The organism is Acidobacteriota bacterium (assembly GCA_038040445.1).
Lineage (GTDB): Bacteria > Acidobacteriota > Blastocatellia > UBA7656 > UBA7656 > Onstottus_A > Onstottus_A frigus.
In genome coordinates, this window is record JBBPIG010000021.1 from 1 (window position 1) to 57,149 (window position 57,149).

Annotated in this window: 54 protein-coding genes and 1 tRNA gene; 33 read left to right on the forward strand and 22 right to left on the reverse strand. The window is 56.6% G+C overall.

Features of this window, described 5'->3' with window-relative positions; genetic code table 11:
• The 5 genes from AABO57_20495 to AABO57_20515 all read left to right on the forward strand — a co-directional run.
• Nucleotides 1-563: hypothetical protein (locus tag AABO57_20495; GenBank protein ID MEK6288106.1), on the forward strand; the 563-nt coding region annotated here is incomplete at its 5' end.
• Nucleotides 563-1,372: a hypothetical protein gene (locus AABO57_20500; protein MEK6288107.1), complete on the forward strand. Its 810-nt coding sequence runs from the start codon at nucleotides 563-565 to the stop codon at nucleotides 1,370-1,372. The genes AABO57_20495 and AABO57_20500, both read left to right, overlap by 1 nt.
• 38 nt (nucleotides 1,373-1,410) lie before the next feature.
• A complete protein-coding gene (locus tag AABO57_20505; protein MEK6288108.1) occupies nucleotides 1,411-2,190 on the forward strand; it encodes a hypothetical protein in 780 nt (259 codons plus the stop codon).
• Nucleotides 2,191-2,211: 21 nt separating this feature from the next.
• Entirely contained in the window at nucleotides 2,212-3,633 is a 1,422-nt protein-coding gene (locus AABO57_20510) for a HEAT repeat domain-containing protein (protein MEK6288109.1), read from the forward strand.
• Nucleotides 3,634-3,812: 179 nt separating this feature from the next.
• The gene (locus AABO57_20515; GenBank protein ID MEK6288110.1) at nucleotides 3,813-4,448 is read left to right on the forward strand and encodes a hypothetical protein; all 636 of its coding nucleotides are present in this window, start codon (nucleotides 3,813-3,815) and stop codon (nucleotides 4,446-4,448) included.
• A gap of 310 nt (nucleotides 4,449-4,758) precedes the next feature.
• On the opposite strand, the gene AABO57_20520 is transcribed toward AABO57_20515, so the two are convergent.
• The 6 genes from AABO57_20520 to AABO57_20545 form a co-directional block, all read right to left on the reverse strand.
• Nucleotides 4,759-6,057, reverse strand: coding sequence for an AMP-binding protein (locus tag AABO57_20520; protein ID MEK6288111.1), 1,299 nt, complete (start codon nucleotides 6,055-6,057; stop codon nucleotides 4,759-4,761).
• Entirely contained in the window at nucleotides 6,054-6,854 is an 801-nt protein-coding gene (locus AABO57_20525) for a 16S rRNA (uracil(1498)-N(3))-methyltransferase (GenBank protein MEK6288112.1), read from the reverse strand. The genes AABO57_20520 and AABO57_20525 overlap by 4 nt, the downstream gene beginning before the upstream one ends.
• A 187-nt stretch (nucleotides 6,855-7,041) precedes the next feature.
• A complete protein-coding gene (gene prmA, locus AABO57_20530) occupies nucleotides 7,042-7,983 on the reverse strand; it encodes a 50S ribosomal protein L11 methyltransferase (GenBank protein ID MEK6288113.1) in 942 nt (313 codons plus the stop codon).
• A 125-nt stretch (nucleotides 7,984-8,108) separates the two neighbouring features.
• The gene (gene era / locus AABO57_20535; protein MEK6288114.1) at nucleotides 8,109-9,011 is read right to left on the reverse strand and encodes a GTPase Era; all 903 of its coding nucleotides are present in this window, start codon (nucleotides 9,009-9,011) and stop codon (nucleotides 8,109-8,111) included.
• A complete protein-coding gene (locus AABO57_20540) occupies nucleotides 9,004-9,480 on the reverse strand; it encodes a DinB family protein (GenBank protein ID MEK6288115.1) in 477 nt (158 codons plus the stop codon). The genes era and AABO57_20540 overlap by 8 nt, the downstream gene beginning before the upstream one ends.
• Nucleotides 9,481-9,502: 22 nt before the next feature.
• Complete coding sequence (locus AABO57_20545) at nucleotides 9,503-9,994, reverse strand: histidine phosphatase family protein (GenBank protein ID MEK6288116.1); 492 nt, start codon at nucleotides 9,992-9,994, stop codon at nucleotides 9,503-9,505.
• A gap of 207 nt (nucleotides 9,995-10,201) precedes the next feature.
• On the opposite strand from AABO57_20545, the gene AABO57_20550 reads away from it, so the two are divergent.
• The 3 genes from AABO57_20550 (at nucleotide 10,202) to AABO57_20560 (ending at nucleotide 12,512) form a co-directional block, all read left to right on the forward strand.
• Entirely contained in the window at nucleotides 10,202-10,843 is a 642-nt protein-coding gene (locus tag AABO57_20550) for an alpha/beta fold hydrolase (protein MEK6288117.1), read from the forward strand.
• 127 nt (nucleotides 10,844-10,970) lie between these two features.
• The gene (locus tag AABO57_20555; protein MEK6288118.1) at nucleotides 10,971-11,210 is read left to right on the forward strand and encodes a hypothetical protein; all 240 of its coding nucleotides are present in this window, start codon (nucleotides 10,971-10,973) and stop codon (nucleotides 11,208-11,210) included.
• Between the two features lie 105 nt (nucleotides 11,211-11,315).
• On the forward strand, nucleotides 11,316-12,512 hold the full coding sequence (locus tag AABO57_20560; GenBank protein ID MEK6288119.1) for a multiheme c-type cytochrome: 1,197 nt from the start codon (nucleotides 11,316-11,318) through the stop codon (nucleotides 12,510-12,512).
• A 26-nt stretch (nucleotides 12,513-12,538) separates the two neighbouring features.
• Here AABO57_20560 and AABO57_20565 read toward each other — a convergent pair whose 3' ends face one another.
• The 3 genes from AABO57_20565 to AABO57_20575 all read right to left on the reverse strand — a co-directional run bounded on the left by AABO57_20565 (nucleotide 12,539) and on the right by AABO57_20575 (nucleotide 15,954).
• Nucleotides 12,539-14,209 (reverse strand): AMP-binding protein, encoded by a 1,671-nt coding sequence (locus AABO57_20565; GenBank protein MEK6288120.1) that lies wholly within the window; start codon nucleotides 14,207-14,209, stop codon nucleotides 12,539-12,541.
• Nucleotides 14,210-14,252: 43 nt separating this feature from the next.
• A complete protein-coding gene (locus AABO57_20570) occupies nucleotides 14,253-14,741 on the reverse strand; it encodes an NYN domain-containing protein (GenBank protein MEK6288121.1) in 489 nt (162 codons plus the stop codon).
• Nucleotides 14,742-14,901: 160 nt separating this feature from the next.
• Nucleotides 14,902-15,954 (reverse strand): FecR family protein, encoded by a 1,053-nt coding sequence (locus AABO57_20575; GenBank protein MEK6288122.1) that lies wholly within the window; start codon nucleotides 15,952-15,954, stop codon nucleotides 14,902-14,904.
• Between the two features lie 495 nt (nucleotides 15,955-16,449).
• On the opposite strand from AABO57_20575, the gene AABO57_20580 reads away from it, so the two are divergent.
• Nucleotides 16,450-17,034 (forward strand): hypothetical protein, encoded by a 585-nt coding sequence (locus AABO57_20580; protein ID MEK6288123.1) that lies wholly within the window; start codon nucleotides 16,450-16,452, stop codon nucleotides 17,032-17,034.
• A 410-nt stretch (nucleotides 17,035-17,444) separates the two neighbouring features.
• Nucleotides 17,445-17,987 (forward strand): hypoxanthine phosphoribosyltransferase, encoded by a 543-nt coding sequence (gene hpt, locus AABO57_20585; GenBank protein ID MEK6288124.1) that lies wholly within the window; start codon nucleotides 17,445-17,447, stop codon nucleotides 17,985-17,987.
• Nucleotides 17,988-18,112: 125 nt separating this feature from the next.
• Here the strand turns inward: hpt and AABO57_20590 are convergent, their stop codons facing one another.
• From AABO57_20590 to AABO57_20600, 3 genes are all read right to left on the reverse strand, one after another.
• Nucleotides 18,113-19,225, reverse strand: coding sequence for an SAM-dependent methyltransferase (locus tag AABO57_20590; protein ID MEK6288125.1), 1,113 nt, complete (start codon nucleotides 19,223-19,225; stop codon nucleotides 18,113-18,115).
• 71 nt (nucleotides 19,226-19,296) lie between these two features.
• A complete protein-coding gene (nuoB, locus tag AABO57_20595; GenBank protein ID MEK6288126.1) occupies nucleotides 19,297-19,869 on the reverse strand; it encodes an NADH-quinone oxidoreductase subunit NuoB in 573 nt (190 codons plus the stop codon).
• Between the two features lie 80 nt (nucleotides 19,870-19,949).
• A complete protein-coding gene (locus AABO57_20600) occupies nucleotides 19,950-20,261 on the reverse strand; it encodes an NADH-quinone oxidoreductase subunit A (GenBank protein MEK6288127.1) in 312 nt (103 codons plus the stop codon).
• A gap of 273 nt (nucleotides 20,262-20,534) precedes the next feature.
• Between AABO57_20600 and AABO57_20605 the strand changes: the two genes are divergently transcribed.
• The 8 genes from AABO57_20605 (at nucleotide 20,535) to AABO57_20640 (ending at nucleotide 29,892) form a co-directional block, all read left to right on the forward strand.
• A tRNA-Leu gene (locus tag AABO57_20605) sits at nucleotides 20,535-20,619 on the forward strand.
• A gap of 63 nt (nucleotides 20,620-20,682) precedes the next feature.
• Complete coding sequence (gene tig, locus AABO57_20610; protein MEK6288128.1) at nucleotides 20,683-22,044, forward strand: trigger factor; 1,362 nt, start codon at nucleotides 20,683-20,685, stop codon at nucleotides 22,042-22,044.
• Between the two features lie 162 nt (nucleotides 22,045-22,206).
• Nucleotides 22,207-22,794, forward strand: a complete 588-nt coding sequence (clpP, locus tag AABO57_20615) for an ATP-dependent Clp endopeptidase proteolytic subunit ClpP (GenBank protein MEK6288129.1) — start codon at nucleotides 22,207-22,209, stop codon at nucleotides 22,792-22,794.
• Between the two features lie 113 nt (nucleotides 22,795-22,907).
• Nucleotides 22,908-24,140 carry an ATP-dependent Clp protease ATP-binding subunit ClpX gene (gene clpX, locus AABO57_20620; GenBank protein ID MEK6288130.1) on the forward strand — a complete coding sequence of 411 codons (1,233 nt, stop codon included), beginning with the start codon at nucleotides 22,908-22,910 and terminating at the stop codon, nucleotides 24,138-24,140.
• A 106-nt stretch (nucleotides 24,141-24,246) separates the two neighbouring features.
• A complete protein-coding gene (gene lon, locus AABO57_20625) occupies nucleotides 24,247-26,685 on the forward strand; it encodes an endopeptidase La (protein MEK6288131.1) in 2,439 nt (812 codons plus the stop codon).
• A 36-nt stretch (nucleotides 26,686-26,721) separates the two neighbouring features.
• Entirely contained in the window at nucleotides 26,722-27,321 is a 600-nt protein-coding gene (gene yihA, locus AABO57_20630) for a ribosome biogenesis GTP-binding protein YihA/YsxC (protein MEK6288132.1), read from the forward strand.
• 190 nt (nucleotides 27,322-27,511) lie between these two features.
• The gene (gene rho, locus AABO57_20635; GenBank protein ID MEK6288133.1) at nucleotides 27,512-28,759 is read left to right on the forward strand and encodes a transcription termination factor Rho; all 1,248 of its coding nucleotides are present in this window, start codon (nucleotides 27,512-27,514) and stop codon (nucleotides 28,757-28,759) included.
• A 131-nt stretch (nucleotides 28,760-28,890) separates the two neighbouring features.
• Nucleotides 28,891-29,892 (forward strand): VWA domain-containing protein, encoded by a 1,002-nt coding sequence (locus tag AABO57_20640; protein ID MEK6288134.1) that lies wholly within the window; start codon nucleotides 28,891-28,893, stop codon nucleotides 29,890-29,892.
• A 108-nt stretch (nucleotides 29,893-30,000) separates the two neighbouring features.
• Here the strand turns inward: AABO57_20640 and AABO57_20645 are convergent, their stop codons facing one another.
• The gene (locus AABO57_20645) at nucleotides 30,001-30,582 is read right to left on the reverse strand and encodes a gluconate 2-dehydrogenase subunit 3 family protein (protein MEK6288135.1); all 582 of its coding nucleotides are present in this window, start codon (nucleotides 30,580-30,582) and stop codon (nucleotides 30,001-30,003) included.
• Nucleotides 30,582-32,375: a GMC family oxidoreductase gene (locus tag AABO57_20650; protein ID MEK6288136.1), complete on the reverse strand. Its 1,794-nt coding sequence runs from the start codon at nucleotides 32,373-32,375 to the stop codon at nucleotides 30,582-30,584. Before AABO57_20650 ends, AABO57_20645 begins: the two co-directional genes overlap by 1 nt.
• 112 nt (nucleotides 32,376-32,487) lie before the next feature.
• Here AABO57_20650 and AABO57_20655 point away from each other — a divergent pair, with 112 nt between their 5' ends.
• The 3 genes from AABO57_20655 (at nucleotide 32,488) to AABO57_20665 (ending at nucleotide 33,884) form a co-directional block, all read left to right on the forward strand.
• Complete coding sequence (locus tag AABO57_20655) at nucleotides 32,488-32,943, forward strand: hypothetical protein (GenBank protein MEK6288137.1); 456 nt, start codon at nucleotides 32,488-32,490, stop codon at nucleotides 32,941-32,943.
• Nucleotides 32,944-33,015: 72 nt separating this feature from the next.
• Nucleotides 33,016-33,576 carry a POTRA domain-containing protein gene (locus AABO57_20660; GenBank protein MEK6288138.1) on the forward strand — a complete coding sequence of 187 codons (561 nt, stop codon included), beginning with the start codon at nucleotides 33,016-33,018 and terminating at the stop codon, nucleotides 33,574-33,576.
• A gap of 95 nt (nucleotides 33,577-33,671) precedes the next feature.
• Entirely contained in the window at nucleotides 33,672-33,884 is a 213-nt protein-coding gene (locus AABO57_20665) for a hypothetical protein (GenBank protein ID MEK6288139.1), read from the forward strand.
• A gap of 73 nt (nucleotides 33,885-33,957) precedes the next feature.
• On the opposite strand, the gene AABO57_20670 is transcribed toward AABO57_20665, so the two are convergent.
• The 3 genes from AABO57_20670 to AABO57_20680 form a co-directional block, all read right to left on the reverse strand.
• A complete protein-coding gene (locus AABO57_20670) occupies nucleotides 33,958-34,563 on the reverse strand; it encodes a DinB family protein (GenBank protein MEK6288140.1) in 606 nt (201 codons plus the stop codon).
• A gap of 75 nt (nucleotides 34,564-34,638) precedes the next feature.
• Nucleotides 34,639-35,073: a PIN domain-containing protein gene (locus AABO57_20675; protein MEK6288141.1), complete on the reverse strand. Its 435-nt coding sequence runs from the start codon at nucleotides 35,071-35,073 to the stop codon at nucleotides 34,639-34,641.
• A 354-nt stretch (nucleotides 35,074-35,427) separates the two neighbouring features.
• Entirely contained in the window at nucleotides 35,428-38,505 is a 3,078-nt protein-coding gene (locus AABO57_20680) for a M14 family zinc carboxypeptidase (GenBank protein ID MEK6288142.1), read from the reverse strand.
• Nucleotides 38,506-38,825: 320 nt separating this feature from the next.
• Here AABO57_20680 and AABO57_20685 point away from each other — a divergent pair, with 320 nt between their 5' ends.
• From AABO57_20685 to AABO57_20735, 11 genes are all read left to right on the forward strand, one after another.
• Nucleotides 38,826-40,190, forward strand: coding sequence for an MFS transporter (locus tag AABO57_20685; GenBank protein MEK6288143.1), 1,365 nt, complete (start codon nucleotides 38,826-38,828; stop codon nucleotides 40,188-40,190).
• Between the two features lie 122 nt (nucleotides 40,191-40,312).
• Nucleotides 40,313-43,393: a carboxypeptidase regulatory-like domain-containing protein gene (locus AABO57_20690; protein ID MEK6288144.1), complete on the forward strand. Its 3,081-nt coding sequence runs from the start codon at nucleotides 40,313-40,315 to the stop codon at nucleotides 43,391-43,393.
• Nucleotides 43,394-43,422: 29 nt separating this feature from the next.
• Nucleotides 43,423-43,854 carry a hypothetical protein gene (locus tag AABO57_20695; GenBank protein ID MEK6288145.1) on the forward strand — a complete coding sequence of 144 codons (432 nt, stop codon included), beginning with the start codon at nucleotides 43,423-43,425 and terminating at the stop codon, nucleotides 43,852-43,854.
• The gene (locus AABO57_20700) at nucleotides 43,854-44,768 is read left to right on the forward strand and encodes a cyclase family protein (protein MEK6288146.1); all 915 of its coding nucleotides are present in this window, start codon (nucleotides 43,854-43,856) and stop codon (nucleotides 44,766-44,768) included. The genes AABO57_20695 and AABO57_20700 overlap by 1 nt, the downstream gene beginning before the upstream one ends.
• Nucleotides 44,769-44,895: 127 nt before the next feature.
• Entirely contained in the window at nucleotides 44,896-46,251 is a 1,356-nt protein-coding gene (locus AABO57_20705) for an FAD-dependent monooxygenase (protein MEK6288147.1), read from the forward strand.
• Nucleotides 46,252-46,534: 283 nt separating this feature from the next.
• Entirely contained in the window at nucleotides 46,535-47,857 is a 1,323-nt protein-coding gene (locus tag AABO57_20710; protein MEK6288148.1) for an NADH:flavin oxidoreductase, read from the forward strand.
• Nucleotides 47,858-47,963: 106 nt separating this feature from the next.
• Complete coding sequence (locus AABO57_20715) at nucleotides 47,964-48,416, forward strand: thioesterase family protein (GenBank protein MEK6288149.1); 453 nt, start codon at nucleotides 47,964-47,966, stop codon at nucleotides 48,414-48,416.
• 72 nt (nucleotides 48,417-48,488) lie between these two features.
• Nucleotides 48,489-49,040: a hypothetical protein gene (locus tag AABO57_20720; protein MEK6288150.1), complete on the forward strand. Its 552-nt coding sequence runs from the start codon at nucleotides 48,489-48,491 to the stop codon at nucleotides 49,038-49,040.
• A gap of 124 nt (nucleotides 49,041-49,164) precedes the next feature.
• Complete coding sequence (locus AABO57_20725; GenBank protein ID MEK6288151.1) at nucleotides 49,165-50,313, forward strand: thiamine pyrophosphate-dependent dehydrogenase E1 component subunit alpha; 1,149 nt, start codon at nucleotides 49,165-49,167, stop codon at nucleotides 50,311-50,313.
• 85 nt (nucleotides 50,314-50,398) lie between these two features.
• Nucleotides 50,399-50,548 carry a hypothetical protein gene (locus AABO57_20730; protein ID MEK6288152.1) on the forward strand — a complete coding sequence of 50 codons (150 nt, stop codon included), beginning with the start codon at nucleotides 50,399-50,401 and terminating at the stop codon, nucleotides 50,546-50,548.
• 49 nt (nucleotides 50,549-50,597) lie between these two features.
• Nucleotides 50,598-51,572 carry an alpha-ketoacid dehydrogenase subunit beta gene (locus tag AABO57_20735; protein MEK6288153.1) on the forward strand — a complete coding sequence of 325 codons (975 nt, stop codon included), beginning with the start codon at nucleotides 50,598-50,600 and terminating at the stop codon, nucleotides 51,570-51,572.
• Between the two features lie 200 nt (nucleotides 51,573-51,772).
• Here the strand turns inward: AABO57_20735 and AABO57_20740 are convergent, their stop codons facing one another.
• The 4 genes from AABO57_20740 to hpnA all read right to left on the reverse strand — a co-directional run bounded on the left by AABO57_20740 (nucleotide 51,773) and on the right by hpnA (nucleotide 55,872).
• On the reverse strand, nucleotides 51,773-53,146 hold the full coding sequence (locus AABO57_20740; GenBank protein MEK6288154.1) for an APC family permease: 1,374 nt from the start codon (nucleotides 53,144-53,146) through the stop codon (nucleotides 51,773-51,775).
• A gap of 236 nt (nucleotides 53,147-53,382) precedes the next feature.
• On the reverse strand, nucleotides 53,383-53,877 hold the full coding sequence (locus AABO57_20745; GenBank protein ID MEK6288155.1) for a secondary thiamine-phosphate synthase enzyme YjbQ: 495 nt from the start codon (nucleotides 53,875-53,877) through the stop codon (nucleotides 53,383-53,385).
• Nucleotides 53,878-54,113: 236 nt separating this feature from the next.
• Complete coding sequence (locus AABO57_20750) at nucleotides 54,114-54,821, reverse strand: hypothetical protein (protein ID MEK6288156.1); 708 nt, start codon at nucleotides 54,819-54,821, stop codon at nucleotides 54,114-54,116.
• A complete protein-coding gene (hpnA, locus tag AABO57_20755) occupies nucleotides 54,808-55,872 on the reverse strand; it encodes a hopanoid-associated sugar epimerase (GenBank protein ID MEK6288157.1) in 1,065 nt (354 codons plus the stop codon). The genes AABO57_20750 and hpnA overlap by 14 nt, the downstream gene beginning before the upstream one ends.
• A gap of 434 nt (nucleotides 55,873-56,306) precedes the next feature.
• Here hpnA and AABO57_20760 point away from each other — a divergent pair, with 434 nt between their 5' ends.
• Complete coding sequence (locus AABO57_20760; protein ID MEK6288158.1) at nucleotides 56,307-56,663, forward strand: transcriptional regulator; 357 nt, start codon at nucleotides 56,307-56,309, stop codon at nucleotides 56,661-56,663.
• 36 nt (nucleotides 56,664-56,699) lie between these two features.
• Here AABO57_20760 and AABO57_20765 read toward each other — a convergent pair whose 3' ends face one another.
• Nucleotides 56,700-56,897: a hypothetical protein gene (locus tag AABO57_20765; protein MEK6288159.1), complete on the reverse strand. Its 198-nt coding sequence runs from the start codon at nucleotides 56,895-56,897 to the stop codon at nucleotides 56,700-56,702.
• Nucleotides 56,898-57,149: the final 252 nt, after the last annotated feature.

The window sequence follows — 57,149 nt, forward strand, 5'->3', positions numbered from 1 at the left end:
CTGATATAAGTCTGGGTCCGTCGTTGATTCCTCCTTTTTTCTTTGGTGGGCCTATTCCTGTGCCCGAGCTGCCACCCAGTGAGCCGGAACCTTTACCTGAGCGGGACCCGCAGCAAAACGATCCATGCGAAATGCTTAAGGCTGCGGCCCGAGCGCACGTTGACAAACTGCTTGCAAGGTCAGGGCTGGATCAATTCATTCGGGATAAGCAAATCTCGGAATCGGGAAAAGGTTATATTCTGAAGTTCTCTGATTTGCAGGCCGCACAAGACTACGTAAGAAACAGTGGATACTTCAACGGAGGCGGAAGTTTTGGCTCAGCTTTCCATGTAGGTGAACTGCAACGGCTCGGTGACACAGGTCCATTTTCGGATTTTAGGTCTTTCACTGGCTCCTCGGGCCTAGGGAAACGCAGCCTTCAGGTGACCTTTGGAACACTATTCGCTTATCTGGATACAGACAAGTTTAACTACCGGCAGGATCTGGTGGGGTTCTTCGGACACACTTTTGGCGAAGTGTTGCCGCATCTGGTGAAGAAGATAATTAAGAAGGGAGGTTGCTGATGAAAGGGCTATTCCCCTTACTCGCGACTATGATAGTCATGGTTGCTACGCCGCAGGCGGCTATCATGAACAACCAATCTAAGGATGACATTTCGCTGGAAAGAGCAAAGCATCTCTGGGAGATGGCTGTTGCCGCCAAAGGGGGGCGGGAACGGCTGGATGCTGTTAAGAGCATAGCTATCACGCAGGACTTCGGTGGAAGGGGCCGGTCAACCGAGCTCTGCGTGTTTCCAGACAAGTACTGGGCTTGGGAGGATCGCAGGCCGAGTAAGCTTGGCTTGGCGGCTGAGATGAGGAATTTCGAACGGAACATTGGCTATTTCGTTGTTGGGTATTTGCCGAATGACCCGAAGAAATCTGAACTGAAACCGGAAGATAGAGCAAGTTTCAGAAACCCTCAGTTGATATACCTCCTCGAGACTAAATGGTTCAAGCCCGAGGTGCTCAGAGCGTACAAAGATAATCTGGGGTTGCATTCCGTGGATGTTGTCGAGACTAGGGTAGGTAAGTTTCGCATAGCCGTTTTCCTGGACACGAAGACCCATCTGCCCGTGCGGGTAGGATACTTTAGTAACTACGTTGACAAAATATTCACTTGGTACGGGCTGTCCGATTATCACGAAGTCAACGGCATACTGGTACCCCACTCAATCAGCTATGACGGGAGCCGAAACATCCCCGTCCAAGTCGAGATCAATGTCGATTACGACCCCGCCGTCTTTGAGCGACCACCGCGAATTGATGATGGGCCATACCAATGGCGACCCAAAAGCTCAAAGCCAGCTAACAGTTCTGCGCGTCGAGTCTGAAAAATAAAGAGGAATACTTAAGAGAAGACGGGCTGGTGATGAAAAGGTTACTCCATGTATTTGTAGTTATGATAGTCCTGTCGGTTACGCTGCGGGCAGCTATTAGGAATAACCAATCAAAGGATGATAACCCGTCGGAAAAAGCGAAGCAGCTTTGGGAGATGGCTATCGCGGCCAAGGGTGGGCGAGAGCGGTTGAAAGCAGTTCAGAGCATAGCAATCACGCAGACCTTTTCGGGACGAGGGCCGACAACAGAACTCTGTGTATTCCCGGATAAGTACTGGGTCTGGGAGGATCGCATGCCAACTAAACTCGGCTTGGCTGCCGAGGTGAGGAATTTCCAGCAAAACGTTGGCTACTTTGTCGTTGGCCACTTGCCAAATGACCCGAAGAAGTCTGAACTGAAGCCGGGAGCTAGATGGCCTATCACTGAGTGCCAACTCATAAACCTACTTGAAACCAATTGGTTTAAGCCTCAGCTCCTCACGTCGTACAGGGGTAACCTAGGCTCCAACGCTGTTGATATTGTCGAGATCAAGGTAGATCAGTTTCGCACAGGCGTTTTCCTTGACTCGAAGACTCATCTGCCGGTTCGTATAGGATACTTCCTGCGCGATACGGGCGACCGAATCTTTAAGTCGTATGGGCTGTCTGATTATCGCGAGGTGAAGGGCATTCTAGTGCCTCATTCAATCAGCTACAATGGCGGCCGCAGTATACCGCTGAAGATCGAAATAAATGTCGACTATGATCCTGCCATCTTCGAGCGGGCACCGCGCATCGCTGATGGGGCCGAACAGTGGCGGGCGAAACGCTAGAAGGATTCACGGCACTTCTTTATGTTAATTCGTGATGATCGAAAGGTAGGCCGTTGCAGCACGGTGGCGATCTTGTCGCTCTTAGTCGCGAGTTTGGCATCGGCACAGATGGATGCTCGCACCCGTCCGTGTCTCGAGCTAAGTGGGAGTATCATTGACGGACAATCAAAGGGCGAAAGTTCCCTCGAAAGAGCAAAGCAACTCTGGGAGATGGCTATCGCGGCCAAGGGTGGGCGAGAGCGGTTGAAAGCAGTTCAGAGCATAGCAATCACGCAGACCTTTTCGGTAAGAGGGTCGTCAACAGAACTCTGTGTATTCCCGGATAAGTACTGGGCCTGGGAGGATCGCAGGCCATCCAAGCTCGGCTTGGCAGCCGAGGTGAGGAATTTCCAGCAAAACGTCGGCTACTTTGTCGTGGGGCACTTGCCAAATGACCCGAAGAAGTCTGAACTGAAGCCGGAAGCTAGATGGCCTCTAACTGAGTGCCAATTGCTCTATCTACTTGAGACGAGATGGTCCGCGCCCGAATTGCTCAAGGCATCCCGGAGCAAAGTGGGATCGACGGATGTTGATGTACTGGAGGTCAAGATAGATCCCTTCCGCGTTGCTGTTTATCTTGATTCGAAGACCCCCCTTCCTGTTCGCATAGGATACCTCAGCAAGTACACCGGCAAGATTTTTCAATGGCACGGGTTCTCCGATTACCGTGAGGCTAATGGCATCTTCCTGCCACACACAATCAGCTATGACGGGGACCGGAGCATCCCCTTGCAGGTGGAGATCAACGTCCATTATGACCCCGCCGTGTTTGAACGGCCGCCGCGAATCGACGAGGGACCATTCCAGTGGCGCGCCAAAGGCGTAAAGCCAACCTCGAACAATTCTGCGCCGCCCAAGCCTGATGACGGGATCAATCCAAAGCAAATCCAGCAGGCCATCAATCAACTCCACCAGAAGGATGAGAACGTGTACATCGAAGGGAGAGATCTATTGCTCCGCGCCGGACCCATTGTAATCCCCGCATTAACAGATGCGACCAAGGGCAAGCGCGGAGAACAACGGTACAGACTAGCTTCGATCTTGCTAGAGCTTGATGAGGAGAACGAGACCGCCGTAAATGCGTTTCACGAGTTGCTGCTGGACAGGGACGAGGACGGGCTGTTGCGAAGACATTCAGCTTTTCAGCTTGCGAGTTGCAATAAGGGCATAATGGTTCTTATCAGTCTGCTGAAAAACAAGGATGTTTTTGTGAGGCGCAGCGTGCTGTTCGCCTTTGATGAGTTGACAGAACAAAGCAAGATACCTGACCTAGTCAAGAAGGCTGTTCCGCTTCTGAAGGAATTGTTGAAAGACTCGGATGAGATAGTAAGAGGAATGGCGGAAGAAGTTCTTGAGCAGATTACTGCAACAAAGAGCAACAACTCTGCTTGTAACACCGGCTGAACGAATTAGCCAACACAGACTTTTCGGCCGCTCCGAAACACCCACCCCAGTCTTCGTCTCTGAGCGGTGTGACTTACACGACGATGTTATCGGGGGCATGAAATGATGGTCAGTGAAGCCGCGATAGTACTTACTCGTTTTCTGTCTCTAATCGAGCCTTCTCAGGCTCATTAGCGCAAGTGGCTCTTTCAGGTCAGAACGGCAGCGGCTCTACGGCGGGCAATGCCGCGCAGTTGATGAGCGTCAGTGGGACGATCAACGGCACAACGGAGAGTGCGGGCTTCACCTATGACCTGCAGGGACGCCTGGCTACGTCGAGCCAGACCAGCAATGGAGCAAGTGCGCAGCGGCGATTTGCCTACGACCGCTGGGGCAACCGCACTACTGCGTGGGATGCGGTGACCGGTGGAAATCAGATTCAGACGGTGACGTTGCAGCAGAGTGGCGGCGTGCCGACTAATCAGATCGCGACAGTGAATGCGGTTGGCTTCAGCTATGATGCGGCGGGCAACGTGACTAATGCCGGATCACACAGCTACACGTACGACGCAGAGAATCGGGTAGTAAGCATCGACGGAGGGGCAGCGCAGTATGCGTATGATCACCGAAACTGGCGAGTGAAGAAGATAGCATCTGGAGCTACAACGCACTACGTGATATCGAGATCAGAACCGGTCATGATAGTTCCGGCGAACGCTTCGAGATCCCATCGACGTGGAAGGCCGGTAAGCTATTCCAAATGCTATACTATGGGACTCATAGACGGTGAAGATCCGACCTATCTTCAAAGAACTGCGGCAACTATAGACAAATGATCCGCGATATAGGACGAAGCCCTATTACTGGTGTGGCTTCGTTGTGGTAGGCGAAGGCGGCGGGAGTGCTCCGTGCCGCGCCACGATCTGACTGTCTCCAGCAGCTTCTTTACACGCTCATTATTCGGCTGATCTATGAGATGAGTTTGAAACTCTCGCTCAGCCTCGTCGAGCAACCCGGTCTCAGCGTACAGTACCCCCGCGCCGCATGCGAGACTGTGCCATTTATCCTACGATTCAGTTCAGCTACCAGTGCCTTCTCCATTACCCTGAATTCCGCACGAGCTGGCACAGCCGGTGCACTCCAAAACTAACCGATTCTCTTGAACCGTCGCGCCTTGAACTCGTAGCGCGGGAGGCTGCCCGTCGCCGCCTGTTCAACGCTGACCCGAATGCTGTACTGCGTTCGGAACGCATGAGTCAGTAAGCGCGCGGTATCGTCGAAAGAAGCCGCCGTTTCAATCCTGATAGACAAATCATCCATACCAGCGACCCGGCGGATGTTCACTTCGTACTCCGAGATGTTTCGCAAGCTGCGAATCAAGTCATCAATCGCGCTCGGATACAGATTGACTCCGCGCACTATGATCATATCGTCAGCGCGACCTACCACGCCGCCCTTGATCCGAGCGAACCCCCTTCCGCAATCGCACGGCTCGGTTGTCAGCTCGACCAGGTCTCCAGTCCGATACCGCAGCACCGGCATCCCTGCGCGGCCAAGGTTCGTTATCACAAGCTCACCGCGCTGACCTTCGTCGATTGACGCGCCGCTTTCAGGGTCGATCATCTCGAAGATGAACTCGGCCTCGTTTAAATGGATCGCCCCGGTTTGAGCTTCGCAGTCAAAAGCCCACGCGCCGGCTTCGGTCGCGCCCGCGTGATCGAAACAAGTCGCGCCCCACGCCGCTTCAATCGCGCGCTTGACGTTCGGCAGGCTTGCGCCCGGCTCGCCGGCATAGATGCCTATTCGAATTGCCGACGAGTGCAAATCAATTCCGAGCACCCGCGAAACCTCGGCGAGACGCAGCGCATAGGTCGGTGTGCAAACGATCACCGTCGCCCGATTGTCCAGTAGACACTGCAGCCGCTGTTCGGAATTCATGCCGCCGCCCGAAATACACATTGCGCCGATATGCCGCGCGCCCGAGATCGCCGTCCAGTGGCTGATGTAAGGCCCAAACGAGAACGCGCAAAAGACGATGTCATCCGGGGTCACGTCGGCAGCGCGATAAACATATCCCCAACAGCGCATCCACCAGTCCCAATCCTCTTTGGTGTCGAGGCACTTCAGCGGCCGCCCTGTCGTGCCCGAAGTCTGGTGAAAGTAGCGATAGCGCGAGAGCGGGTAAGTGAGCAGTCTCCCAAACGGCGGATGCTCGAGCTGTTCGTCGACCAGTTCTTGTTTGGTGGTGAATGGGAATCGGCGCAAGTCGTCCCCGCGCTCGATGCGTGTAAGGTCAAATCCGGCGGCGCGAGCTTTTTCTTGATAAAACTGGTTGGTACGCAGCTCGCCCGTCAGAGCGCGAAGCCGTTCGTCCTGTAGCTCGCGAAGCTGGTCTGGTGAAAGCGTCTCGAGCCGGCGATCATAAAAGTGCGCTTCGTTTGTCACTCCGTCCCTCTCGTTGAAAGACCGCCCATCGCATTCTGGATCAATGCTATCGCGACCACGGCGGCGGTCTCAGTCCTCAAAACCCGCGGACCAAGGGTGACTGATTTGCAACCAAACTCGTTTAACAGTGCCAGCTCTTCATCGCTCCATCCGCCTTCTGGTCCGACTAGCGCGACGACGGGGCTCCCGTTCGATATCCCGTCGAGCGCATCGGTCAACGTAACGCCGCCTCTTTCGCTGAAAAGCAGCAGTGCTCGGTGAGTCTGAGAAGAAAGGGCAGGTGAGCTCCGAACCGGCGGCGATTGGTCGCTGTCGCTGAAAAACTCCTGAAGAGTGCGTGGAGCGGTTATCTCCACAAGCTTGCGGCGGCCGCATTGCTTCAGCGCTTCGAGCGATATTCGCCGCCATCTCTCGACCCGCCTGGTTCTCTGTTGATCGTCGAGCCTCACGTCTGCGTATCGAGTCACCAGCGGCGCGATCCGGCTGACACCCAGCTCGGTCGCCTTCTGAATTATGAAGTCGAACTTCTCCCCTTTGGCCAGCGCGTGAGCAAGAGTTAGATGAAGCGGTGACTCGACAATATCGCAGAGCGCATCCGTGATTTCCAACTGTGCGTAGGTGTCCTTCAAGCTGCGAAAGCTGCACTTGTACTCGTTGCCACAGCCGTCAAAGACGAAGGCCTCATCCCCGGGGGTCATCCGCAGCACGTGCATCAAGTGGTGCGTTTCGTCCGCTGAAAGAGTTACGATCTCCGCTTCGATGCTGTCGGGCGGTGCGTAGAATCTTCGACGCGCCATTCTTTCTCTCCCTGGGAGCGCAGGCATCCTTGCCTGCCTTTTTCCGCTAACGGCTATTCTCTTTTCTGCGCAACGCGATGCAGGCCCTGGGAGCGCAGGCATCCTTGCCTGCCTTTTTCCGCTAGCGGCTATTATCTTTTCTGCGCAACGCCATGCAGGCAGGGATGCCTGCGCTCCCAGGTGCAAGCTAAGCTCTTCGCGCGATGAGCGCACACCACTCGCCCGCGTGCCGCCGTTCAATCACTCTGCAACCGGCGGCGCCGAGCGAGAGCTCAACATCCTCGGCGAGCTCACTGAGTACGCCTGACAGTATCATCAGACCTTCGGGAGCGAGGCAACCCGCAAGTTCAGCCATCAAGGCGACGATGACTTCTGCCGTCAAATTCGCTACTACTACATCGAACGCCTGACCGGTCAGACCTAAATCATGGCCCGGCTGCCCTTCGATCAATTCGATGGAGCCCGAGACGCCGTTGATCGCGACGTTCTCGCGCGCGACTCCGACCGCTTGCGGATCAACGTCGATTGCGACTACACGCGAACCGGCCGCGAGCGCCGCCGCCGCAATCGCAAGTATCCCTGTCCCGGTTCCTACATCCAGCAGGCTGCCCCCGTGCCAGTAGCGTTCGATTGCTTCCAAACACAGCCGCGTAGTCTCGTGTGTCCCGGTGCCGAAGGCCATGCCGGGATCGATTTGAATCACCACCCGGCCCTCGCTCTTGTCGGGGAGCTTCCAGGATGGCGCGACAACCAGCCGGCTGCCGATCTCAACAGCTTCGAATCCTTCTTTCCATTTCTGCATCCAGTCCTGTTCTGGAACTGGCGAAATGGAACAACTGCTCAGCGCATCGCGCCGTCCGGTTCGCGCGAACTCGGCTTCAACTCCCCGTTTGATATCGTCCGCGTTTACGGCGCCATCGAAGTACGCGCCGAGCTTCACCGCATCAGCGCTCTCCTCGAGCGTGACGATCCCGGTTGACCCGAGGTCGAAGAGTAGCGCGCTTGCCTCTTCTTCGGCATCTCGCGAGACATCGAGCGTGACGAGCCACCAGTGAGGATTGCCGATTGCCGATTGCCGATTGCCAGAATTTCCGATTGCCGATTGGCGATTGTCGATTGGAGAGCTCATACGTTGAATGATGCCTTGCGCTTAACTGCCTCACAACGGAATTCAATCGGCAATCGGAAACCACCGAATCCTCAATCGGCAATCGCCAATCGGAAATCACCGAATCGCCAATCGTCAATCGGAAATCACCGGATTCCCAACTCATCAAGTGTGCGTTCGTCGTCGCGCCAGCGCTCGCGCACCTTCACGAACAGATTCAGGAAGACATGCCGGCCGAGCAGCTTCTCGATATCCGCGCGAGCGGCGGTACCGATGTCCTTCAGCCGGGCGCCGGCTTTCCCGATTACGATGGCCCGGTGCGACGGCCGCTCGACGTAGATCAAACAGTGAATCCTGGTGATGCCTTCGGTCTCCTCCCAGCGTTCGGTCACGACGGCCGTGACGTACGGCAATTCTTCGCCGGTCACTTGAAGAATCTTCTCGCGCACAAGTTCGGCGGCGAGCACTCGCTCGGGCTGATCGGTCATCTCGTCTTCGGGATATAGCTGCGGGCCGGCGGGCAGATATTCGAAGACCCTGGGGACCAGCAACTCGACTCCATCGCCGGTTAGCGCCGAGAGCGGAATGACTTCGGCAAACTCTTGCTCGCCGGTATAACGCTCGATCAGCGGAAGCAACTGCTTCTTGTCGCGCAGCGCGTCGACTTTGTTAGGCAGCAGGAACGCGCGAGTGCCGGCCCGCTTCAACATATCGAGCACGAACTGATCGCCGCGCCCCATCGGCTCTGTCGCGTCGATGATCAGCAAGATCAAGTCGACGGTCGAAAGCGCGTCGGTAACGATAGCCATCATCCGGCGGTTGAGCCTGTAACCGGGTTTGTGTATGCCGGGGGTGTCAAGAAAAACGATCTGGCCTTCCCCGCGAGTCAACACCCCGGCGATGCGCGTGCGAGTCGTCTGAGGCTTGTCCGAGACGATCGCGATCTTTTCACCGATGATTGCGTTGAGTAGCGTGGACTTGCCCGCGTTGGGACGCCCGATCAATGCGACGACTCCGGACTTGCGGTGGTCGTATTCTAATCTATCCACGCCAGTCCCCGAGTAACTTTCGCGTCTGTACGATCTGGCCAAGATGATACGCGTTGTGGTCCGCTACCAACAGTATCTGCCTGAGATACGTCCGCCAGTCGCCGTGAGGGACCTTGGCTGTTAAATCCACTTCCGAATCCTGAATCAGTTTGATCAATTCTTCGAGGCCGGTGGCGAATCCATCAACCGAAGCTTGCCACATCGCATCTGTCACGCTTTCGGTCCTGGTGGGCCAATATCCTTCGGGCCACTCGGGCGACTTCCACGAAGGGTCCAGCGTGTATCGCAAAATATCTTCCTGCGCGATCCGCAAGTGCTCGAGCACTTCCCAAACCGAATGCACATCTGCGCCAGGGCGAACATTGCGAAGCTTGGGATTGACATCGGCCAGCGCCGTTTCGGCTTTGACGCGCGCCTCGCCGCCGCGAAGCAGCTTTACCAGTTGCTCGCGCAAAACAGAATCTGTCATGTAACACCTCGCTCTGAAATAACTACTCGCCGATTTGCTTGGGAGTCAGCAGCCAGGCGAGTCGTCCTTTTCCATCTTCCACATCTTCCCAGTGATCGATTTGAAACTCTATGCGGGCGAGGGCGGCCGTTGGCATTCGCTCGTTCGAGCCAGTCAACCGCTCGAGCAAATCTTCAAAGCCGGGATTGTGCCCGACCAGCAAAGCGCAAAAGCTGCCGTCCTCCAGACGCCTAATCAGCTTCATTAGCTCGGCAGACGAAGCTCCGTATATCGCTTCGTCAAATCGGGGTTCGCCGTCAAGCTTCGCCGCTTTCATCACATCTAGAATGGTCGCCTTAGCGCGAGCGGCCGGCGAACTGATAATCAAGTCGGGCAACGGGCCGCGCTTCCGAAGCGCCTTGCCAACTCGCGGAGCGTCGCGCTTTCCGCGCGCCGCCAGCGGACGGTCGAAGTCGCGCAGCGAAGAATCGCCCCAATCTGATTTAGCGTGTCGCAGTAGTAGCAGGGTCTTCATAGCGGTGCCTCCCGCGTTATGGTTCTAACATGCTAATGCATGCGCTGCTTTGGCAGAAGCCTGCGCGGCAGTATCAGAATAAGTCAGTCCTTCTTCGCGGGTCGCCGGGTTGGCATAGCGTGTCAGCCTACGCGGCTCTTGTGCGCGCGGTCAACTCGCCCCGCCTCGTGGCGAAATGTTAGGATCATCATCGATTGGTAACCGCTTATGACTGACCTAACGGGCAACACTTTCTTTGAAGGCCCCTCCGGACGACTCGAAGCCATCCTCAAAGAACCAGCTCCGCCGGTAACTCGCGCAGCCATCGCGTGCCATCCGCATCCACTGTTTGGTGGGACGATGCATAACAAGGTGGTCTTCCGAATCGCCCGCGCGTTCGAGGATGCGGGTTTCGCAGTGCTTCGGTTCAACTTCCGTGGCACGGGTCGAAGCCAGGGCGAACACGACAGTGGGCGGGGTGAACAGGATGACTTATGGGCCGCGATTGAGTTTATTGAAGAGAAGTATCCCGACGCTGAAATCTGGCTCGCGGGCTTTTCGTTCGGCTCCGCGGTGATGCTTCGGGCGGCGGCTTGCGATGACCGCGTGCGAGCTTTCGTGGCAGCGGGAGTTCCGGTTTCGAAGTACGACTTCACCGAGATCGGCCGGTGCAACAAGCCGAAGCTATTCGTTCAAGGATCGCTTGATGAGGTCGGATCAGTCGAGGATTTGGCGAAGTTGTTCGCCGCGCTGGATGAGCCGAAGCAACTCAAGATAATCGAGGGTGCGGATCATTTCTTCGAAGGTCATCTCGCGGAGCTGTCGCAAGCTGTTTCAAGTTTCATCGGATTTGTCGATTCGATCCAGTAGCCGCGTACCGCTTCCTATCGCTAGACTCCGATACTTGCAATACTAGGGCCTTGCTTGCCTAATGCTCGCCCTATCAACTACATTGTTCGAGGCGCTGAATAGTACGAATTCAAATCGATTTAAACTCATGACAAACCCAAAACCGATAAAAGTGCTGAAGCTCGCTGCGATTCTATTTGTAGCCGGATTTGCTTTCTTCGTGCAGCCGCGGAAGTCCTCTGGCGCAACGCCGATCCAATCCGCGCGCTTGTTCGAGATCGCCGGAATTGACATGCCGCTCGAGAAACGCGTTGGCGTCGACGACGGAGCGGCGTTCGTCGTGCACTTCGCCGGCGACACGCGGGGGAGTCTCGACTCCTGCGGCTGAAAACCGCCCCGTTTCGGGGGACTGACACGGCGTGTCAGCTACTTAAAATTGTTTCGCGAGCGACTGGGCCAGATACCTTCGCTGCTGGTCGACACCGGAAACTTCATGTCGGACGAGCGAAGCGCGCACGGCAGTCTTCGCCCGGACGCGGTAGCAAAAAACGACTGGGTGTTGAAGGCTTATAGCCAATTCCCGGTCGATGTAGCAAATGTCTCCTCACACGATCTACGTTACTTCTCGACCGTGCTCGCAGAACCGGAGCTCACCCGTCGCCTGGAATCTGAGCCACTACTCGACCGGCTCGTATCTGCCAACATCGTGAGCGAGTCCCCTGGTTTTGTGGCGCCACATCCCTTCATCGTCCGCGAGTTGCCTTCCAGACAGCCGGGCTCGAAGCCGATACGGGTGGCTTTCATCGGGCTTACCGAAACCTCACCATCGCCGCCCGCAGGTCTCAAGTTTATTGACCCTGCGGAGGCAGCCAGGCGCACAATCCCCGAAGCTCGAAAGCGGGCGAATCTGGTCGTGTTACTCGCGAAGGCTAGCTCGGAAGAGGCCGCGCGGATCGCCCGGGAGGCGCCGGGCATTGACGTCATAATTGCGGGCAACGGGTTGTCGCTCGAGCAGAATTTCACGCCTCCCTTCTACGTCGCCCAGACGCTGATAGTCTTCACGCCGTTCGAAACGAGACTGCTCGGTGAGCTTCGCTTCTATCAAACCGCTCCGGGCAAGTTTTCTACCAGGCAGCGCTTTATCGCGTTGGATGAGACATCGATTCCCGAGCACCCTGCGGCGAAGCAATTGGTCGACGCGGCGAACAGCGCCGAAACTGCGGCGCGCAACAACTCAAAGAAGCTTTTGGAGAATTGGCTGGCAAGCGGCAACGCACGTGTCACCAGCAAATCGCCAAACCCAGATTCCTCGAGAGGCGAGTCATCACCCGGCGTCCCAAGCACCTCTTGCAACCAGTGTCACCTCGCCCAGTTCATGAAATGGGTCAACAGCGCTCACGCACATGCGAGCAATTCGCTTCAAACGCGGGGGAACGAGTTCGAACCAAGCTGTCTCGACTGCCATGGAACCGGGTTCAAAGCGGCGAGTGCCGCCAACAAAGTCGAGCTGGCGAGATTTCAGAATGTGCAATGCGAACAATGTCACGGCCCGGGCAGCAATCACGTTGCGAAGCCTGGAAAGGGGTACGGCCGCGTTGCCGATATGAAGACAGCGTGCGGAACTTGTCACACTTCTGAGACCAGCCCGGGATTTGATCTTCATGCCGCGTGGGCAAAGATCAAACACTAAAAAACTATCCGTTCTGCATTGGCCTCTTACCCTTTACCTGTTTGTTCCGCGATGTGCATCTCGCGCAGCTTGAACTTCTGCACCTTGCCTGAGGCGGTCATCGGGAAGGAGTCGACGAAACGAATTTGTCGTGGGATTTTGAAGCGCGCGATGCGTCCGTTGCAGAAGTCCCGAATCTCGTCGAGGGTCGCCGTCTCGCCTTGTTTCAGTTTGATTGCCGCGGCGACCTCTTCCCCCACCCGTTCATCCGGGACTCCGTAAACATAGACGTCGACAATCTTCGGATTGCCGCGCAGGAGGTCCTCGATCTCTTTCGGCGCAATGTTCTCGCCGCCCCGAATAATCAACTCCTTTATTCGGCCGGTGATTCTGACATAGCCCTCAGAATCCATCGTAGCCTGGTCGCCGGTGTGCAACCATCCATCTTCGTCGATCGCTTCTGCTGTCGCCTTCGGGTTGTTGTAGTAGCCCTTCATCACGTTGTAGCCCCGGCAGCATAGTTCGCCGACAGTGTTACCTCCGCATTCCTCACCGGTTGCCGTATCTACGATCTTGACTTCGACTTCGGGCAGCGCGCGACCCACGGTCTGGGTACGAAGCTCTACGCTGTCGTCGCGCGGCGTCAACGTGATGCCGGGCGATGCCTCCGTAAGCCCATATGCGATGGCCAGCTCGGTAAGGTGCATGCGCTCCATGACCTTGCGCATCAGCGGCTCCGGGCAGAGCGCCCCGGCCATTATGCCGGTCCTCAGGCTCGACATATCGAAGTTGTGATAATCCAGTTGCTCGAGCTCGGCGATGAACATCGTCGGCACCCCGTAAAGCGTCGTGCATCGCTCGGCTTCAATGTATTGAAGAACGCGCAGCGCGTCGAAGGTTTCGAGCGGCACTAGCGAAGCCGCGTGGGTGTACGCGCCCAGCACACCGATCACGCAGCCAAAGCAGTGAAAGAACGGTACCGGCACGCAGAGCTTGTCATGCGGCGTCAGCGCGAGCCCTTCTGCAAGCCAGTATCCGTTGTTGACTATGTTGCGGTTGGTAAGCATCACGCCCTTCGGGAACCCGGTCGTTCCAGACGTGTATTGCATGTTGATTACGCTGTCGAGGCCTTGTGTTGCGATGCGTGCCTCCAATTGTTCGTCAGTTATTGTTTCGGACCGGGAGAGCAGCGAATCATAGCGAATCATTCCACCGGGATGTTCGTCGCCGATGTAGATCAAGTTGCGGAGAAACGGCAGCCTCGACGAGCGCAGCGCTCCTTCGTCGGACTCGCGCAACTCAGGCACTATGTCGTAGATAGTTTCCACATAATCGACATCGCGAAAACCCGCGACGGTTATCACAGTGCAGCTCTCGGACTGTTTGAGCAAGTATTCGATTTCAGCGCCACGCAGACTTGTGTTGACAGTGACAAGCACCGCTCCGATCTTCGCCAGCGCGAACTGCAGCACAACCCACTCGGGTATGTTCGGGGCCCACAGCGCTACGCGGTCACCGGTTTCGACGCCCAGGGTAAGCAAGCCCTTGGCAGTTTTGCGAGCGAGCCATTCAAGCTGGCTGAAATCGTATCGCAAGCCGCGGTCGGGATAGATCAACGCCTCGTTCTGCGGATAGTCCCGCGCAAGCAGCGTGAGTAGCTCGCCCACCCCAACGTCTCGGTACGCACGAGGTTTTTCAAAAGCTTCGCTACTGACCATGGCCGTTCCTCCCAAAGCCGGATCTGACCGATTTCTTAAGCGCTCATTCATCACTGATCTCATCGTCCTGGGGCAATGAGCCGAAGTATCTCAACCAGCCATCAAGATCGCCCATTTCAAACTGTTCGCCGTCCTCGGTTTTCGGTTTCAATTCGATGATGCGCTCGATCTGCTTTCTGAATTCGCCTGACCGGACCACCGACGCTCCTCGCGATCTGACTAGAAAAGCCAGGTGACGATCAGAGGTGACCACGGTCAGACCGCGCGAGTCCGGCGAAGTTTCGACGAGGCGTTCGATCCGCGCGTCGGCATTAGATCCTCGCTCGGCATACAATACCTTCACGCCGTGAAAAGCTGATCCTTCAGGAACTTCGCTGTCGGCGCCTCCGTCAAAGACTACAGTCACACGAGCCTTCTTCGCTGTGGCGAAGGCTGCCAGCTTTTCGAGCAGCGCTCTTCGAGATTTTGATTTGTCGCGGTGCCACCCAGGCGTCTGGCCCATTACATTGTTGCCATCAACGATATAGGCCATAGACCCGCAACTGTCCCTTCCGCGTCGGGAATTCTAGCCCGAGTCTAGTTGGATTGAAAGGCAAGCACCGAACCCGTGAACAAAGCCCAAAGGCGCCGAGTGCCTAAACGTGAACCTGGCACTCGGCGCCTTGAGATTTTCACACACTGTTTTTGGATCTTTATGGTCGGCGAGGCGACGGTCTTTCCCGCTCAGAGCTGCGCGCGCCTCCGCCCATAGTTCGAGATGGGGTAGGAGGAGGTTGATTGCCGCCGACGGCGCCTCTCCCACCTCCACTTGAGCCAGCGCCACCCGAGCTGCTGCCGTTGCCCGAACCACCCCCAGTGCTGGGTTGACCACCTCGGTTTCCGTCGCTGGGCCAACCGCCGTTGTTGTACCGCGGCCCATAATAGTTGTACCAGTACGGATTGCAGACAGCGTAGGTCCCCCCATACGGTGATCCGAACCCCCCAGTGTAAGGCAGGAACGTGTAGCACCGGCAAAACGGATCGTAAATCCAGGAGTTGTACAAAAGCGATATGCCGAGGCTGCGCCTCATGCCTTTATTGGACAGTCTGCTGTTTGTTGCGATCAGCGCTCTCGCTCGCTCCTTGCTCCAATTATCCAGCTCATCCACTTCCTGCTTTTTCAACTTGGCAATAACCGCCGTGTCGCCATCTACCACCGCTCTCTTGCCTTCTTTGATAGTCGAATTGCCGACGAAGACTCGGCCTCGGCGGACCGCAACCTCGGCCTTCGCGTCCGTTCCGACATTGAATCGATAAAGCCCGGCGCGCACGATCTCAAACTTTGCCTTGGGGGTTTCGACCCTTATCGAGGCATCGAGCGCCGACGCCTCGATTATAGCCGAGCCCCGCAAGAGCTTGATGGTGTTGGTGGTGTAGCCGTCAAACAAGAAGACGAACTCGCTCCCCTCGCCCAGACGCAGATAGCAGCCGGGGTTAAGCAGTATTTCGGCGCGCCCCGTTGAGCCGGTCTTCACGCTATCGCCTCTGAGAAGCTCGTCGCCGGAGATCAACAAACTCGGCGTCGCCAATGCCTTAACGCGAGTGACGCTTGTCTGGCCTTCAACGACATTGACTACTCCTGCTTTCGCGGAGACGACGTAGCTGCTCATCTCGCTTGGTGAGATTGACTTTCGGTCCTGCGCCAAAAGCGACGTGGCGCTGAGGAGGATAGCTATTGTCGCAATCGCAATCTTGGTGATCTTCATTTGTATCTCCTGGTGCGAGGCTGCAAGACACTAGAAAGTGGGCCTCGATTTTGCTCGACGAGCCATCTCTAAGCTTGCCGACTATTGACCGTGGATTCGGTACCCCACCTATTTGCGATTATACTCCGCTATGAAACGATAGCAAACGAAAAGCTATCCGAGTCAGGGTTTGGCCGGGCTAGCTTGTTTTTGCCCACACTCGGATCTCGACTGCCCTAGCCCCTGCCACGAGCCATCGCCGCCAGAACTTCCAGAATAATTTGTATTCAAGTCGGCGATGGGGTAGACTCCGGCGTGATTGACCCCCGTATTTGCGGCCTTTGCCGGACGCAAGCCGGGGGTTTCGTCGTTTTTGAATGACGACTAAAGTAGCGTATCGCCGCTTTGACCAAAGCCCCATAAGTGAGGCTCTCGCGTTTGTCGCGCGGAGACAGAGGTTGGTTGCGCTTCGAGCCAGCAGGATCAATGCCCAGTTTCGAGCAAGAAGGTTTCGCTATGACCAGCAACTACTCCCAAGAACAACCCGATGAGGTGAGCCGATTTAGCGTCAGCACCAGCGCCGAGATCACGATCCACATCGCCGAGCGCGAGGGCCACCCGTTCATAGTGATAAAAGAGCAGCATCCGGCGGGGACGATTTCGACTGAACACACCATCGAGATTCCGGCGGCGCTCCTTCCCGAGCTTAAGCGCGCGGTCGCCGTACTCGAGGAAAACTTCGGCGACGATGACGAGCCTGCGCCTCGCGGTCAGCACCCAATCAGCTTTGCCCACGAGTCGGAAGCGGAAGTTGCGCGCATCCTCGACTTCTACCACATCGCCTGGCAATACGAGCCGCGCACCTTCGCCATCGAGTGGGACGATGAGGGGAACGTGGCCAGCAGCTTTACGCCGGATTTTTACCTGCCCGATCACGATCTCTACATCGAGCTGACCACCGCGAAGCAACCGCTTGTTACAAAAAAGAACCGCAAGATTCGCCGGCTTCGCGAGCTATGCCCAGAGGTTAATATCAAAGTGCTTTACGCGTCTGACTACCGGAAGCTAATTGAGAAGTTCGCCGCTAGCGGGAGGTTTTAGGATAATGGGAGTGCGTACATGAAGTCAGACGTTGTGGGTGCGATCAGAAGAAACTTAGCCGAATCGGCGATAAGCAGCGAGAGAAAAGGAATTAGCAATAAGATAACGATCCCGAGTGATCTCCGCTTCCATTCTCAGGCCCTCAGCGTCAATGTTGGGAATTCTTGCGAACTCCCTGTCGCCAAGATCCGAAGACCCTGGCGTGCGAAACCCTTTCGGGCCTCGGCCACCACACTGAAGTTCCGCGTTCCGTCAGCGCCCCTTGCGAGGCATCAACGAGACCGCGAACTAGAGAATTTCAACTTCAACCTCTCGGGATCGGACCCGGTTGTTGCCAACCGAGCGGGTGTGATACTAACATAGGAAATTTTTTTGTCAACAAAAAAATGCATCCACGCACGAAATTTCTTATGAAAGATTTTTCTGTCGGTTCAACCGAGCTTCGAAAAGTGCTGATACCTCAGAAACGGCTCCAGGAGCGGGTTTCAGAGCTTGGCCAGGAGCTCTCACAAGCGTTTGAGGGAAAAGACCTTGTCGTCGTTGCGATACTCAAAGGGTCATTCATCTTCGCCGCAGATCTGCTTCGCGCGATGACTACTCCGTGCTCGATAGACTTCATGGGAATCTCTAGTTACGCAGCTCAGCCGGGCTCAGGGGTCGTGCGCATAACTAAGGATCTCGACGAGAGTATTGCCGGGCGCAACGTGCTTCTGGTCGAAGACATCATCGATACCGGACTGACTGCCAATTACCTTTTGCAGACGCTCAGGCAACGCAAACCCGCAAGCGTCGAGATATGCGCGCTGCTCGATAAGTCGGCGCGGCGATTAATCGACCTCCCAATTTCTTATCGGGGGTTTGAGATCCCGGATGTGTTTGTGGTCGGGTACGGCATGGACTATCAGCAGTCGTACCGCAACCTGCCATACATCGCAATACTCAGAACTGAGTGAGAATCCGGTCGGCGGAGTTAGTTGTCGCCTTGAACTTAACCGAAGCCCAAAAAGCTCCAAATAAGTGGCCGCCGCTTACACCAACACGTTGTGAGCACGAAGAAAGTCGCGCGACCAGACCTAAATCAAAGTGCTGCTGCGTGGCTTTTTTTTTGGATCAGCACGCGAAAGTTTTCGCTGACGCCGCCCGGAACAAAGAGGTTCTTCAACGCCAGGCGATCCTTCCAGTCTCCCGGCGACCGGAGTGATCCGCCGTCGACGACCCTTTCGATCAAGCCCATTCGAATCAAGAAAGCCGCCTGCCGCTCGTAGCTAACCGTTTCAAACCCGAAGTCGCGACCGTGTTCAATGAGCGCCGTGAAGTTGACGCTCGCGGTTATGTCTTGCTCACCTATCCGTTCGAGAGGCGAATCAATCAGCCTGTGCCGGTAAAACGATCGAAGCGTGCCCGATTCTCGATCTTGAGCGCACAAATGTTGAGCGGTATCGCCGTAGTCGATGGTGATCAGGAACCCCTGCCGTAATGCCCTCGCGATTCGCGCAAGCCAATCGATCATGTCGAGGTTGATCTCGAGTATCTGGCTTTGCCGAAGCGTTACGCCGATGCGCTCAACATATTGGGTCAGCTTCTCAGTCGACGCTTTACTCCAAACCAACGCCAGGGACGCCTCATCAGTGTTGGGGCCAGCCTCCACATACAATTCTTCAAGTGCCCCGCTCACGTAACGGACTCGGTGCACGGGCAACGCATCGACAAATTCGTTTGAGAACACGGTTCCGCTGACTGGCGAGCGCTCAAGCTCTTCTAACTCACACCAGCGAATGTGGTCCTTGAAGCCATTCAGCTTAGCTTGCTGAAGCGCTCGCATGGCCGGGCTCGCTTCGACAAGGACGTACGCCAGACGCTCGAAGGCCGCTGGATGCTCATCCCGTAACCCCGAGAGGACATCATAGGCTAGCTGCCCGGTGCCTGCGCCCATCTCGACGATAGTCAACGGCTCGTCTGAGCCGGCGCACAACTCGGCAAACGCACGTGCCAGCAAGCATCCGAAGGCGGGATGAACATTGCTTGAAGTGTAGTAGTCACCTTGCGCGCCGATCTTCGGGCGTTCGGTCTTGTAGTAGCCCAGCTCAGGGTCATAGAGTGCGGATTGCATGAAGGCGCGAAACGTAATCGCGCCTTCGCGTCTTATTCGCTCGATAAGCCTTCGTTCAAGCTCTGTGGGCTCTCGACGCACTGCTTCCCTCAAACAAGAAAGGCGCAGGCAAAGCAACGGCCTGCGCCTTCAACTCGGATTGTTTATTTGATCTACGCCGCAGCATTCTCGCCGGCTTCAGTGTTCTCGGCCGCGGCGCCTTCAACATCCTGCTGGCTCACGCTGCCACGGCCGAACATGAAGCGCGTCGGGTGCTCTTGCATTATCTTGTCCTGGAGTCGCATTAGCCCGTAGAGCAGCGCCTCAGGCCGAGGCGGACAGCCGGGTATATAGACATCGACCGGAACAATCCGGTCGACACCCTGCAGCGTTGAATAAGTGGGGAACGGGCCGCCAGTCGAAGCGCACGCACCCATGGCTATGCACCACTTCGGCTCGGGCATCTGGTCCCAGACGCGCTTGATGATGGGAGCCATCTTCAAGGTCGGGGTGCCGGAGACGATCATCAGGTCGGACTGCCGTGGGCTCGGCCGAAAGACCCCCGCGCCGAAGCGGTCGATGTCGAAGCGCGATGCTCCGGTGGCCATCATCTCGATGGCGCAGCAGGCCAGTCCAAATGTCATCGGCCAAAGCGCGGATTTACGCGCCCAGTTGAAAACGAAGTCAACGGTGGTTGTGATGATGCCGCTCGATGACTCTACTATTTCTTCTCTCTCTTTTGCCATCGTCCCTTTCCCGATTGCAGGATATCAACTCCTTGATCCGTATCCAAATTCCGCATCCGAAATCCGCAATCCAAAATCTCTCACGCCCACTCGAGCGCTCCCTTGCGCCAGGCGTAGTAATAGCCCACGACCAAAACCCCGATGAACAGGAGCATTTCGGCTAATCCAAACAGCGCAAGCCGATCATAGATCACCGCCCACGGGAACAGGAATATCGTCTCAACATCGAAGATCAGGAACAGCATCGCTACTATGTAGAAGCGTACTGAGAAACGGTCGCGAGCATCCCCGATCGGATCGACGCCGCACTCATACGGCATCAGTTTTTCGCGTTCAAACACCCGGCGCTGAACTAGTCTCGACACCCCGAGAAGCACAACCGGCAGCAGCATCGCGATCAAGAAAAAGATCACTATTGGGATGTACCCGTAAATAGGAGGCGTTGCAGCCGTGGTCGGAGACGCCGGCGCACCTGGCCTGGGTTGCGCCTGGAGCAATACCGCGAGTATCTCTGTCATCGGCTCACCTTGCGAAGCATAGGGATTCGATTCTTTAGCAGCAGGCTCATCTTAGTTTTGCACTTCGCGCATTGTCAAGCAGACTCCTGTCCGCGCAGGTGGTTTGCAAACGCTCCGTGCTATCCACTATCTTTCATATTCTGAAACGCGAAAGTGGCGGAATTGGCAGACGCGCCAGACTTAGGATCTGGTACCGAAAGGTATGGGGGTTCGAGTCCCCCCTTTCGCACCATAATGAAATTCCGGTAACGAGCGGCCTCCTCCAATGGCCGTCTCCGAAAGGCAAGAAGAGATTTTGCAAATAACAGTCACAGATCGAGAACAGTGTAAGAAACAGTTGCGGCTCGAGATTCCCAGCGAAACCGTTCGCGCGGAAACCGACAAGATTGCGGGTGACCTCGCACGGAAGGTCAACGTTCCCGGGTTTCGCCCCGGTCATGTGCCCAAGTCGGTCGTCAAAACAAGATTTCGTAAAGAACTTCGCGACGAGATGCTCTCTCAGCTTCTGCCGCATTCGCTGGGCGATGCTATTCGCGAGAAGGATTTGAAGGTTATCGGAGAGCCGTCCGTTGAAGACCTCAAGTTTAAGGATGACGAGTCAATCGACGTAACGTTCAATGTCGAGGTGGCCCCTGAGTTTACATTGTCAAACTACAAAGAGCTGCCGCTGACAAAACGTATTTACAACATCCGCGATGAAGACGTCGAAAGCACTATCGACCGCTTGCGTCAGAGCCAGGCCGAGCTTGTGCCCGTTGAAGACCGGCCGGCCCAGACTGGCGACATAGTGACAGTCAACTTGACCGGGCGCGTTAACGTCGATGAAACCGAACCTGCGGAATCACCCGTCGAGGACATCCAGCAACAAAACCTCGATATCGAGCTTGGCGGGTCGGGGGTGCTGACAGAGTTCACCGAAGCTCTCTCAGGCAGTCGGGCCGGAGACGTCCGTAGTTTTACCGTAGACTATCCCGCCGACTACGAACCAAAAAAATACGCAGGAAAACCGGTCAACTACACGGCGGAAGTGACCGCAGTTCGCGTCAAAGAGCTTCCGGAGGTCGGTGACGAGTTTGCCCGCAGTGTCAGCGAGGAGTTCAACACCCTCGAGGAATTGCGAGCCGACATTCGCTCGAAGCTCGAGCGGGAAGCAGTGCAAAAATCAGAGGCTGAGCTTCGATCATCGACGATGGAAAAGCTTGTCGATCGAAATCGCTTCGATGTTCCCGAATATGTCGTCGAGAAGCAGATCGACTCCAGAATGAAGGCTCTGTTTCGCCAGATGTCGGGGCGGGGAATGGACCCGCGACTGCTGAAGATCGATTGGGAAACAATTCGAGACGGCCAGCAAGAGCGTGCCGAACGCGAAGTGCGCGGATCGTTTATCCTTGACCGCATAACCGAGACGGAGAAAATCGAGGTTAGTGAGGAAGAACTGGCAGGCGAGATCAAACAGTTTGCCGACAGCATCGGACAAACAGAAGAGGCTCTGAGAGCACGCTTGACAAAGGAAAATGCGCTGGATAGTATCAGGGAGCAGGTCAGACACCGCAGAGCCCTTGATTTAGTGATAGCTTCCGCCGAAATTCGAACCGAGGAAATAGAAGGTCTGGGCGCCGATGAGGCGACAACTGGCGAGGTTGGGCAAGCGGAATAGTAGGCTCTTTAGAAACGACCTTCAACAGCGTCCCTCGACACAAACGGACCCGGGTCCAGCGGCTTCCCTTAAGGTATCGCAAAAAAGAAACTACCGGCAATGGGCAGAGCAACGTATAATAGCGATGTGGCTGACATGAGTCGCAGGGGGCACAATCCGAATATGGCTCTCGTACCGATGGTCGTCGAGCAGACCGCGCGCGGTGAGCGCGCTTTCGACATCTACTCGCGACTCCTAAAAGACAACATCATCTTCATAGGGACTCCTATCGACGACACGATAGCCAATCTTGTAGTAGCGCAGCTTCTTTTTCTGGAGGCGGAGGACCCGGACCGCGACATATCACTGTACATTAACAGCCCGGGCGGCTCGATAACGGCGGGTATGGCCATCTACGATACTATGCAGTTCATTCGACCTGACGTGACCACGATCTGCGTCGGGCAGTGTGCTTCGATGGGGGCGTTGCTGCTTTGCGCCGGCGCTCACGGCAAGCGCTTTGCACTTCCAAATTCGCGGATTCTGATACATCAGCCTTCCATCGGCGGAATATCCGGTCAGGCCACCGACATCAGAATTCACGCGGAAGAGATCATGCGAATGCGCCAGTTGACCAGCGAAATACTGGCTAAACATAGCGGGCAGTCCCTTGAAGTTATCGAGCGCGACGTCGAGCGCGACCGGATAATGAGCTCCGAGCAGGCGAAAGAATACGGGTTGATAGATCTGGTGATAACGCACCGTGAGTGAGAGGCAAGAGATAAGAAGGAAAAAGGGGAAAGCGGAAGTCCACTTTTGCCTTTTTCCTTCCCCTCCAAAGACTCCAGGACAGATGCGATAGACTTCAGTAGGATCGGAGAGTGATGAGACGAGGCGACGATACACTGCGCTGCTCGTTCTGCGGAAAATCGCAGAACGAAGTAAAGAAGCTGATTGCCGGGCCTACCGTTTATATCTGCAACGAGTGCATTGATATATGCAACGAGATCATCACCGATGATCAGCAACAGGAAACGGCCGCTCGACGCCCGCCTCTCCCCAAGCCAATAGAGATCAAAGAATTCCTCGACGACTATGTGATCGGGCAGGAAGAAACAAAGAAGAGACTGGCGGTCGCCGTTTATCAGCACTATAAACGCGTCGACATGCTCAAGCGCCGCGCGACCGAAGTCGAGATTCAGAAGTCAAATATTCTTTTGATAGGCCCGACCGGTACAGGCAAGACGCTGCTTGCGCAAACGCTTGCCCGGATGCTCAACGTGCCGTTCACGATCGTCGATGCCACGACGCTCACCGAAGCCGGCTACGTCGGCGAAGACGTTGAGAACATCATCTTGAAATTGCTCCAGGCCTCCAACGGCGACATCGAACGCGCGCAAACCGGGATCATCTACATAGACGAGATCGACAAGATCTGCCGCAAGGACGAGAACCCATCAATCACTCGCGATGTTTCCGGTGAAGGCGTGCAACAAGCGCTGCTCAAGATCCTCGAGGGCACAGTCGCAAACGTACCGCCGCAGGGGGGACGCAAGCACCCACATCAGGAGTTCTTTCCGGTCGACACGACTAACATCCTGTTCATTTGCGGAGGGGCATTCGTCGGACTCGAAAAAGTCATCGAGAAGCGCACTGGCAAGAAGGCTCTGGGCTTCAATGCCAACGTCAGGAGCGCGCGTAAGCAAAGGCTCAGCGAGATCCTTGCACAGGTCGAGCCCGAGGACATGATCAAGTTCGGATTAATTCCAGAGTTCGTGGGCCGGCTTCCGGTCTGCGGTACGCTGCACGAACTCGATGAAGGCGCGATGGTGGAAATACTGACCGCGCCAAAGAACGCGCTGGTCAAGCAGTATCAAAAGCTGTTCGAGTATGAGGGCGTGAAGCTTCGCTTCACCGAAGACGCGCTGGTTGCAGTTGCGCGCCTGGCGTGCGAGCGCAAAGTAGGAGCGCGCGGACTAAGAATGATTCTCGAAGAGCTGATGCTCGACGTGATGTACATGCTACCTTCCCATAAGAAGGTGAAGGAGTTTGTAGTAACGGGCGAGATGGTCGAAAGCCGCCGCGCAACGTTCCCGGTTTTGGAAAAGGCAGGCTAGTTGGTTGCTAGTTTCCAGTTTCTGGTTTCTGGTTGAACCCACTCCGCAGATCTGAGAAACCAGAAACTAGGAACGAAAAACTAGAAACCAGAAACCAACAAAAGAAATGAACGAATTCAGCGACAGCACACCCACGGACGTAGTGAGATGCCCGATGGTCCCAATTCGGGACGTGGTCGTCTTCCCATACACAATGGTCGCCTTCGTGATCGGTCGGCCCGCGAGCGTGCGCGCGCTGGAAGCGGCGTTGCGCAGCGATAAGACGATCTTTCTGGCAACTCAACACGACGCGACGGTCGATGAGCCTACTGTCGATCAGGTCTATTCGGTCGGCACGATCGCGCGCATAACTCACAACCTGCGGCTTCCCGATGGCAACATCAAGGTCATGGTTGAAGGGGTCGAACGCGCGCGTTCAGTCCGCGTCGAAGACGACGGCGAGTACTGGCTTGCGACATTGAGGAAAGCGCCGGAGACTACGGAGCCGCGCTCTCGCTTGAATTCACTGATAGGCCGGGTCGGCTCGCTTGTCGATCAGTACGTGCGTCAGTCAACCGAGCTGAGCAACCCCGAGACCCTGACTTCCGCGCTTAGAAACGACGACGCGGCCAGACTGTGCGACACGATCGCTTCCAACCTCAAGATTTCGGTCGAAGACAAACAGGGGCTGCTGGAAATCTTCTCGCTGTCCGATCGGCTCGCGAGGCTGGTCGAGGTGCTCGAAGTCGAGTTGGAAAAAATACAAGTCGACCGCGCCATCCACGGCCGCGTCAAGCGGCAGATGGAACGAGCGCAGAAAGAGTACTACCTCAACGAGAAGATCAAGGCCATTCACAAGGAGCTTGGCCGCAAGGACGAGAAGGCGGAACTTGAAGAGCTAAAGCAAAAGATCGAAGCCGCCGGGATGTCGAAGGACGCTTATGAGAAGGCTATAACCGAGCTTCGCCGCCTTGAACAGATGCCGCCGATGTCGGCTGAAAGCACGGTCTCGCGCAACTATCTCGACTGGCTGCTTGCGGTGCCGTGGACGGAGAAATCCGACGAGGTGCGAGACATCAAGGCCGCGCATGAGGTCTTGGAAGCCGACCACTACGGTCTCGACAAAGTCAAAGAGCGCATACTCGAGTTTCTCGCGGTGCGCCAATTGGTCGAGCGTCCAAAGGGTTCCATTCTCTGTTTTGTCGGTCCGCCGGGGGTTGGCAAGACCAGCCTCGGCCGTTCGATCGCCAAGGCCAGCGGGCGCAAGTTTGTCAGGCTGAGCCTCGGCGGCGTGCGCGACGAAGCCGAGGTACGCGGCCATCGACGCACTTATATCGGCGCGCTGCCGGGCCAGATAATTCAAATGATGAAGAAAGCGGGAACTGTAAACCCGCTCATCATGCTGGATGAAGTCGATAAGCTTGGCATGGATTTTCGCGGCGATCCGTCCGCGGCGTTGCTTGAAGTGCTCGATCCCGAACAGAACTTCGCGTTCCACGATCACTATCTCGACGTTGAATATGACCTCTCGAACGTGATGTTCATAGCGACGGCGAACGTGCTTCACACGATTCCGCCGGCGCTTCAGGACAGGTTGGAGATAATCCGGCTGCCGGGCTACACCGAGCGCGAGAAGCTCGAGATCGCTGTTCGGCATTTGCTGCCCAAGCAACTGGAAGCCAACGGGCTCAAAGCTGAGGTGATCGATTTTACCCAGGACGGTATACGCACGATCACCCAGTACTACACGCGGGAAGCAGGGGTCCGCAGCCTGGAGCGCGAGATCGCGTCAGTGCTCCGAAAGCTTGCGCGGCGAATGCTCACGTCCGACGATCCTTCGACATATCATGAGGCGATCGGAGGCGAGATGGTGAAAGACCTGCTCGGGCCGATTCGCTTCCGGCCGCAGTCGCTTGAAGAGCACAGCGAGATTGGACTTTCAACCGGGCTGGCCTGGACCGAGGTAGGCGGCGAAGTTCTTCATATCGAAGCGACGCTGATGCCGGGCCGGGGCAACATCACGCTCACCGGAAAGCTGGGAGAAGTGATGCAAGAGTCGGCACGGGCTGCGCTGTCTTGCGTGCGCGCGCGCGCGAAGCGGCTTGGCGTCTCACCTGATTTTCACAAGAAGTACGACTTGCACTTGCACGTTCCTGAAGGCGCGATCCCAAAGGACGGACCCTCGGCGGGAATCGCAATCGCGACTGCGATCGTATCGGTGTTGACGGAGGCCGCTGTTCGCCGTGACGTCGCGATGACCGGCGAGATTACGCTCCGGGGGAAGGTACTTCCGGTCGGCGGAATAAAAGAGAAGCTTCTCGCGGCGCACCGCGCCGGCATAACCATAGTGATCGTGCCTAAAGAGAACGCAAAGGACCTTGTCGAGTTGCCCGAAGACGTCAAACAGGCGCTCACCATAGAAACGGTGGATAACGTCGACGAGGTGTGGCGCATCGCTCTCGAAGATCGGCTGACAAAGGTAGATGTCCCAACGACCGAAGTCCCAATATGGGGACAGCAACCGGTTGGTGAGTCACCGGCGTCAAATCAGGCGATTGAATCTTGATGATCGGTCCTATTGGTCGCATAGGACCCATAGCCCGTGAAGATCACCAGCGCCACTTTCGTAAAGAGCGCGACCAGCCCCGAGCACTACCCGCGCGGCGGCCGGCCAGAAATAGCCTTCATGGGAAGGTCCAACGTCGGCAAGTCCAGTTTGATGAACAGCCTGTTAGGCGTGCGAGGGTTGGCGCGCACGAGTTCGACGCCAGGGCGAACGCAGCTTATCAATTTCTTTTCGATAAACGACGCGATTAATTTTGTGGACCTGCCCGGCTATGGTTACGCTCGAGTGCCCCGTGACGTGAAGAAGCACTGGGGTCCGATGGTCGAGAAATATCTTGCAACCCGGCCAAACCTTGTGCTATCTATTCTCATCACCGATTCGCGGCACGAGCCCACCGACTTAGACCTGCTGATGAAAGAGTGGCTTGAGGCGAGGGGAAAGCCATTCATCATCGTTGCAACCAAGGCTGACAAGCTCAGCAGCAATCAGTTAAGGGCCAGTCTCAGTCGCGCGTCGGCGGTCTTAGGCAGTAACGAGCTTGTCGCTTATTCGGCGGTCACCGGCCGTGGGGCGGCCCGTATCTGGAAAGAAATCACAACTCGAATTGCGAATTTCAGATTGCGGATTGCGGATTGAAAGAGCCATCGGTTCCTGTGCGCCATCTGAAGTCTCGAAGCCAGTATTGCAAGTCCGCAATCCGAAATCCGCAATTGACAATCCACTGACAAAACCGCGCGCCGCGCCCACGAGATGGTTTCCGACTCGCGCGCGGCATCTTAACCAACGAGGCAATCAGACAGTTATGGCAGAAGACGTTGATCAACTGATGGACATCGGTGAGCTTAAGGAGATGTCCATCTCGAAGCTCACCCAGATAGCAAAAGAGCTCGACATTCCCGGCGCCACCGGCATGCGAAAGCAGGAAATAATATTCAAGATCCTGCAAGCGCAGACCGAAAAGTCAGGGTTGATTTTCTCCGAGGGCGTGCTTGAAACTCTGCCCGACGGATTCGGCTTCCTGCGCGCGCCCGACTACAACTACCTTCCCGGGCCCGATGACATCTACGTTAGCCCGTCACAGATTCGCAAGTTCGACCTGCGTACCGGCGATACGATCTCGGGACAGATCCGGCCGCCAAAGGAAGGTGAGCGCTACTTCGCGCTGATCAAAGTCGAGGCCATCAACTTCGAGCCGCCTGAGATGGCGCGTGATCGCGTCTTCTTCGACAACCTGACGCCGCTCTATCCAAATGAGAAGCTGAAGCTCGAAACCGACCCCGAGAACCTTGCTGCCCGCGTGCTCGACATCATGACGCCGATTGGAAAAGGCCAGCGCGCGCTGATCGTCGCTCCGCCGCGCACCGGCAAGACCATGCTGCTTCAGAATATCGCCAACTCGATAACCCGTAATCATCCCGAGGTGACGCTGATCGTGTTGCTGATCGATGAGCGGCCCGAAGAGGTCACCGACATGCAGCGCTCGGTGCACGGCGAAGTCATAAGCTCGACCTTTGACGAACCGCCGACGCGCCACGTGCAGGTTGCCGATATGGTGATCGAAAAGGCGAAGCGACTGGTCGAGTACAGACGCGATGTCGTCATCCTGCTGGACTCGGTAACACGGCTCGCGCGCGCGCACAACTCGGTTGTTCCGCCGTCCGGCAAGATACTCTCGGGAGGCATCGACTCCAACGCGCTTCAGAAGCCGAAACGATTCTTTGGCTCCGCCCGCAACATCGAAGAGGGTGGATCGCTCACGATAATCGCCACCGCGCTGATCGACACCGGCTCGAGAATGGATGACGTGATCTTCGAGGAATTCAAAGGCACGGGCAACCTGGAAATCAACCTCGACCGCAAACTAACAGAGAAGCGCATATTCCCATCGATCGACATCAACAAGTCGGGCACCAGGAAGGAAGAGCTATTGCTCGCGACGCAGGACTTCAACCGCATCATCGTGTTGCGCCGAGTGCTCTCGCAGCTCTCTCCCACTGAGGCGATGGAGCTGTTGCTCGACAAGCTCAGCAAGACCAAGGCGAATTCCGAGTTCCTGGACTCGATGCAGTCATGAGTCAAGGTTAGTTCGCATCGAATCGCGCACAACTGCGTTGTCCCTGGCTTGCTCTTCACGGCCCGTCAGGAAACCGTGTATCATATCGACCGGACGATACCAGCGAGAATCTCTGTTTGGCGGTTTTTACAATGTATCAAGCGGTTCTCCTGATTCTCGCTCTCGCATCCATTCTTCCCGTTCAGGCTTTCGATCCGTTCCCGCAAGAAACCCTGTCCGAAGACCAGCTCAAGCTCCGCGCGGATCTTGTTCTGGTCGATGTATTGCCGGTTCAGAAAAAGACCGGGAGAGTCATCGGCGGCCTTAACCGCAACGACTTCCTGGTCTACGAGGACGGTGTGCTCCAACCAATTTCCCATTTCAGCAAAGACAAACTCCCGGTGTCGGTAGTCTTGCTGGTAGACCGCGCCGGTTGCGTCAATGCCTTCAACGAACAGATTCGCGCCGCAACCATCAGCGCCATCAGCCATCTCAAACCCGAAGACGAAGTAGCGATAATGACTTTCTCAAATAAGGTCGCGCTCGTGCAGCCGTTCACTCGCGACCGCCAGGCTATCGCCGACAAGATAATGGCTGTTGAGCGTCAGCATCACAGTGAGCAACACTATTTCAACGCGGGGATCTACGAAGCTTCGGAGTACATGAAAAAGGCAGCCAATCCAGCCGGACGCCGCGCCATCATAGTACTGACGAGCCTCGAAGCCAGCATCGACTTCTCAAAGATCTCCGAAAAGGAGGCGCTTCTTTCCGTGCTCGAGTCCGGCGCTGTAGTATCGGGTATTCTGGTGCAGAGCCTGGGAGGCCGAATCGAACAAGGCATTCGCGGCAAGCCGACCAGCTTTCTTCGTCATCTCGGTTTGCGCACGGGAAGCTTAAAGATGTTCGTCGAGGAGACAGGCGGGGAACTGACCGGCGCTCCGCCTGCAAAGATAGATCCTACGCTCAGTCGGCTGGTCGATAACATTTCGGCGAGCTACTCGCTGGCGTACTCGCCCACGAACACGGCGAGAGACAGCAAACGCCGCCGCATTCGCGTGGAGCTCTCTCCCGAAATAGAAAAGCGAGAAGGCAAGATCGGACTGCTCACCCGGCGCAGCTACGTAATGGCCAAAGAAACCACGGCGAAGAAATGACTCGGTTACTTCGCGTCTTTGCGAGAAACTTTGCGTCCTTAGCGCGAAACCCATAATCCACGACTTCCGTAGCTTACTCTACGTTCAAGCCGTGGTCACGCCAGCCAACTATGTTGCGTCGTAGCCGGCAAACTCCTTCAAATAGGTGTTGCCCTTGTACTCCATCTCGGTGTGAATGCCGATCTTCGAAGTGTAGTACGCGCGCGCCGTCCGTGATTTCAGCTCTCTGAAAAACATCTCTTCAGGTTTCACCGGCCTCATTTCGTTCTGCGCGATGCGAGTCAGCAAAGCGATTCGCTGCTCCTCGGATGACTCCAGAAAAGACTTGCCGTGCATCTCTTGAGACAACTGCTCGATCAATTTCAACCCGTCGCGCCAGAGAGTTCTTGGGTTTTCTTCAAACGACTCCGACAATCTGAAGTCGATGTAACCGGCTACCAGAGCCGCTCGCGCGCCCGGCGAATGATCGTCGGCGGGAATGATCAACTCGGTCAACTCGTCAACCAGCGCAAATTCGTGCTTCGTGAAGAACAAAGGCGATTTGTCCTGCGAGGCTTGAGCGGCAGAGTCCACGCCGACGAGCGTCACCGCAATCGCCGCGCTCCCGCCCAGCTTGATCATCTCGCGGCGCGTGAGTTCGTCGTGTCCGTCAACGACGATCGAGTCAATCTGTTTGTTGTCTTCAGCCATCATAGATTCCCTTTCTTGAACTGGTCAGCCAGATAATCGCAGGATCTCCATGCCAGAGCCATAATCGTCCACGTTGGGTTCTGACACGAAGCGCTCACGTGGCTGCTGCCATCCACAACGAACAGGTTCTTCACGTCGTGCGATTGTTGAAACTGATTCAGCACCGACGTCCTTGGGTCAGTTCCCATGCGCGCAGTTCCCAGTTCGTGAATCGACCAGCCTTCGGTTAAGACCCTTCGGCTCAGATCGACGATCTCGAAGCCCGCTTCCGTGAACATCTCCTGAGCCGTGTACGTCATATCTTCAGCCATTTTCTTTTCGTTGTCGCCGAACTTGTAATGGAACCGCAGCACCGGAACTCCCCACTTGTCCTTCACAACGGGATCGAGGTCGACGTGGTTCTCGTACCGGGCAAGCACTTCTCCAAACGCTCCCATCGAGATGAACGCGCCTGCGTAGTCGCGCACCTTCGTCTTGTAGCTCGATCCAAATCCCGGCGTCGAAGTAGCATTGCCGGGGTACATCGATGAACCGGAGCTGCCTTCGAATCCGTAACCTCGAATGAAATTCGGATGGCGACCGCTGAGATTGCGAAACCGAGCGAGGTAGAACGATCCAGGCTTGCCGTCATCAAGAGTGTGCGGCTTGCCGACGAGGTCTTTCACCAGGCCGGTTATGTGCGATCCCATGAGGTGCTCGCAGAAGTTGTGGCCGACGTGCCCACTCGAATTGCCGATGCCGGTGGGATGTGCGTTCGACTTCGACAGCAGCATCAGCCGCGCAGACTCCAAAGTCGAAGCCGCGATCACCACGACCCTCGCCTTTGCTTCGTAGGACTTGCCCGTTTCGGAGTCTATGAAAGCAACGCCGCTCGCCTTGCCGGTTTTCTTGTCGACGATCACTTCGCGCGCGATCGAGTTGGTCCTGAGCGTGAGGTTGCCGGTGTCCATCGCAGGCAGGATCAATCCCGTTGGTGAATCGAAAGCCGCGTGGATGTCGCAGCCGCCCGCTCGCCGATTGCACGCGCCGCGGCCGAAGCACCTGCTGCGATACTTGTTATGCTTCAGCCCGTCGGTAGTCACGCCCGCTCGATAAGGCGTCAGCACGCGGTTCATCTTCTTCAAGCTCTGCCGCAGCTTGAGCTCGGCGTGAGCGAGCTTGATCGGGCGTTGAAAAATGCTGTCGGGAAGGTGCGGCAGGTTCTCCTTCACGCCGGAAATTCCCAGATAGAGATCGACTTTGTCGTAGTAAGGCGCGATGTCTTTGTACGAGATGGGCCAGTTCTCGCCGTAGCCGTCGTGACTCTTCGCTTTGAAGTCCAGGTCCGAGAGCCGCAACGCAAGCCTTCCCCAGATGTTCGTCTTGCCTCCCAGACATCGCGCGCGAACCCAGGCGTAGTTGGTTCCGGTGTACGGATGATCGCGCTCATCGACGACGATGTTCTTGCTGTAGTCCGAGCCTCCCCAGCCTTGCACGTACGAGTAGACGTGCGCGGACTTTGAGTCGGTGGCGTAAGGCGGTTGACGAATGTTGTATTCGTTCAACGAAAGCGCGTGAGAGTCGGGCGGCATTTCACCACGCCTCTTGTGCTCATAAGGCCACTCGGTCGATTTGAGTTCCTTATCGATGTCGAGCTTCTTCCCGGCTTCGAGCATCAGCACCTTCATTCCATGCAAAGTCAAAACGTGCGCCGCCATTCCGCCAGCCGCACCCGACCCGACAACGATCGCGTCGTAGGTCCTTTTCAGATCGACTTCGGCCGATGCTTCCCTGATCAAGCGGATGAGGTTCATAGTCCGTCCTTTCGAATCCGGTCTGCGGAATAACTACTCCCAATGATTCGTCGAGTCAATGCGACGCAACATTTTCCTGGCAGCGGCAATAGCGCGGGAATAGAATGATGATATGAAAAGATCACTTCGAACATCGCTCGCTTTCGGCCTCCTGTTAGTGTGTCTCCCGCACCTGGAAAGCTTCGGCTATCAAAAGGCCGGGAAGCGAGTTCAGACCCCAGCCGTCACCGGAACCTATAACTATGTGATCAACAGTTTGGAAGTCCTTGAACTGCCCGATCACAAGGTACGGATCAGCTTCGCCGGCTACTGGCCGAACACAAAGAAACGCGCGGAAACGCGTAATGTTGGTAGCTTCGACGAAACGGTCCCGCTTACCGGACGAACTGCGATTGTGAAGATCAAGTATGGACAGGATCCGTGTGTGATAAGGTTCGAGTTCCGCTCGAATAAAGTGATCGTCACACAAGAAGAATCAATACTCGGGTGCGGGTTTGGGTTCAATGTCGAGCCAGACGGAACATACCTGAAGACGAGCAGCAAGGCTCCTTCCCTTCCACCGCCCTAAGAATCTTGCTGCAACAAAGGACCAGTCACAATCTGAAGTATGATGGCTCAAGACACACAGGAGGTCCGCGATATGAAAAAGATCAGCACCGTCGTTTTTCTGGGTCTACTAACCGCAACAACGCTATCCGCTCAGGAAGCAAATAGCCGCGAGCCGCCTGAGTCACAACTCATCGAACGCGTGATCATACGCGGCAACCGGCGAATTCCAGCATCGACGATCAAGTCCTGGATCGCTACTCGGAAAGGCGATTCATATAGGGCGGACCAGCTTGATCGTGCACTCAGAGCTCTGTTTGTAACAGGGCATTTCTTCGATGTGAAGGTATACGCGGAGGACGGACTCCGCCGAGGTAAGATAGTCACTTTCGAAGTGCTGGAGCGGCCGCTCATTCAGGAGATCGCTTACGAAGGAATTGATCTGCCTACTCAGGCGGAAGTTCGTGAAGAATGGCGTAACCAGAAAATCGATTTATCCCAGGGCTCAGAATATGATCCTGTAAAGGTTAGGCGAGCCGCGGCCGTAATCAAGGATCTGCTGGTCAAGCGAGGCAATCAGCGAGCAAGGGTAAGCCCGCTGGTCGAGCAATCAACCGCCACCACTGTTTCAATCGTCTTCAAGATAGAAGAGTAAGCTGAAGTGACTGGAGTCCGAGCATTGGGATTCCTCCAGAGTCTCAAGTTGTTACTTTCTCAATCGAATGATATAAGATCGCTTTGGAGGTCACGATGTCCCTCGAACTGAAAGAACGCTACGTGATCGATGAAAGCGGCAGTCGAATCGCCGTGCTGCTCGATATTGAGGAGTATCAGAAGGTTCTGGACGCCCTGGAAGAACTCGAAGCGATAAGCGCCTACGACGAAGCCAAAGCCGAGCCAGATGAGGTCATAACCTTCGAGCAGGCGATTGCGGAGATCGAGAGCCAGCGCGATGAGCTATGACATCCTGATCTAAGACGGTGACAGTCCTGCACGTGGGTCACCGCCGTGACATCTACAAGTGACAGTCGGCGCACTACTGCTTCGGGAACTTTGGGTCCGCTTTGACTTCAAGCAACTGCTTCGTGTGACGCTCGCTGTGCGCGCCGATGAAGAGTATCCGCTCGTATGCGTCGATCTTCCCTAACTGCCCGCCGTCGACGACGTGCGCTCTCAGGTCGGGAGTGTTCTTGAGCAGCCCGACTGACTTCGCGCGGCTCTCCAGAAAGTGCTTCAGCGCGGCTTCGGGTGAGCCGAACTGGTTCTTCGGCCGCAACTGCTCGGGCGCCTGGAACTTCTTCGAGCGGTCCGGCACAACCGAAAGCACCGCATCGTCTGTCTTCTTAAAGTCGCGATCCGGAACAGGAGGAGCCGTCTTGATCTGGCCTTCGGCTATCTGTCGCAACAGGTCTTCGGTCACGGCGATGTGCTCCACCACTTGTGCGACTGACCATTTGAAAGGCGAGGGCTTGAAGTTCCACTGCGCCTCGGACAGCCCGCGGGTCGCGTCTACTATGTTCTTCTTAGTGGTCTCCAGATACTGAAGCGCACGGTCGAGGTCGGCTTGCGACAGCGTCTGCGCCTCCGCGCCACCGAGGACTACCAACAACGCTGCCAGGCTTGAGCCGATTAGTTTCTTCATGACTTTTGTCCTTTCGTTTTGTGTTCTCGTCGCGTCGCTCTACAACGGAGGCGCGGCAAGGAAGTTGACCATACATTACCTAAAGAAATCAGTTCCGCGAATGAGTTTGACGGGACAATAATACTGGATCGCTTTGAAATCATCCCAGTCGTTCGTCACTAACGTCGCGCCGGCGCGGCGCGAACTCACGGCTATCAGTGCGTCCAGGAACATTCGCTGGCTCGCACCGGAAACCAACCTGGGCGCTTTCCCACCGGCCTTTTTCTTACGGCCTCGCGAGAGCCAATTGAGAACCCGACTCGCGGTGAGCCAGTCGTCGGCCGTGGGCACGATCAGAGCGTCGTGCTTCAAAGCGTCGCGTCGAACTGCTTCGTAGGCTTTCCGCGTAGAGTCATCTACGGAACCGGAGGTCAATTCGGCGATCACTACCGCTGACAGCAAAAGATTGGGCGGCAGCTCTCTAACCTTGTACGCGATGATCACGGACGTGTCGAAAGTGTAGACGGGCATCAGGAGCTTTTCGGATGATGAGCCTCGTAAGTCAAACGGAAGGCTTTCAGGATCAGCTTGCGCGTCTTCTCTGGAAGCTCCGGCGCGGGTTGTTTGCGCCGCTTGGGTCGCCGCTTTGCCGGTTGCCCGTTCTTCTTTGCTGGCGTTTCCCGGTTCATGCCATTTCCCCTTCTCGTTCTAATCGGAGATTACTATACCATATCAGCGTCTGCATCCGGGAAAGCAAGCGGCCAGCCTTCACCATAGAGACCGAGGATCGCAGAACGCACACAGAGAAGACTCAAGATGCTCTGCGCTGTCCCCGCGTCTCTGCCGGTAAGCAAGCTTCGTCATCGAGCAGCCGGCGATTTCAACCTACTTCTCATCAAGCTTCCTTCCCGCATTCAAGCTGTCGAAATTCAAAATCGCATTGAACACCAGGAAGTAGCTCCCCTGCGTTTCGCCGCGCCAGATCGGGTTGTTCGAGAACACCACCACGTGACCGTTGCCCAGCGGTACATCTATCACTGCCGGGTGTTGAGCTATCTCGGCCCCGCCATCCAACAGGCCGGAGACGAGCAAGTCTCGGGCATCGCCGTAGCGCAACACAACTCGCGGGCGATACTGAGGCGGAATCACGTTGATGCCGTTGCGGCGTTGCTCGTCCGTTACCGGAAACGCTTGCCAGGTTTCCGGGCGAGGTTCTTCGGGCGCCTCGACGGGGGCCCTGCCTTGAGGCGTGTCAGGATCGTCAGCCGAGCCGCGCCCGGTTGCCCGCTCGCGATCTTCAGGCAAGCGGCGGCGGCCGCGGCCTCCGCCAACCATGTTACTCACGTTGAAGATCGGGCCATCGTACGAGTAGATCGAAAGAGCTTCGCCGTAGCCGTAAGCGATCGGGCTCGCCGAGTCGACGAACTTCGACCGCAAGATGCTGCCGGTGACTTTCAATTTCTGCGCGGGCGTAATCGAAACGCCGGGAGTGAATCCCAGCGTGACTGCAAAGTTCGCCGTGTCCATCACGCTGATCAACAGCCCGCCGCTGCGCACAAAGCTCTGAAGGTTCGAGACGCCGCTCCATCCAAGCCCTGGCCGCATGTCGTCGGTTTCATCGGTCTTGCCGAGGTTGGGCGTCTGAGGCGTGACCTTCCACGGTAGAGGATTTCCCCACATCGGCATGCCTTCGATGATAGACATCGGGTTGCCGCGTCCGACCGGAGCGAACAGGATCACGTCGTACTTCGAATTCAGGTTATTATCCTTGGCGACGTCCTGCGTGCTGATGTAGTCGAAAGGAATTTTCAAGTTGTCGAATGCCAGCCGCCACCAGCCTTCGTCTTGCGTGCCTAACCACGTATGCATCATCGCGATGCGCGCGGCTTTTATCGGATGAGTTTTGACGGACGGCGCCGACTCGACGGCGAGAACCTGCAAACCAAGCTCTGAAGCCGCGCGCTCCAACTCGGGTCCGTTCGCGTTGCGAATGATGAACGAGCCGCGATTGAACTTCTGCCCCCCAGCCTCGAACGTCTCCTCGGCGGCTTCCATGGCAGCTTCCTTAAAGCGGTAGCGCAGCGTCATCAGCGCGTTGTCGGTGTTGTGATTCACAACGTAAACCGAGCCGCTCCCTTTCATCCCGCCCGGCGCTCGCACGTCACCGCTGACCCGCTGCATGGCCGCGTCCAGCACTTTCACATCCGTGACCCGCACAACCTGCACGTTGCCCATCTCACCAAACGTCCACGCGGTGTCGTCGTAGATACTCTTCTGCGGATCGTTCGGGCTCCAGTATTGATGGTCCAACAGCATATCGGCGATGCGGCTGTAAGGCTGGTCCATCCGCACGACGTAGCTGCCAGCCGGAAACTGGCGAGTCTCAGTTGTTGGCTCCGGTTTCTTCTGATCATCTGCCGGCTTCTGGTCCGCGGCCGGCGCGTTCCGATCTCCGCTTGGCGGAGCTTTCTTCTTCTTCTTCACTGTGACTGAAAACGGCGCGGTCGCGCGAGAGATTTCACAGCCCTGAAGCTGAAGCGTCCTCAGCAACTCGGCTTGCCCGCCCGGCCTCGGATCGTCACCAGGAAAAACGTAAGCCGCCGGCCCTTCCGACTTTGGCTTCAAGATCGAGCGCTTACTCTTCAGGTAGAAGTTATGCAGGAAGAGCTTGCTGTTGGCGTTGAAGTACGAAAGCGCCGTCAGCAATCCCGTCTGCTGGTAGTTGTTGTTGTTTCGCTGAGACCATTTCGTCTTCGGTAACGGCGGGTTCTGTTTGTACCAGGTACGCGAATACTCTTGAGGCGACAGGGTGCGCTCGACAGTATCGGCTCCGCCATTGCCGAATGTTTCGTAAAGGCGGCTGATTCCGTTGTGAGTCGCGCCGAAAAACATCAGATAGCCCGGCGACCAGGTGTCGAAGTTCCCGTGAGTGAACACGCCTGGCATCCCGAGCTTAGTCATCTCGGAAACGTTGTTCCATCCCATCAACTGCCACTCGTCGGTGAGGATCGGGTCGAGCCACGCGTTGTAGGGCTCGTCGCCCACGGTGTTGTCATACAGGTAGGGCACCGACTCGTGCAGATCGTGAAGCACCTGGGCCTTCCACGTCATGAAGGTCTTGCCCACATTCTGCGTTAGCTTGAGCGTCATGCCCATCGCGTCCCGGTTGTTGTCGTGAGCGACGTAGTGTCCCCAATAAACCAGCGGCGGCCAGTTCTGGTTCGGGTGCGCGAGGTGCCAGTTGTAAACATCGACCTGCCGATCGCGGCCATCCACTTCGACTACAGGAGTGATGAGGGTGATGACGCCGTCGCGGATCGCTTTGACGTAAGGGCTCTCATCGACTGCCAGCCGATACGCCAGCTCCATCAACGCCGTCGGGGCGCCGGTCTCGGGCGAGTGAATCGTACCGGTGATGTAATAGATCGGCGTTGAAGCCGCGACCAGCCTTTCCCCTTCGGCGTCGTCCATGTTGATCGTGCGAGGATCGGCGAGCTTGGCGAGGCGCGCGCGGTTCTCTTCGAGCTTCGACATGTTGGCTTCCGAGGTGACGGCGACTGCAATCATCTCTCGGCCTTCTTCGGTGGTGCCGATCGAGAAAACCTTCACACGCGGGCTGGCCTTCTCGAGCATGCGCATGTACTGATAGACCTCGTGGGAATAAGGCAGCTTGCCGGGCGCGCCGGCTACGTCGCCGAGCACCGCTTTAGGAGTGGGCACGGTCTTTGACGCCGGGAGGTAATCGACGAGCGGGGAGCTGAAGAACGTCTCGGTGGTGTATTCTCTAATCTTCTTCGTGTATTCCTCGTCGATGGGTTGATTCGGATCGCGCCCGGGTTTAGCCGAAGTAGCAGTCGCAGCTCCCGCCTTTTGTTGCGGGCTGCTAGCGGTCACGGTCGCGCTCAGAATCATGGCAACTAAGATTGTCAGCACAATAAAGCTGGTCGTAATAAGCCGTTTCATGTTTGGGTCCTCTCGGCGATGATGTGGTGCAGTGGGCTTCCACTGTAGGGGCGCATCGTAGCAAAGCGAGCTTGCTAACGGCAAGGTGCACCGGGGTTTGCACTTTGGACCGCGCCGCCCTCAATCAAGAGCTCGGACGGACGTGTCATCTGCGGCGCTTTGGCTCTGTGCATACCCTTGAGTTCGACAACGCTCTAATTGCTACCTTTCCCGTCAAGACCTTTCCCATCGAGAGCGGCCGATTTTTCCTTTGAAGCCAAAGTTGATCGGCATATAATCCCGCTGCTTCTGATCACCCATTGAAAGGCGCCTGGCACCAAATGACAGACGGCCCGCACCCGCTCGCCTCTGATAAGTCTCCAGATCCACCAACACCGGTAAAGGCTCGCGTTTCGCTGTTCGCGTGGACGGGTGAAGTCACTCGCTATCAGTGGATGGTGTTGCTGGTCGCCTGGCTCGGCTGGGTTTTTGACAGCATGGACGGAACGCTGTTCTCTCTGGTTCAAAAGCCGTCGATGACCGAGCTGATGGGTCCGGGGACAACCGACGCGGCGATCGGTTTCTATAGCAGCGTCGTCTTTTCGGTGATGCTGCTGGGCTGGGCGATGGGAGGAATCAGCTTCGGAATAATCGCCGACTACATTGGACGCACCAAAGCGCTCGCGATAACAATACTGATTTACTCGCTGTTCACCGGGTTGTCGGCAGCCGCGCAAAGTTGGGAGCAGTTGGCGGCCTGCCGCTTCATCACCGGCCTCGGCCTTGGCGGCGAATGGGCTGCTGGAGCCGCTTTGGTGGCCGAGGTGTGGCCCGATCGCCTTCGCGCAAAAGCCGGCGCGATGCTGCAATCGGCCGCTGCGTTTGGTTATTTCTTCGCGGCATTGATCACTCGCGCGGTCGACGCCGGGTCGTGGCGATACGTTTACCTTGTTGGAGCCGTTCCGGCGATCTTCGTGTTGTTCATTCGGTTGATGGTCAAAGAACCTGAGCGTTGGGTCGAGGTCCGAGATCAACGCAGGCTCGCCAAAGTTGAAGGACGGCACAAGGCGACAGAGCTTGACGCATTCACGCTGAAGCAACTGTTCAGCCCTAAGCTTCGCCGCGACACTCTCGTCGCTTCAGCGCTCGCGTTCACCGTGCTGCTGGCGTTGTGGGGCGCGACGATGTGGATACCGTCAGTTATCCGAGAGACCGGCGCTCGAGAGGGGCTCAGCACCGCCGATCAGAACAGGTACGCCACCTACGCGGTGATGCTGCTCAACGGCGGCTCGCTGTTCGGCTATCTCGGATTCGGGCCGCTGGCTGATCGCTTCGGCAGGCGCGCGGCATTCTTGTTTTTCTTCATCGGGGGCGTGATTCTGTTTCCAGTGACGTTCTTGATGACGACCGGCATCACACAGATTTTCGTCTTGCTCCCGCTGGTAGGCGTCTTTACGCTGGGCATCACCAGCGGCTTCCCGATTTATCTTCCGGAGCTGTTTCCAACTCGCGTACGAACGACCGGGGTAGGATTCTGCTACAATCTCGGCCGAATCGTGACGGCGGGCGGCGTGCTCATCACCGGCGCGCTGGTTGGGTTTTTCGGGTCTTACGCAAAAGCGGCGAGCGCGGTGAGTCTGATCTACATACTTGGCATCTTCATTCTTATCTTTGCGCGCGAAACGCGCGGCGAGCGACTGGCTTAGAAGCAGGACGACCTGGGAGCGCAGGCATCCCTGCCTGCGTCCCCGCTTGCTGAGAAAACCCCTGGAAAAAGAGCACGCAGGGATGCCTGCGCTCCCAGGAAGTAACGATGGAGGTTGAAGCTATGAATCGCACCCGATTGACTATCACCCTCGCAGCTTGTGTTCTGGCGGCTTCCGTCTGCGCGTCCTCTCACGCACAAACGATCACCGCCACGCTTGAAGGACGTGCAATCGACAGTTCCGGCGCGGCCGTGACGGGAGCGAATGTTACCGCGGCCAGTTCAAGCACCGGGCTATCGAGATCGGCCCTCACATCCGACAGCGGCGAATACCGCATATCGCTGCTTCCAGTCGGCGAGTACACGGTCACTGTTGAGCGCCAGGGATTCCGTCGTGACTCGAGGAAAGTCACCCTGGTGATCGGTCAGACCGCGACTTTGGATTTTGCTTTGCAAGCCGGCGGTGTCGCCGAGCAAGTGAACGTCGAAGCCGCCGATACCATCGCCGAGCCCACGCGCACCGAGGTCAGTTCCGTGATCAGCCAGCGACAGATCGTAAGCTTGCCGGTAAACGGGCGACAGTTCATCGACTTCGTGTTGCTCGCGCCAGGTGTGACCATCGGCGATACCACCTCGGGTAGCACCGACGTCATCGTTGAACCGGTCACAAAGATTTCCTTCGCCGGCCAAAACATTCATTACAATTTCGTCGCGATCGACGGAGCCGACAACATATCGACCGCATCGGGGATTCAGAAGACGACGCCGTCACAGGACGCGGTGCAGGAGTTCCGTGTCGTAAACACGGTCTACAGCGCCGAGTTCGGCCGCGCGGTCGGCGGCATCATCAACATCATCACCAAGGGCGGGACAAATGAAATACACGGCTCGATGTACGAGTACTTCCGCAACGACGCGCTTGACGCAAAAAGCATCCTCGCTTCACCAGGGTTGAACAAGCTTCATCAGAATCAGTACGGCGGTGCGATGGGCGGGCCGTTGAAGAAGGACCGGACGTTCCTTTTCCTCAACTTCGAGGCGCAGCGCCGGAGTGAATCGCCGTTTTACAACTCCACCGTGCTTGCGAACATCGGCGCCATCAATCAGGCCAAAGTCACCCGCTACGCATTGCCGGCGGAAAACCTCGACGTGCTGCGTGACTCGAATTCGGATAATTTTCTGTTCAAGCTCGATCACAACCTGAGCAAACGGCACACGTTGACCGGCCGCTATTTCTTCAACGACGCGCGCTACACTAACGTCTCTCCGTTGAACGACGGCTTCGATTTGCCGTCCGGGTTCAAGAACAATTTCCTGCGCGATCAATCAGTCGTGGGGAACTTGATGTCGACGTTTACACCCAACCTGTTCAACGAGCTTCGCACCCAGTTCGCGCATCGCTCGTTTGATTTTCCGACCGTGAGCACCCAGCCTCATCTCGAGGTCGCTAACACGTTTGCCATCGGAGTCAATCGCGGGAATCCCGACTTTTACAAAGAGAGCCGGTTCGAGATTGTCGACAACGTGACTCTGACACGCGGACGCCACACGATCGGATTTGGCGGCAACTACAACTTCGTGCGGACAACCGAATCGTTTCCTCTGTTCTACCCGTTTGAAGCCACCTTCGCATCCTTGCCCGACCTGCTCAACGGCGATCCGTTCGTAATTTTCTTCCAGCGATTCCGCGCGCCGAATTTCGATGAGCCGACGCTGGACACGTCGGCGTATCTCAACAACCGGATTCCCGCAGCGGTGCGCAATCAAGCGAAGGGAGTGTTGGATCACACCTACGATGGGTTCTTTATTCAAGACAAGATTCACATCGGCAGCCGCCTGACTGCGAACCTCGGACTGCGCTATGAGTTCGAAACCTGGCCGAAGGAGGCGCTCGACAAGGATCTGAACAACGTCGACCCGCGCGCGGGATTCGCCTTCAACGCGGCCACGAAATGGAACCTGGTGATTCGAGGCGGCGCCGGCATTTTTCACGGCACGATTCCCTCTCCGCTGCTGGCGTGCCAGATTCCTTCTTGCGGGGGCCCCAAGAAATATCCGGGGCGCGAGAACAAGGAAGACGATCTGAATTCGACGACCGGGCTGTTTGCCTTCGGCGCTGATCCGGCCACTATGCATACGGCGCTCGCCGCCTTGATTGGTCCCGGCGTTAAGACCGGTGTGTATCCCCGGTTCGCGCCCGGCCCGGGAGGCGACGCGCAGAAGGCGACCATCGTTCGATTCGCAAGAGATCATCAAGCGCCGTATGGAATTCAGATGAGTCTTGGTTTCGAGATTCAGCCGGCGCAGGGCACGGCGTTCAGCGCTACATATCTACGCGTTCGAGGCGTTCACCTCGGCAGCTTCTTCAACGTCAATCAGCCCGACCCGAGCGGAACCACGGAAGCCGGCACGCCGGATTATGCCGCGCTGCGGCCTGTTTCGTTTTGCCGTCCATGCCTGCTGAATCGACGAGTCGCGGTTCCCGGGTTCCGCAATCCGGAATTTGGCGTTTTCTTTGAAGCGGACTCGCGGTGGAACTCAACCTACGATGGACTGCTGATCAGCATGAGTCAGCGCGTCAAGAAGGCAGTGAACTTTGGGATCAGCTACACCTTTTCCAAGGCCATCGACGACGGGCCGAATCCGAGTTTTGTGTTGATCCCGGTCAACTCGGCGCGCATCGATCTAGAGCGGGCATTGTCTTCCGATGATGCCCGGCATCGCTTCATCGCGAATGCCACGCTGAGTACACCGGGCGACGCAAATGCGCTGGTGCGTGATTTCCAGTTGAGCTTCATCGTGACGCTCCAGTCCCCGCATCGCTTCACCAAGTTCGCCGGGTTCGATGCCAACGGGGACGTGTTCGGGGTGAATGACCGGGTCGGTCTCGACGGCAGAAACACATTCGAGGGTGACCACCTGCAGACCGTGGACGTGCGGCTATCGCGTTCATTCACGATTCGCGAGAAGAAGAAACTGGAGCTGCTCGCTGAAGCATTTAACCTGCTCAACACGCTGAACGTCAGGTTCTTCAACACGGTCTACGGCGACTCGATCTTTCATCCGGCGAACAGCACGATCAACGACCCGCTGCTCGGACCGATTCCGACCTTCGGCGAGGGAGCGCTCAACCCGGCGTACGGAAACCCGCGAGCGATCTTCAACCCGCGGCAGATTCAGTTCGCGGCGAGGTTTACTTTCTGAGCGGGAGGAGTTGAACCACAAAGGCACACATGAGCTTTGGCCTGTACTATGCTTTTTTCGTCGAGCACCAGGCTCTCGGGAAAATCGGCAGCTCGCTTGCCACAGGTTTCGCGCACGGTGCGAGCGGCGACTTGATCGCTGCGCACGCGTCGCTTCAAACTTACGCGGACACACAATTCGACTATGTTCGCTCGGTCGATGTACATTCGCATTGGATAGGCCTGGCGATGCTGTTAATCGTCTTCGGTGTCGCCTTCGACCGCGTAGGCTTTACGGAAGGCCGTCGAGTGCTGTTAGCGTGGTTGCTGGTCGCCGGATCGGTGACCTTTCCGCTTGGCGTCATATTGCAGACGCTGGATCGAGGTATCATACCGCAGGCAGTCGCTGCAATTGGGGCAGGCCTGGTCATCATCGCGCTTGGAGCCGTAGCGCTGGGCTTTGCGCGTTCAGAGAGGGACTGATGAAAAAGAGAATTGTCTTAATTGTCGTCGCGGTGCTTGCAGTTGCTTGCTTACCCGTTGCGGCGCTCGCCCAACAGGACACAAAGAAAGCGACCACGTCCCTGATCAGCTCTCTCAGGGCAGTCCGTGTGATCGAGCTCAATTTTGTCTGGGATCGCAACTCGCCGCTGCTGGGTCTGAATCCGCCGTTCACAATCGGACTACAGACAAGCCATAAGCAAACGAGCGGCATGATTCCCGGGGGAATCGCGTTCGCCGCCGACATGATGTTTTTTAGCGGGCAACACGGTTCGCCTAACATCGACGCGCTCGGTCACATCTCGAACAACATGAAATTGTTCGGCGGCGCGGATGCCGCCGCCAGTGAAGGCGCAACAGGACTGCTCACCCTGGGGATCGAAGCCTATCCGAAGGAGCGCTTCATCAATCGCGCCGTGCTGCTCGACGTCGCCCGCTTCAAGAACATGGACGCGCTCGCGGCGGCGTATGAAATCACCGCCGAAGACCTCGAGGCTACCGCGAAAGCCGAAGGCGTCGAAATTCAACCGGGAGATTCGGTATTGATAAGGACCGGGTACGGCAGGTTCTTCGAGGCGGACCGCGCGAAATACTCGGGGTTGAGACCGGGGCCTGGTGAAAGCGCGGCTCGCTGGCTCGCGGGCAAGAAGATTTTTTTGACCGGCGACGATCAGATGAGCTACGAGGTGGTTCCTCAGAAGGGCACGATCTTCCCCTGCCACCGTATTCTGATCGCTGACAACGGAATCTATCTGGTCGAGAACTTAAACCTCGAAGAGCTCTCAAATGTGCTGGCCGAACGAAAGGTCTACGAATTCGCTCTTATTCTAAATCCGCCTCGATTGCGAGGAGCGACAGGCGCGGCGGCCAATGCATTCGCTATAATACCTCAGTGAAGAAAAGGAAAAAGGAAAAAGGTAAAAGGCAAAAGGCAGAATCCGGCGCTTCACTTTTTCATCTTACCTTTTGCCTTTTACCTTCCCTGGCATCGCTCTCACCCGGAAGGATCGGATCAAGGGAATAATGAAAATAACCATCATCGGTGGCGGGCCATCGGGCCTTTATTTTGCAATCCTGATGAAGAAGCTGGACCGGGCGCACGAGATCACCATCCTCGAACGCGACGGCCCAAATGATACTTTCGGCTGGGGCATAGTCTTTTCGGATCAGACGTTCTCTTACCTCAAGGACAATGACAAGAAGTCCTTTGCAGCGATCACCAAGGCCTGTCAGCGATGGGACAACGTAGACGTCGTTCACAAAAACCAGAAAGTCACCATTCGCGGAAACAACTTCTCAGGAATCGAGCGCCTCGCCTTTCTAAACATCTTGCACAAGCGATGCCTCGACCTCGGCGTCGATCTTCGATTCAACACTGACGCGACGGACCTCAACGAGCTCGCGCCTTTCGATCTGCTGGTCGGGGCGGATGGAGCAAACAGCTTCGTCAGGGGAGCTTTCAGCGCGTTTCAACCGTCGGTTGATCTGAGAAAGAACCGGTACATCTGGCTTGGCACTCATCAGTTGTTTCATGGCCTGACGCTGACCTTTCGCCAGCACGAAGCCGGGCTGTTCATCGCGCATGCATACAAGTTCAACGACACGACCAGCACGTTCATCGTCGAGTGCGGCGAAGCTACATGGCGGAACGCTCGGTTCGACTGGCAGTCAGACCCGGAAACTTGTGAATACCTTGCCGAGGTATTCAAGCCCGATCTGGGCGGGCACCCCCTGCTGTCCAACAACTTTGTCCGTTGGCTCAACTTTCCATTAGTGAAGAACAAACAATGGCACCATAAGAACATCGTGCTGCTCGGGGACGCGCTTCACACGGTGCATTTCTCGATCGGGTCGGGCACAAAGCTGGCGGTCGAGGATTCGATTGCGCTGGCGAAATGCTTCAAAGCGGGGAAGGATGTCGAACGAACCCTCGCCGAGTTTCAAAGAGTCAGGAAGCCGATCGTCGACGAGTATCAAGACGCCGCTTATTCGAGCCTGCTCTCCTTTGAAACTGCCGAGAAAGAAATGCACCTCGATCCGATTCCTCTCGCTTACAAGCTGATGACTCGAAGCAAGAAGATCGACTACGAAAAGTTGAAGCAACGTGACCCCGAGTTCATCGCGGCCTACGACAACTGGAGAGCAGAAGGCCGAGGTCAGAAGTCAGAAGTCAGAAATCAGAGGTCAGAAGTCAGAGGTCAGAAGTCAGAAGTCAGAAGCCAGAAGGCAGAAGGCAGAAGGCAGAAGGCAGAAGCCGGAAGGCAGAAGGCAGAAGGCAGAAGGCAGAAGGCAGAGATCAAAGGTCAGAAGTCAGAGGTCAAAGGTCAGAGGTCAGAAGTCAGAGGTCAGAAGTCAGTAGCTAGAAATCGCAAGCAATGATGGCGAGTAATTGCTGTCAGACGACCGCCTAAAAGCTAGTGCTGAAAACTTGACTTCTGCTTTCTGCCTTCTGCCTTCTGCCTTCTGCCTTCCGCCTTCTGCCTTCCGACTTCTGACCTCTGACTTCTGACCTCTAGCAGCCATGTGGCACCCTAAGAATCCAGTAAAGCACCCGATTCTTCCCGCTCGCTGGCCCTCTGAGGACCAAGCGGCTCGGTCTCGGCTCTTCTCTCCGATCGCGGTGGGATCGGTCGCGCTCGAAAGCCGCACATGGGTCCCGGCAATGGTCCCCTGGCGAGCCACTGAAGACGGATTCGTCACTCCAAACATCATCGAGTGGTACGGAAGGTTCGCAGCCGGGCGTCCCGGCGCGATCGTCGTTGAAGCTACGGGAATTCGCGACATCGCCAGCGGTCCCCTTCTTCGAATCGGGCACGACCGTTTCATTCCGGGCTTGCGCGAATTGGTTCAAACTGTCAGGCGCGAAAGCGGCGGGCACACGCGGCTGTTCATTCAGATAATCGACTTCCTGGCAGTCAAGCGCCGTCCGGCTAGAGACACGTACTTCGCCCGCTTCTTTAAAATGAACCAACATCATCGGGTAGCGCTCGCTGAAGCGACCCGCGATATGCACTGGCTCGAAGCCAGCGAAGGGGACATTCGCGCTTATCTGAATACCGCGACTGATGAGTTGCTGGAGCAGGTGCTTGACGAGCGTGAGCTTGAATCGCTGCGTTACGGCTATCGCGAGCGAGTCACCGATGTGGACTTGCCTCACATCCGCGACTTGCCCCGGGCGCTGCCCCAGATCTTCGCAGCGGCTGCCGGCCGCGCGCGCGCGGCCGGCTTCGATGGAGTCGAGCTCCATTACGCGCACGCGTACACGATGGCGTCCTTCTTGAGCGCGAAGAACGATCGCCTCGACGGTTACGGCGGTCTTCGAGAGAATCGGGTTCGGCTCCCGCTTGAGGTCTATCGCGCCGTGCGTGAGCGAGTCGGAGGCGACTATACGGTGGGTGTTAGATTCCTCGGCGACGAAGCAATCGAAAATGGCAGTCACCTTGAAGATGCTGTGTACTTCGGCGTCGAATTCGCGCGTGCGGGCTTCGATTACCTCTCGGTGTCAAAGGGCGGGAAGTTTGACGATGCAAAGCAGCCGAAGATCGGACAGGCGGTTTACCCGTACACCGGGCGCAGCGGCTATGAGTGCATGCCGACGGTGCTCTCAGACGAGCAGGGTCCATTCGGGCGCAATGTGCCGCTCGCGGCGGCGATCAAGCGAGCAGTGAATGAAGCGGGCTTGACGACCCCGGTCGTGACCTCGGGCGGAATTGCGACTTTCGAGCAAGCTGAAGCTATTCTTGGCGACGGTGAAGCTGATATCATAGCCGCCGCGCGGCAATCGCTCGCGGACCCGGATTGGTTCTTGAAGATTCGCCTGGGGCGGGGAGACGAGATTCGGCGTTGCGTGTTCACCAACTACTGTGAAGGGCTGGATCAGATGCACAAGCAGGTGACGTGCAAGCTGTGGGATCGAGTGAATCGGGATGAGCCGGAAATCTCGATGAGCGATGATGGCCGCCGTCGATTGATTCCGCCGCGATGATTCGCCTTTGCGTGCTTTGCGACTTGGCTTCTTTGCGTTGAACTTTCAAACGCAAAGCCGCGAGAACGCAAAGCTGATTACGAATTAAGACAAGGACTGACGCAGGATGATGTATTGGCGCGAAATATCGGTCAACTGGGGCGAGTCGGACCCGTTTGGTCTGGTCTATTATCCGCGAATGCTCGCGTGGTTCAACGACACCGAGCACGAGCTGTTTAGAACGCTCGGCTACCCGATCGACAAAATGATCCAGAACGATCGCACGACGTTCGTGATGGGTGAGATTCATTTTCGGTTCATCGGACCGGCGGCTTACGGAGATCGTGTGACGCTCAAGCTCGTGCTCAAGGAGATGAGAGAGCGGACCCTGCATTGGGAGTGCAGCGCCAAGCTCACTTTGACCGGCGCGCCCGTAACCGAAGGCACGGCGACCCGCGTATACGCGCGCATCAACGAAGACGGCACGCTCAAGTCCACGCCCATACCGGAGGAAATGCGTCGCGCGCTAACCTCGGCTGGCGTGGTCACTTCCTTCACCCCGAAGGGCGGGAGCAAGTGAGCGCGGGAGAATCGCCGCTGATCTGTGTCGATCTGCGAACCGAAGGCCGCGACAATCAGCGGTGAATTACTTATGGCAAACTGGGACAAAGAAGAACTCGAGCTCAAGAAGAGTCACGGGTGGAGACACAAGCCCGGCAAGCGAATCTTCGTAGCGGATCGCGGCGCCCTGCGCCTGGAATTCCCGGAAGACTGGGTGGTCATTCCGGACGATGACTCGATCAAGTTTTACGACAAACAACCTCCGGATGACGATTGCTGTATGGCCGTCTCGTACATGCGGCTGCCGCCTGTTGACTTGAGCGGTTTGCCCGTTTCGGAAATGCTCAAGGTGGCGATGGAGGGCGATACGCGGCCAATCTATTCGAGAAGTGAGACCCATCAAGTGAAGCACGAGGATCTGGAACTCGTGTGGGTAGAGCTTTCCTTCATCGATCCGGCACAGCAGCGGGATTGCCGATCGCGCATGTGCCTCGGCCGTGGGTCTGGGATTCAGCCGCTGATCACAATGGAATTCTGGGAAGATGATCGAGCACGTTGCGCGCCGGTCTGGGACGACGTTTTGGCAAGCCTTCAACTCGGCGTGTGCATCGAAGACCCCACACGAGGACCGGTTGTGCAGTGAGATGTACCGCAGGTTGTCTAACCTGCGATTAGAGCGGCAATGGATGTACCGTAGGTTGTCTAACCTGCGGCAGGAAGCCAAAACTACACCGCAGGTTAGACAACCTACGGTACATCGGAGCTGAATGGCACAGACATGGCCACAAATCGCGCTGCCTGACTACCCCAATGAAATTCACGCGGACCCTGGAGACCTTCCATTCAACCAGGAACAATTGCTGAAGATGTATTCCGCCATGCGGCTCGCGCGAACGTTTGAAGAAAAACTCGCCGCGCTCTATCGACAGGGGAAGATTTTCGGCGCCGTTTATCTGGGCATGGGTCAGGAAGCGACTTCTGTTGGAAGCGCCAGCTTGCTTCAAGACGGCGATTTGTTTTCAACCGTCGCGCGCAACCTCTCAGCCTGGTTCTATCGAGGAGTCAAACCCGAGCACGTTATGGCTCGCTGGTTTGGGAAGGACCAGCCGCCTTCAAACGGCCGCGAGCTTGGATTGTTCCTGGCTGACTTGAAAGAGTACCGGATCTTTCCTTATCACAACGGCTCGATGGCCTCGTGGATACCGGCAGGCGCGGGCTACGCGCTCGCGTTCAAGATGCGACGGCAACCAAACGTCTGCCTTTGTTTCACCGGCGACGGTGCGACCAGCCCGGGAGACTTTTATGAGGGCGTGAACTTCGCTTCGATTCACAAGCTGCCACTGGTGATAATCTGCGAGGTGAATCAGTTCGCTTACTCGACGGTTTGTGAAAAGCAGATGCCGGTGAAAAACGTTGCGGATCGCGCGTCCGCTTTCAACATCTACGCCGAGACTGCTTTTGGCAATGACCTGTTCACAGTGATCGCCGCAGCGCGACGCGGTATCGAGCACGCGAGAAGCGGCAACGGCCCTGCGCTGATCGAGTTTAAAACGTTTCGAAGGCGTGGCCACGGCGAGCACGACGATATGGCGTATGTTTCGAAAGAGCTTCGAGAGTTTTGGGAAGAGCGTGACCCGGTTGCGATGTATCGGCGCTGGCTGACTGGACGCGCTGAGGTCGATGAAACGACTATCAAACGGTTGGAAGACGAGTCTGCTCGAACGGTTGACGCGGCAGTCGAATATGCTGAAGCGTTGCCGTTCCCGAAGCCCGAGACGGTGACTGATCGATTGTTCGCGCCTTCGCCTCACGATCCTAAACCTGAGGATCGAAAAAGGATCTTCGAACCAATCGAGACTCCCGCTATCCCGGCGCTGACGGCCGCTCAGGAGAAATCGGGCGGAGAACACTTCTGACATTTAGACGACGCTCAAGGGGTGTGTCTAAATCAAGCCGTGTTACCATGCGAGTAATACGGTTGCGATTCGACAGGAGAAGTAAATGGCAAGAAGACTGAAAAACATTAAGGAAATCAAGATCGAACGGCCTCCACGGGCGAAGCTCTCAGCGGAAGAATCATTAAAACGCACGCAGGAGTTTGATAAGCGAAAGGAGAGGTTCATTGCCTCTATTCGAAAAGGCAACGGTTGAAGTCTATCTACCCGACTAGGTTGTATACAGCGTCTATCATTCAATTTGAATGGCCGTAATCACCTACCTCCAAGCCATAAGCGCCGCCCTGCGCGACGAGATGCGGCGCGATCCGAGCGTGTTCGTTCTCGGCGAAGACATCGGAGTCTTCGGCGGCGCCTTCAAGATCACTCAGGGCTTTCTCGAAGAGTTCGGTCCTGACCGTGTCATCGATACGCCGATTTCTGAATCTGGTTTCGTCGGCGCCGCGTGCGCAGCGGCTACCGTGGGGTTTCGCCCGGTCGTAGAGTTTCAGTTCATCGACTTCATCGCCTGCGCGTTCGATCAGATCGTCAACTACGCGGCGAAATGTTATTACCGCTGGGGCATTCAGATGCCCGTAGTCTTTCGCGGGCCGACGGGCGGCGGGATTCATGCGGGGCCTTATCACTCGCAGAACCCGGAAGCGTGGTTCGCGCACACGCCCGGCCTGAAAGTCGTGCTGCCCTCGACCGCGAAGGACGCGAAGGGGCTGTTGATCGCCGCGATTCGTGATAACAACCCGGTCGTCTATCTCGAAAACAAGTTTCTTTATCGCCACTATCGCGAAGAAGTACCCGACGATGACTACGTCGTGCCTATCGGTGTCGCCGCGCTGCGGACGATGGGTAGCGATCTTTCGATCATCAGCTACGGAGCTGCGGTTCATCTGTGCGTCGAGGTAGCGAGGACGCTTGAAAAGGAAGGGGCCTCGGTTGAGGTGGTCGATCTGCGCTCGCTCGTGCCGTTGGATCGCGAGACCGTACTCGAGAGCGTGAAGAAAACAAACCGAGCGCTTGTAGTTCACGAAGCGAACATCACCGCCGGCTTCGGAGCAGAGATCGCTGCCCTCATCGCGCAGGAGGCCTTCGAGCATCTCGACGCGCCGGTTATGCGAGTCGCTTCGCTCGACGTGCCCGTGCCCTTCAGTCCACCTCTCGAGATGGCGATGCTGCCATCAGTCGATAAGATCGCCGCCGCGGCGAGGCAGTTGTTGGCCTATTAATCCCGCCCGCCTGATCACGCGCAGGCGCACACTTCTTCAAAATCGATACCTGCAAATTGCAGGATGATTCATTCTCTGCTTACTGGATCGAGCATCACAAGTTCAGCGGTCACACACCGATGTGACGAATGAACAATTGCGTGGTGATGTTAGGAAGCAGCCGGGACGCCTGCGCACAGGCGCGGTGTCTAACGCGGCGATCATTGCCGCTCTGCGAGCCACTTTGAGAGGCGGAAGGCCGGATAGCTGGCGGCGAGAAGAAGTAACGCATAGATGCTGTTTCGCGTGTCGCTGGCCACAGCGCCTCCGAGGAAGGCTATCGAACCGAGAAGCGAAACCCCGGTCGTCCACGGATAGCCCCACGCTCGATAAGGGCGCTGCCGATCGGGTTCACGTCGCCGCAGCACGAACAGCGAAAGGAAAGAGACCGCATAGTTCACTACGAAGAAGAATGCAAGCACTGCGATTATGTTCTCGAAAATCTTATGTGACTTTTCGAAGCTGCCGCCAAAGATGAACAGCGCTGCTACGACCGTGCTCGCAAAAAGGGCGGCGGTCGGCGTACCGCCTTCATTCACCTTGACCGCGCGCGACGAAACAAGCCCGTCGCGGCTCATCGCAAACAGAACTCGTGTTGCCATCAACTGGCAGGCGTTGATCGCACTCGACATCGATATAATCGTAAGAGAACGAATGATCGTATCTCCTTGCTGGCCGAAGATCACTTGAGCGGCTGCGCCCATCGCCAGGTTCGCTCCTGCAATCTGCGAGATGGGCAGGACGTAGAGCAGCGCAAAATTGACCAGCAAGTAGATCGCTATGATTGAGAGCACACCTCCGAAGATCGAGCGAGGGATGTCGCGCTTGGGATTTCGAACCTCTTCAGAAAAATAGATCACGCCGGTCCAGCCGTCGTAGGTGTAAATCACCGCTTGCAGCGCAAGCACGAAACCGATGAGCGAGGGCACAGCGAGCGGAGCGGCTTCCGCGGCCTGAGTTGTTGCTTGGTGCCTGCCGCCCATCGCGAAACAGGCAATGACCAGAGCGACAAAGGCAAGAGCTTTGGCCAGGCTCGTGATGTTTTGAACTCCGCTGCCCCATCGAATCCCTCGCCACTGGATGACAGCGAAAGCTATGACAATGACGAACGCGATCGCGACAGTCTTGCCCGCCAGCGAGGGAAAGAGCACGCCAAGGTACTCGCCAATTACAACCGAGATGGCCGCGCTCGTTCCGCAGGTCGAAACCCAATCGCTCCAGCCGACCACGAAACCAGCATAGTCGCCGAGCGCATAATGCGCGAAGACGTACTGGCCGCCGGAGCGCGGTATCATAGTGCCGAGCTCCGCAATCGAGAACGAGCCTAGCAACGCGTAGAGCCCGCCCATGATCCAGACGCCGATGAACATCCAGACGATAGGCAGGTGGCCTGCGACTTCGCCGGGCGTGCGCAGAATGCCTGCGCCAATCGTGTTGCCGATTATGACGGCGAGCCCGAATCCAACGCCGAGGATCTGAAGGAGTCGCCCGCGGCTGGTAGGTGTGTGGCTAGTGGCTTCGACAGCAGGCGGCAAAGACACCCTCTTTGAAATGATGTCGAGGAGAATACGGGCGACGAAGACTTTGCTTTACGAACGAACCGCGCTGTGACTAATTGGAGAAATGCTGACCACCTGAGTCAACACCAAGCTCGGCAGTGTCTTGACACCGCCCCAACCTCGATAGGGAAAGCAAGTTAGCTACAAAAGGCGGGCCGTGATGGCGTGCTTCGCGCTACTCTCGGCCAGAAGGACGCTAACATCTGAGCCGCCTAGATACCGAAGACCTGTATGAACACCTTGCGCTCGTTGGGACCATCAAACTCGGTCAGGATAACGCTCTGCCAGCGACCAAGGACCAACTCGCCCCGATCTATTGGCACGGACACGCTGTGGCCTAGCACGACTATTCTCAAGTGCGAGTCGGCGTTGTGGCGATCGCAGTCCGAGAATTCCGGGTCGTTGTGCCGGTAGTACATATCGCGAGGGACCATTCGTTCAATCGACGTTTTGACGTCGGAGAGCAGCGCGTCCTGCCACTCGTTGACGATCAGGCCCGCCGTCGTATGGAGCGAGGACACCTGGACGTAACCATCCTCGACACCGGTCGATTCTGCAAACTCGCGTACGTCGTCGCTCAAGTTCACGAGATCGGTCCGCTCGTGAGTCTTGACCACAATCGTCTTCGAGAAAACCTTGACCGAACCCTCGTTCGAGTAACAGTCAAGTGAGCCAGCGCGCCTTTCGCGGCCCTTTGTAGCTTCCATCCTTTGTCTCCTCCCGAGTGTTTATCGAATTTGTGTGTTGTTGTCCTGCTTTGGTCAAAGGCGGATTATACTATAGCAACTGGCGCGGACGTATGGCAAAACTCTGTTAGACCAGGTCGCTCGCGAGCTGCTGGAAAACCCAATTCGGGTCCTTGTCCCGAACCGTAGCGGAGACCTGAAATGGCTCCAACGCCTTCTCTTTCCATAGCCCAGGGCGTTTAAACACGGTCTCTTCTTCACGCCTGGTTGATTAGCAAAACCAACCGCCGCACCAACGCCGCCATTCGCTCGGCGCAAAGTTTGGACCGCTTGCGAAGCTCCAACAGTCCATTGAATGCACTCGGCCTGAGCAACGCGGCCTTGATAACCCTCATCTGGTCGACTCGGCCATCGCAGGTTCGAAACTGGTTGAAGTCGAGCGGAAGATCTTCGTCCAGTAAATCGGTGATGGAGCGAGCGATCAGAAACGGGAGACCCCGCCTTCCGCACACGTTTGCGATTGCCGTCGATTCCATATCAACAAAGCCTGTTTCGCCACCCGCAAGCGAGGTCGCCAGCGCGCGCTTTGACTCGGCCTGCCAGAGAATCTCATGAGAGGTCACGGCCACGCCGAAGTGGATCGTCGGATCATCGATCTGGACTCGCCTTGCCGCGGAGAGCAGCTTAGCGTCGGGGGTTGCGCTCGAATCGCGCACTTTGTCGGCGATCACAATGTCACCTGCTCGAAGCGACGGCGACAGCGCTCCGGCGAAGCCGATGCTCAAAACCGCGCGGGCGCTTCCTTGCTCGAGCCATGCCTCCAGATGTCGCTCGGCGTTGACTACACCTTCACCGGTCTCGAGCAGCGCCAGGCCCGGATGAGGCTCGCCGCCAAGCTCAGCCAATTCGCGGCTCAACGCGGCAACGATCAGGATTGGGGCTTCTTTGGCGTTAGACGTAGCCATGTCCTCGAAACCACTTGACCGCGCGGTCCAGCGCAGGCTCGATCGGGTTTTGCGGAAGCCCAAGATCACGGACCGCCTTCGAAGCGTCGAACCACATCTTGTGCCGCGCAAGCTTGACGCTTTCCAGCGGAACGTCCGGCTCGCGGCGAGCTATGTCTATCGACCAGAAGTTCTCGATCCGAGCATAGGTTTCGGCGACCCAGTGCGGCACCTTCATCGTCGGCGAAGGAATCTCAGTGACACTTGCAAGAGCATCGAACAGCTCTTTCAAAGTAAGGTTGCGGCCGCCAAAAATGTAGCGCTCGCCGACGCGGCCCTTTTCCGCCGCGAGCACGTGTCCTTCAGCACAGTCGCGCACATCGATCAGATTCATCCCCGTGTCCACGTAGCCGAACATCTTGCCCCGAAGAAAGTCGACGATGATTTTTCCGGTTGGGGTGGGCTTGATGTCCAGCTCACCGACCGGAGTGCTTGGGTTGACGATGACAACCGGCAACCCGCGATTCGCCCACTCTCTGACTTTCTCTTCGGCAAGAAACTTACTTCGCTTGTAGTGACCGATCATGTCGTCGATCGCAACAGGCGTGTCTTCATTGGCCGGCGCGCCGTTGTCGTTCAACCCGAGGCACCCGACTGTGCTGGTGTAGACGACCCGCTCGACGCCTTCATCGAAGGCAGCTTGCATGACGTTGTTCGAGCCTTCGACGTTGCTCTGATACATCTCTGTAGGGTCTTTGCACCAGAGGCGATAGTCGGCGGCGCAGTGATAAACGACGCGGCAACCTTTGGCCGCGCGCCTCAGCGAATCTAAGTCGCGAAGATCGCCGGTGACGAACTCGACGTGAAGGTCTTCTAGGTTGTCGCGGCGGCTCGTAGATCGAACGAGACACCGAACCTGTTCACCGCGTTCGAGCAGAACTCGAACAAGGTGCGATCCGACGAATCCGGTTCCACCTGTTACGAGTGCTTTCACGATTGTTTCTGCGTTATGAAGCGTCAGTGATCTCTTGCGCTCGATACTACCGGTCAGGGCGCGGAGGTGCAACGGCATACCCACCTCTGTCAGAGGCGGGTAGCTGATGCTGAAGCCTACAACAGAGGCGGCGGGAGATTCGCAAATCCCCCAACCGGAAGGTTGGGGTGCTTTCACTTCGGCCTACTGGAAACCGGGCAGCGGCTCTCTGCAATCCCCCAACCGGGGCTAGAGTGAAGAATCCCCAACCTCACGGTTGGGGGATTTGCGGTCACCGGGCCGCCTCTCTTGTAGGCTGGACGGAAGCATCCCCAACCTCCCGGTTGGGGTTTTCACACAATCTCTGACGAGGTGGGTGTGCACGAAAACCTAACGCACCGAGCTCGTGACCTCAGTTTATTTCAGCCGTAGCAAGGTGTATATTCGTCACGTCCTGACGCATCAAGAATACGACAGAGGCAGATGGAAGCTATGAGCGTCTCAACAAAGGAACTTCAAGACACTGGGCGAACATGCGCCGGATACTTACCATTCGGAACGAACGCGAATACGATCAGGCAGTCAAACGGCTGAACGGTTTGCTCGATGAGATTGGAACTGACGAGCGGCATCCGTTGTACGGTTTGCTTGATACGCTTGGCACTTTCATCCACGCCTACGAGGAGAAGCATTTCAACGAGGGCGAAGTGAACGGACCCGAGATGCTGCGGTTCTTGATGGATGAGCACGGACTCAGGCACTCCGACTTGCCCGAAGTCGGTTCCCAACGCGTGGTGTCGGAAATATTAAGAGGAAAGCGGGAACTCACCGCGAGTCAGATGCGGGCGCTCGCTGCTCGATTCCATGTATCGCCCTCGGTCTTCATATGAGTGGATCATTTCGATTGATGTGAAATTCGGGAACGACTAAATGTCTTTACAAACATCTGGTCTTCTTATCCATACTTCCTCTCCGCTACTCTCTATTTTGAGAATGGCGATTCCCCCACCGATGGTCTTTGGCTCTGCTTGCTTGAGGACACACTGACGCATCGCCTGTTCTAACCACCGTCCGATGCCCTCTTGGATATTAGACAACGCGCCCGAACGGTTCAGTTTGTCCATTAAGTCGCCGCAGCCAAGTTATGTAGTCGACGGGGTTCTGAGAGTCGGTTCCCACGTTGTATCTTTTGCAGACCTCTATTCCTGGATCGTCTGGACCCAGTGCGTGAAACCTTATGCCCGACATTGCAGGCGACTCGTTCTCAATTCATAAATTCTATCTGGGGTTCTCACAAGGATTACGCAAGTCCCGAAGGCAAGCTTCAAGCAATGAGCTTTGTCGGAGTAATCCGTAAGGATTCGGAATGGTTGATG

Excerpts from the sequence above, each read along its gene's own strand:
- AABO57_20640 (MEK6288134.1), top strand. The coding sequence starts at position 28,891 with ATGTATCAAGCGGTTCTCCTGATTCTCGCTCTCGCATCCATTCTTCCC.
- AABO57_20560 (MEK6288119.1), top strand. The coding sequence starts at position 11,316 with ATGTCGGACGAGCGAAGCGCGCACGGCAGTCTTCGCCCGGACGCGGTA.
- clpP (MEK6288129.1), top strand. The coding sequence starts at position 22,207 with ATGGCTCTCGTACCGATGGTCGTCGAGCAGACCGCGCGCGGTGAGCGC.
- AABO57_20675 (MEK6288141.1), bottom strand. The coding sequence starts at position 35,073 with ATGCCCGTCTACACTTTCGACACGTCCGTGATCATCGCGTACAAGGTT.
- hpt (MEK6288124.1), top strand. The coding sequence starts at position 17,445 with ATGAAAGATTTTTCTGTCGGTTCAACCGAGCTTCGAAAAGTGCTGATA.
- AABO57_20670 (MEK6288140.1), bottom strand. The coding sequence starts at position 34,563 with ATGAAGAAACTAATCGGCTCAAGCCTGGCAGCGTTGTTGGTAGTCCTC.
- AABO57_20580 (MEK6288123.1), top strand. The coding sequence starts at position 16,450 with ATGACCAGCAACTACTCCCAAGAACAACCCGATGAGGTGAGCCGATTT.
- AABO57_20555 (MEK6288118.1), top strand. The coding sequence starts at position 10,971 with ATGACAAACCCAAAACCGATAAAAGTGCTGAAGCTCGCTGCGATTCTA.
- AABO57_20540 (MEK6288115.1), bottom strand. The coding sequence starts at position 9,480 with ATGACAGATTCTGTTTTGCGCGAGCAACTGGTAAAGCTGCTTCGCGGC.
- AABO57_20510 (MEK6288109.1), top strand. The coding sequence starts at position 2,212 with ATGTTAATTCGTGATGATCGAAAGGTAGGCCGTTGCAGCACGGTGGCG.
- AABO57_20645 (MEK6288135.1), bottom strand. The coding sequence starts at position 30,582 with ATGGCTGAAGACAACAAACAGATTGACTCGATCGTCGTTGACGGACAC.
- AABO57_20600 (MEK6288127.1), bottom strand. The coding sequence starts at position 20,261 with ATGCTGCTGCCGGTTGTGCTTCTCGGGGTGTCGAGACTAGTTCAGCGC.
- AABO57_20685 (MEK6288143.1), top strand. The coding sequence starts at position 38,826 with ATGACAGACGGCCCGCACCCGCTCGCCTCTGATAAGTCTCCAGATCCA.
- AABO57_20710 (MEK6288148.1), top strand. The coding sequence starts at position 46,535 with ATGGTCCCCTGGCGAGCCACTGAAGACGGATTCGTCACTCCAAACATC.
- AABO57_20745 (MEK6288155.1), bottom strand. The coding sequence starts at position 53,877 with ATGGAAGCTACAAAGGGCCGCGAAAGGCGCGCTGGCTCACTTGACTGT.
- AABO57_20655 (MEK6288137.1), top strand. The coding sequence starts at position 32,488 with ATGAAAAGATCACTTCGAACATCGCTCGCTTTCGGCCTCCTGTTAGTG.
- AABO57_20550 (MEK6288117.1), top strand. The coding sequence starts at position 10,202 with ATGACTGACCTAACGGGCAACACTTTCTTTGAAGGCCCCTCCGGACGA.
- nuoB (MEK6288126.1), bottom strand. The coding sequence starts at position 19,869 with ATGGCAAAAGAGAGAGAAGAAATAGTAGAGTCATCGAGCGGCATCATC.
- AABO57_20505 (MEK6288108.1), top strand. The coding sequence starts at position 1,411 with ATGAAAAGGTTACTCCATGTATTTGTAGTTATGATAGTCCTGTCGGTT.
- prmA (MEK6288113.1), bottom strand. The coding sequence starts at position 7,983 with ATGAGCTCTCCAATCGACAATCGCCAATCGGCAATCGGAAATTCTGGC.
- AABO57_20725 (MEK6288151.1), top strand. The coding sequence starts at position 49,165 with ATGGCACAGACATGGCCACAAATCGCGCTGCCTGACTACCCCAATGAA.
- AABO57_20575 (MEK6288122.1), bottom strand. The coding sequence starts at position 15,954 with ATGAAGATCACCAAGATTGCGATTGCGACAATAGCTATCCTCCTCAGC.
- AABO57_20720 (MEK6288150.1), top strand. The coding sequence starts at position 48,489 with ATGGCAAACTGGGACAAAGAAGAACTCGAGCTCAAGAAGAGTCACGGG.
- clpX (MEK6288130.1), top strand. The coding sequence starts at position 22,908 with ATGAGACGAGGCGACGATACACTGCGCTGCTCGTTCTGCGGAAAATCG.
- AABO57_20545 (MEK6288116.1), bottom strand. The coding sequence starts at position 9,994 with ATGAAGACCCTGCTACTACTGCGACACGCTAAATCAGATTGGGGCGAT.
- AABO57_20750 (MEK6288156.1), bottom strand. The coding sequence starts at position 54,821 with ATGGCTACGTCTAACGCCAAAGAAGCCCCAATCCTGATCGTTGCCGCG.
- rho (MEK6288133.1), top strand. The coding sequence starts at position 27,512 with ATGGACATCGGTGAGCTTAAGGAGATGTCCATCTCGAAGCTCACCCAG.
- AABO57_20500 (MEK6288107.1), top strand. The coding sequence starts at position 563 with ATGAAAGGGCTATTCCCCTTACTCGCGACTATGATAGTCATGGTTGCT.
- AABO57_20765 (MEK6288159.1), bottom strand. The coding sequence starts at position 56,897 with ATGGACAAACTGAACCGTTCGGGCGCGTTGTCTAATATCCAAGAGGGC.
- AABO57_20760 (MEK6288158.1), top strand. The coding sequence starts at position 56,307 with ATGCGCCGGATACTTACCATTCGGAACGAACGCGAATACGATCAGGCA.
- hpnA (MEK6288157.1), bottom strand. The coding sequence starts at position 55,872 with ATGCCGTTGCACCTCCGCGCCCTGACCGGTAGTATCGAGCGCAAGAGA.
- AABO57_20695 (MEK6288145.1), top strand. The coding sequence starts at position 43,423 with ATGAGCTTTGGCCTGTACTATGCTTTTTTCGTCGAGCACCAGGCTCTC.
- AABO57_20705 (MEK6288147.1), top strand. The coding sequence starts at position 44,896 with ATGAAAATAACCATCATCGGTGGCGGGCCATCGGGCCTTTATTTTGCA.
- AABO57_20700 (MEK6288146.1), top strand. The coding sequence starts at position 43,854 with ATGAAAAAGAGAATTGTCTTAATTGTCGTCGCGGTGCTTGCAGTTGCT.
- AABO57_20565 (MEK6288120.1), bottom strand. The coding sequence starts at position 14,209 with ATGGTCAGTAGCGAAGCTTTTGAAAAACCTCGTGCGTACCGAGACGTT.
- AABO57_20680 (MEK6288142.1), bottom strand. The coding sequence starts at position 38,505 with ATGAAACGGCTTATTACGACCAGCTTTATTGTGCTGACAATCTTAGTT.
- AABO57_20650 (MEK6288136.1), bottom strand. The coding sequence starts at position 32,375 with ATGAACCTCATCCGCTTGATCAGGGAAGCATCGGCCGAAGTCGATCTG.
- lon (MEK6288131.1), top strand. The coding sequence starts at position 24,247 with ATGAACGAATTCAGCGACAGCACACCCACGGACGTAGTGAGATGCCCG.
- AABO57_20735 (MEK6288153.1), top strand. The coding sequence starts at position 50,598 with ATGGCCGTAATCACCTACCTCCAAGCCATAAGCGCCGCCCTGCGCGAC.
- AABO57_20665 (MEK6288139.1), top strand. The coding sequence starts at position 33,672 with ATGTCCCTCGAACTGAAAGAACGCTACGTGATCGATGAAAGCGGCAGT.
- AABO57_20570 (MEK6288121.1), bottom strand. The coding sequence starts at position 14,741 with ATGGCCTATATCGTTGATGGCAACAATGTAATGGGCCAGACGCCTGGG.
- AABO57_20525 (MEK6288112.1), bottom strand. The coding sequence starts at position 6,854 with ATGGCGCGTCGAAGATTCTACGCACCGCCCGACAGCATCGAAGCGGAG.
- AABO57_20730 (MEK6288152.1), top strand. The coding sequence starts at position 50,399 with ATGGCAAGAAGACTGAAAAACATTAAGGAAATCAAGATCGAACGGCCT.
- AABO57_20690 (MEK6288144.1), top strand. The coding sequence starts at position 40,313 with ATGAATCGCACCCGATTGACTATCACCCTCGCAGCTTGTGTTCTGGCG.
- AABO57_20660 (MEK6288138.1), top strand. The coding sequence starts at position 33,016 with ATGAAAAAGATCAGCACCGTCGTTTTTCTGGGTCTACTAACCGCAACA.
- AABO57_20715 (MEK6288149.1), top strand. The coding sequence starts at position 47,964 with ATGATGTATTGGCGCGAAATATCGGTCAACTGGGGCGAGTCGGACCCG.